Below are 57671 nucleotides of genomic sequence, written 5' to 3' on the forward strand. Positions count from 1 at the left end.
TAAAGAGTAAGATTAGCTCTTAAAGTTAAAACGTTGGCTAGTGTATTTTTCAACACTAATCATTTTTTGTTGACGTATGATTTGTTTAGTTTTCAAAGAACAATCACTATCGCAACGAGGCGACTTTAATAATATATCATGTTTACTAAATCATTTCAACTACTTTTTTAAAAAAGTTTTAACAATAATTTAAGTACCTGTTGAACTGACTTTTAATAGTATAACAAGTCATTGTTTATTATTCAATATCTAATAAATGGAAACATTTAAGAGCCAAATAGATAACACCTACTTGGCTCTACCATCCTAAGGAATCTTTACTTCATCGATAAAAATCATCCGGTTTCTCTGCAAATGAATAATTTCAGCAGTAGCTAATACTTTTACAAGCGGCCTTGTTGGAGCATTCTCATCAATATATAGAATTTCAGCTTCTTGTCCATTTGAAAGTTTTACTAAACTTCCAATAGAAATATTCATAATCCCAGCTTGAAGTGCACGGATGGAGGCAATATCAAACTGTCCAAATAAATCTTGTAGCATCATCTCTAATACTTTAAAAGGAGACTGCTTTTTTCTATATAAGCGTTGTGAAGTCATTGCATGGAAGGTGTCAGCGACCCCAATAATTTTTGCATATTGGTGGATTTTCTGTCCTTTTTCACCAAGTGGATACCCACTTCCATCCAAACGCTCATGATGTTGAAAGATGGCAATTTTACCAGCCTCTCTAATAAAAGGTGTACTTTGAATAAGTCTATAACTATACGTTGGATGGTTTTTTACCTCTTGATAATCCTCTTGTGTAAGAGGTGTTCTTTTATTTAATATTCCTTCAGAAAGCTTTGCCATACCACAATCGCTTAAAGTCCCAGCCAAAGCAATCTGAACAATTTCCCCTTTATTAAAACCTAGTTTCTTAGAAATAAAACTACTAATTAATCCAACCGCAACCGCATGCTGGTACAAATAGTCTTCCTCAGTTGAAAAGTGATGAAGTTGAAAAAGGTCTGCTTGATTGTGTTCTATTTTTTCGATTAACGGAAATATAATACTTCGCACCTTTGTAACATCTACTGGTAAACCCGCCTGCCAGCTTCGAAACTCCTTTTTAAAGCTTCTTGATGCTTGAAGAAAGAGTTCGGTGAATGTAAGTTCCCTTTGTGCTTCATTTTCCTCATGCCTCACTTCTTCATCATCCATAAGGATCTCATTAGGTATAAAAGGATGCCCGCTAGACAGAGTCTTTTCAACCTCTAATTCGGGTATTAAGAAGGCTTTTAATACTCCGAGTAATTCGGAAGTTAATACTGTTTTCTTTTGGACAATTGCCCGTCCTGAAGACCCCATAACATCTTCAGAAAGAATGCATCCTTCTTGAACTTCTTTTATAAGAACTCGCACTAAATTACACCCTCTAGTAATAATATTCTTAGTCTATTTTACCCAATTCATAAAAAAAGAGGAACATAATAATGTCCCTCTCTTACAAATTATTCTTCTTCCGCTGGTTCAACGTCTTTTACTTCTTCTTCACCAACGATTAATTCTTCTTTTTCTTCATCTTTTTCTTCTTCTTTTTCAACCATCGCTACAGTGGCTACGAATTCTTCTTCTGACTCATTCAATCTGATCAATCTCACACCTTGAGTATTTCGTCCCATTGTTGAGATATCACTAACCGCCATACGGATTAAGACTCCGCCTGTAGTAATTAACATGACATCTTCTTCACCTGTTACAGCCTTCATCGAAACTAAGTTTCCGTTTTTATCTGTAATATTGCAGGTTTTAATCCCTTTACCGCCACGACCTTGTATTCTATATTCATCAGCAGGTGTACGTTTACCATACCCATTCTTTGTAACAATTAATATTTCAGTGTTTTCCTCAAGAACTTCCATTCCGACTACTTCATCTGAAGCGTCAATGTTAATTCCTTTAACTCCTGTAGCAGTACGCCCCATAGAACGAACATCTGTTTCAGGGAAACGAATGAGTAACCCTTTCTTCGTTCCAATAATAATTTCCTTACTGCCATCTGTAAGACGAACAGAGATTAACTCATCTTCCTCGCGTAAGTTCAAGGCAATTAAACCATTGTTTCGGATATTTGCAAAGGAAGTGAGTGGTGATCGTTTCGATATTCCTTCTTTGGTAGTAAAGAATAGGAACCAGTCATCTACAAACTCTGAGACAGGAATAATGGCATTCACCCATTCTCCTTTATCCACTTCTAATAGGTTGATGATTGGAATTCCTTTTGCTGTTCTTGAGAACTCAGGAATTTCATATCCTTTCGAGCGATACACTTTCCCTTTATTTGTAAAGAAAAGGATTGTGTCATGTGTGGACGTTGTAACAAGATGTTCAACGAAATCATCTTCATTCGTTCCCATTCCTTGTATTCCTCGACCACCACGTTTTTGCGCGCGGTAGGTTGAAACAGGAAGACGTTTGATGTATCCATTATGAGTTAACGAAATAACGATATTTTCAACCGGAATTAAATCCTCATCTTCAATGTTTTCGACTCCACCCGTTACGATTTCAGTACGACGAATATCGTTGAAGCGTTCTTTAATTTCAGATAGTTCTTCTCTAATTATTTCAAGAACCTTCTCTTCATTTGCCAAAATTTCCTTCAGCTCTGCAATTAGCTTCACAAGGTTTTGATACTCTTCTTCGATTTTTTCACGTTCTAAACCAGTTAAACGCTGTAATCGCATATCTAAAATTGCCTGTGCTTGCTTTTCAGAAAGCTCGAAGGTAGTCATTAACCCCTCACGAGCAATATCTGTTGTTTGTGAAGAACGAATTAAGCTAATAACCGCGTCTAGATGATCTAGTGCAATTCGTAAGCCATCTAAAATATGCGCACGTGCTTCGGCTTTTCGTAATTCAAATTCTGTTCTTCTACGAATGACTACTTTTTGGTGATCTAAGTAGTAAACTAAACATTGTTTTAAGTTCAATACCTTAGGTTGTCCACCAACTAACGCTAACGTATTGATTCCAAAACTAGTTTGTAGAGCGGTTTGCTTGTAAAGATTATTTAATAATACATTGGCATTTGCATCCTTACGAACCTCTATAACAATACGCATACCATTTCTATCGGATTCATCACGAAGGTCTGTAATACCATCAATTTTTTTCTCACGGGCTAGCTCAGCAATTTTCTCGATAAGCTTTGCCTTGTTTACCTGGTATGGAATTTCATTAACAATGATAACTTCCTTGCCATTGGCCTTTTGTTCAATAACAACTTTTGCTCGTAATGTAATAGAACCTCTGCCTGTTTCGTAAGCCTTTCGAATCCCACTTCTCCCCAGTATTAATCCTCCTGTTGGAAAATCAGGACCTGGAATAATCTCCATGAGCTCCTGAGTGGTTATCTCTGGGTCTTTACTAACTGCCAACACACCGTCAATAACTTCTCCAAGCTGATGTGGAGGAATATTTGTTGCCATTCCTACCGCAATCCCTGTTGTTCCATTGACTAGGAGATTCGGGAATCGAGCAGGTAGAACAACTGGCTCCTTTTCTTCTCCATCATAGTTATCTTGGTAATCAATCGTGTCTTTATTTATATCTCGCAACAGTTCCATTGAGATTTTTGACATTCTTGATTCTGTATAACGCATGGCTGCCGCTGAATCTCCATCAACCGATCCAAAGTTTCCATGGCCATCAACAAGCATGTACCGATAGTTAAAATCCTGAGCCATACGTACCATTGTCTCATACACTGCTGAGTCTCCGTGTGGATGGTATTTACCAATTACATCTCCTACGATACGAGCAGACTTTTTATATGGCTTGTCAGAGTGCATCCCAAGGTCATGCATGGCATATAGAATACGACGGTGAACAGGCTTTAATCCATCTCTAACATCTGGCAAAGCACGGGAGACGATTACGCTCATCGCATAGTCTAGGAATGAAGTCTTCATTTCTTGGCTTATATTTATTTCTTTAATTTGTGAATTTGGTGTTTCAGCCAACGTGTGTACCTCCTTTAAAGCTAATGATGATCCTTTGTAAGCCTTCTATGAAAAGAAAAGGAGGATAGTGGTTACCCTCTACCCTTTTTTAAATATCTAAGTTTTTCACGTACTGTGCGTTTGCTTCGATAAAGTTACGACGTGGCTCCACTTTATCTCCCATTAACATTTCGAATGTTTCATCAGCTTCAATGGCATCTTGAAGACTAACCTGTAACATGGTTCTCGTCTCTGGGTTCATGGTTGTTTCCCAAAGCTGATCAGGATTCATCTCGCCTAATCCTTTGTAACGTTGAATATTAGGTTTCGGTTGACTCGGAAGCTCTGCGAAAATACGGTCTAATTCTTTATCGTTATAGGCATATTCAATACGTTTCCCTTGTTGAACTTTATATAACGGTGGCTGAGCGATATAAATATAGCCCGCCTCTAAGATTTGTCTCATATATCGATAGAAGAATGTTAGTATCAGTGTTCGAATATGCGCACCGTCAACATCAGCATCCGTCATAATTACAACTTTATGGTAGCGAGCTTTCGAAAGATCAAAGTCTTCGCCAATCCCTGTTCCAATAGCTGTAATCATGGCACGAACTTCATTATTTGAAAGGATTTTATCCAATCTAGCTTTTTCTACGTTAAGGATTTTCCCTCTAAGTGGAAGAATCGCTTGGAAATGACGGTCACGTCCTTGTTTTGCTGATCCACCCGCTGAATCTCCCTCAACGATATATATTTCACTTATTTCAGGATCTTTAGAAGAGCAGTCAGCAAGCTTACCAGGTAAGCTCGATACCTCAAGGGCACTCTTTCGACGTGTTAACTCTCGTGCTTTTTTGGCAGCTAAACGGGCTCTTGCCGCCATTAAGCCTTTTTCAACTATTTTCCTTGCAACTGTAGGGTTTTCAAGAAGAAACTTATCCAGTGCCTCGGCAAAAATCGTATCTGTTGCTGCTCTTACCTCTGAGTTACCAAGTTTCGTTTTTGTTTGGCCTTCAAACTGTGGATCTGGATGTTTGATTGATACGATAGCTGTTAAACCTTCTCGTACATCATCACCAGACAGATTCGAATCGTTTTCTTTTATCTGACCATATTTTCTCGCATAGTCGTTTATGATTCTTGTAAGAGCTGTTTTAAAACCAGATTCATGTGTCCCACCTTCATGGGTATGAATATTGTTCGCAAACGAGTAAATATTACTTGTATAACTATCATTGTATTGAATGGCGACCTCGATGGTAATTCCCTCTTTTTCGCCTTCAATAAAGATCGGCTCTTCATGTAGAACTTCCTTTGATCTATTCAAGTGTTCTACATAAGACTTTATACCGCCTTCATAGTAATATTGGTTGCCTTTATTTTCTTCACGCTTATCTTCAATCGTTATTTTTAAACCTTTGTTTAAAAAAGCAAGCTCACGGATACGATTGGCAAGGGTCTCATAATCATACTCAAGAGTCTCTGTGAAAATTTCGCTATCTGGAACAAAGTGAATCGTCGTACCGGTATGGTCTGTTTCTCCGATCACTTCTAGGTCAGCTACAGGCACTCCACGCTCAAATTTCTGGTAGTGAATTTTCCCTTCTCGATGAACATACACTTCTAATAACGTAGATAGCGCATTAACAACAGACGCACCCACTCCGTGAAGTCCTCCAGAAACTTTGTAACCTCCGCCACCAAACTTTCCGCCAGCATGAAGAACAGTCATAATAACTTCAACAGCCGGTCTTCCCATCTTTTCATGGATCCCGACCGGAATTCCCCGTCCATTATCAATAACGGTAATGCTATTATCCTTTTCAATTACAACATTTATCTCTGAACAGAAGCCAGCTAGAGCTTCGTCAATACTATTGTCAACGATTTCCCAAACTAAATGGTGGAGTCCTTTGACACTTGTGGAACCTATATACATCCCCGGTCTTTTTCTTACGGCTTCAAGACCTTCCAGAACCTGTATCTGATTTTCATCATATGATTGTTCTTGGACTTCTTTTTGTTCCATTGCCATAAACCGTTCACCTACTCTTTCTTTCACAATTAAGCAAAAATCATCTGATTTTCGCGTACCAAATATATATTTTCACTTAGCAAGAGAGCTAAGATTATTCTAATACTGAGCTGCTAGTTTATAAGAGCGTTTTTTTAATGTTCCAGATGATAACGGTGAATAATAGACTTTATCTTTTGTGACCACGATAGATTTATATCCACCTTTTGAAAGATCCACAACCACTAAACGATCATGCATTAAAAATTCATTCATCTGTGATGAAGAAACGACACTTTCTTTACTTATGATGGCAACGATATCTATTGCTCGAACCAATGTCTCTTCTCCAATATGAACATACATATGACCACCTCATAAGATTCGTTTAATCGTCCCACTATCAACGGTAAAGGTTGACGCTTCTTTTAGTGTTTGATGGTCAATTCCATCTACATTTGTTGTTGTCACAAATGTTTGTACTTTACCCTGAATGGTATTTAACAAGTGAGATTGGCGATAATCATCCAGCTCTGAAAGAACATCATCAAGAAGCAAAATAGGGTATTCCCCTATTTCCGCATGAATGAGTTCGATTTCTGCAAGCTTGACGGATAATGCAGTCGTCCGTTGCTGGCCTTGAGATCCAAAAGTTTGCACATCACGCCCATTTACAAAAAAGAGCATATCATCACGATGAGGTCCAAACAGTGTAGTGCCACGTTCGATCTCTCTTCTTTTTATTTTATCAAATTTATGAGTAAATACTTCTACCATTTTCGACAAATCTTGTTCTTCTGATACATCAACAGAAGGTTTATACTCAATCTTTAATGTTTCTAACCCTCTAGAAATTCCACTATGGATTGGAATAGCCCATTTTTGAAGCAAACGGAGGAATTCATAACGTTTGGCAACGATACGAACAGCCTTGTCAATAAATTGCTCCGTTAATATATCAAGCATCGTTTCGTCTGATTGCTTTTTAATCTGCATCATTTTTAAATAATGGTTTCTTTGCTGGAGAATTTTCTGATATTGCCCCATTTCATGAAGATAAATAGGGGATACTTGTCCAATCTCCATATCTATAAATCGCCTTCTAACCTGCGGACTTCCTTTCACAAGTGTAAGATCCTCAGGCGCAAACATAACCACATTCATATTCCCTACATACTGGCTTAATTTTTGCTGCTCAAGATGATTGCATTTTGCCTTTTTTCCTTTTTTAGAAATAATCAGCTGCATTGGGAGAGGACCGTGACTTTTTTTTACCCGTCCCTCTATTGTAGCATATTCTTCATCCCAGCGAATAAGTTCTTTATCATTAGAGGTTCGATGAGATTTAGCCATGGCTAATACGTAGATGGATTCCATGACATTTGTTTTCCCTTGAGCATTTTCACCTAAGATGACATTAACCTTGTTTTCAAAAGTCATAGTCAAATCTTCGTAATTACGATAATTTTTTAACCCTAAATGCTCAATATACATATTCAAAACATCCTTTATCCCTATACAGTAAGCGAGACTTCAACACATATGTCGAAGCCTGCTTCCTTTTACATGACAATGTATGAACCGATGGTAGGAATTTCAACAACATCTCCAGCTCTAAGCTTTCGACCTCTCCTTTGATCTTGCTCATTATTGACAAATATTTCATACTCACTAAGGAACCACTTTGCCATTCCTCCGGTATCTATAACGCCTGCTAGCTTTAAAAATTGACCTAACGTAATATACTCTGTGTCAATTTTTACTTCTTCTCTCAAATAGCCTCACTCTTTTCACGTTATTTTTCATGACGAGCGTTTTCGTGTCTACTCTTTATTTTACTAAATAATTGGCTTATATACAAAGGGTTAAACGAAAAGCCACCAGAGACCTGGCAGCTTATTCTTAATATGTTCTTACAGGGAGAATCAATTGCAGAATCGAATCGTCATTTAAAGGTTGGATAATAAACGGTCTCATTGCCCCTGTAAAACTAATTTTTATTTCTTGCCCTTCTAAAGCTTTTAATGCATCCATTACATATTTTGCACTAAAAGATATTTTTAACTCTTCACCAGTAATGGCTTGTGCTTGCAGCTCTTCAACTACTTTTCCGATTTCTGGAGTATTAGAGGACACCTCTATCACTTTTTCTTCAATCGTTGAAAATTTAACTACGTTATTTCTCCCTTCTCTTGCCAGCAAGGAAGCACGATCAATGGATTGTAAAAACTCTTTTGTATTAACAGTTACTTCTGTCTTACTCTCTGACGGAATCAATCGAGTTGTATCAGGATAGTTCCCTTCAAGCAATCTTGAGAAAAACAATAGATGCTTGGCTTTAAATAACACCTGGTTTTCTGTTATGACGATGTCAACTAGGTCATTTGTATCATCTAGGATTTTACTCAATTCATTTAAGCTTTTCCCTGGAATAACTACATTGTAATTCACATCGTTCTCAATATCGACCTTCGCTTTTCTTAAAGCTAATCTGTGACTATCTGTTGCAATACAGATTAACTCTCCGTTTTCGACCTTCCAGTTTACACCTGTCAACACTGGGCGTGTTTCTGAGGTGGACACTGCAAAAACCGTTTGACGAATCAGAACTTTTAGGAGGTCTGTACGGATCTTAAAAGCATTTTGTTCTTCTATTTGTGGTAAATGCGGATACTCTTCTGCATCAAGACCATTTAAATTAAATTCAGATTTACCTGAACGAATAACGGTTTGAAAATGATTTTGAACATCTATTTCAACTGTATCTGTAGGTAATTTCTTTACAATTTCACTGAAAAACTTTGCTTGTAGAACGATAGAACCTGTTTGTTTGATTTCGACAAGTTCATCACCAGCTTCTTCTTTAGGTATAAATGATTCTATAGAAATGTCTGAGTCACTACCAGTTAATGTAACACCATCTTCAGTTACAACGATTTTTATACCGGTTAAGATTGGGATAGTTGTTCTGCTAGTTACTGCTTTCATAACATCTTGAACGCTTTGAACTAAACGGTCCCTTTGAATAATAAAACGCATAAAAAAAGTCCTCCCGTTATGAATGGAATATCAGCTTATTTATATATATTTTTATTATAAAAAATAGTAGAAGTAATAGTAGGGCCTGTGAGTATGTGGATAACTCCCTTAAGCGAAAGGAAATACAGCCTATCCACATGTGGACAGACTGTGAGTAAACAAGTGAAAGTTATACACAGTATTAAATTTTCAAAAGCTCATTAATCTCATTCAATTGTTTTTGGAACTGAGCATCTGATTGAATCAGCTTTGAAATTTTTTCATGAGCATGAATAACTGTCGTGTGATCTCGACCTCCGAACTCTTCACCAATTTTCGGAAGGGAAAAGTCGGTTAATTCTCTTGATAAATACATAGCAATTTGCCTAGGAAAAGCTACAGACTTTGTCCGTTTCTTTGCTTTAAAATCCTCGAGTTTTACATTAAAGTGCTCTCCAACGACTCGTTGAATTTCATGAATCGTTATGACTCGTGGTTTTGAACTAGGAATAATATCTTTCAAAGCTTCCGCAGCTAAATCAGCATTAATATCTTTATTTATTAGAGATGAGTAGGCAACCACTCGAATCAATGCACCTTCTAGCTCTCTAATATTGGAATCAATTTGATTTGCTATATATAGCATGACTTCGTTCGGAATATCCAATCCCTCAGCTTTTGCTTTTTTACGAAGAATGGCAATCCTTGTTTCTAAATCTGGTGGTGTGATGTCTGTGATTAATCCCCATTCAAAGCGTGAACGGAGTCGATCTTCAAGCGTCGGAATTTCCTTCGGCGGACGATCACTGGATATAACGATTTGCTTACTTTCTTCATGTAGCGTATTAAACGTATGGAAAAATTCCTCTTGAGTTTGTTCTTTTCCAGCAAGAAATTGAATATCATCAATAAGAAGAACATCTACATTGCGATATTTATTTCTAAAATCAACTGCTTTATTGTCTCGAATAGAGTTAATGAACTCATTCGTAAATTTTTCAGAAGATAAATATACAACCTTTGCTGATGGATTATGATCCTGCACATAGTGCCCAATCGCATGCATAAGGTGAGTTTTTCCTAAACCTACGCCCCCGTAAATAAAAAGGGGATTATATGCTTTAGCTGGTGCTTCAGCGACTGCTAGTGAAGCAGCATGTGCGAATCGGTTCCCAGAACCAATAACAAATGTATCAAAAGTATATTTCGGATTGAGCATATTTAACGGTAGCTCTTGATGGTCATCATCTTTAATATTGCGTTTTTGTGGGATAGGAATATCATCTTCCATTTCATTTTGATTTTGCGGAATGATGAATTTTACCCCTAATTCTTCTCCAGTTATATCGTAGAGAATTCCAGCGATTAATTGCGAATAACGTTCTTCTAGCCAGTCACGAGCAAATTCATTTGGAGCCGTTACGGTTAACGTATCACCTTGCAAAGAATGGGCTTTAGTAGATTTTAGCCACGTTTCAAAGCTGGGTTTGCTTATTTTTTTCTCTATATTGGCTAACGCGTTATTCCAAAGATCCGAAATATTTTCCACACTGATCCCTCCTTTTAGGAATATAAATGCCATCTTTGAAGCGGCTAAACAGTCTACTAATTTTTCTATGTTTCCCGTAAGGATCACAAAAAAACATAGGTTATACAAGCTGTACAACCTATAAATTTATAAATATACAAATCTGTTAATGTGGGTAAGTATATATATAAGAAGTAATGAGGGATTTCGACAATATCCACGACTTGTGGACAACGTTCTACATAGGCTCTGAATAACCTATCCACAAGATATCCACAATCTGTGGATAGTCTATTTATCCACATGTTTTTATCCAGAGTGAAAACACAATAATAATATCAAATAAATTAAGTAGACGCAATGGTTTTTTAAGTTTATCCACAACAAGTACAAGCTGTGAGTATTAATTGTCCACAGCGAAAGAATCTGTGAAAAAGCTGTCAATAAGCGTTGTGGATAATGGAGAAACGTGTCGAAAGTTATTAACAGGAGCTAAAAAAGCTGTTTGGAGGACACTTCATCAAAACATTAAAATAAAGAAAATCGTATCTGTTATTCTGTCCGTCAAAAGGAGTCGAAGATAGGCTATTGACTTTTTTTATAGGTCGCCTCTATAATTAGAAGGACTGTCTTTAAAGTTATTCCTCAGGGAGGTGTCATATAATGAAAAGAACGTACCAACCAAATAAGCGTAAACACAGCAAAGTTCACGGTTTCCGTAGTCGTATGAGCTCTGCAAACGGACGTAAAGTATTAGCACGTCGTCGTCGTAAAGGAAGAAAAGTATTATCTGCTTAGGCCACTGAAACGTCAGTGGTCTTTTTTCTCATTCAAGTGGAAGAAGAGTTCGATTTATGTATAGATGTTCACACAGAAGAAAATAATGGGAAGGGCAGTGTGCGCCTCCAGAAGCTAGAGCACTTGCTTTAATCTAGATCGTAGGTGTAATAAATGAAAAAGGAATTTCGAATTAAAAAGAATAAAGAATTTCAAGAGATATATAAAAAGGGGAATTCTGTAGCAAATCGTCAATTTGTTGTTTATTTGCGAAAAGTTCCAGAACAAACTCATTTTCATGTGGGTTTGTCTGTTAGCAAGAAGATTGGAAATGCTGTAACTCGTAATCAAGTGAAAAGGTATATTAGACAATCCTTACTAGAGCTTCAAGAATATATGAAAAATGACTTGGATTTGATTATCATTGCGAGAAAACCAGCTTCTGACATGACGTTTCATGAAGTGAAGGGAAGTTTAACTCATGTTTTAAAACTTGCGAAGGTTTTAAATGGTAGAGTAGAAAGAAGGAAATAAAATCTTAGTGTTTGCATTTTTTTAAGGAAATGTACTTATAAAAAATGATACAATACACTTGGATTATTAATAGACGAACAAGTAGTGTGTTTCTTTTTTTATCTAAAGATTGAAGTGGACATACTTGGAGGATATAAGATATTAAGGAGGAAAAAACGGTTGAAAAAGAAACTTCTTCTTTTAATCGGCCTCATATTTCTGATGGCACTACTTACGGGCTGTACAGAGTATAATAAGCCGATTACAGCAGAAAGCGAAGGTTTTTGGAACGAGTATATTGTATACCCATTATCGTTATTAATTGTCAAAACAGCGGAGTTTGCCGGTGGAAACTTTGGTTTAGGTATTATTTTAGTTACACTTTTGATTCGTTTGGTGATTTTGCCATTAATGATCAAGCAAACAAAGAGCTCAAAGGCTATGCAAGCTATTCAGCCTGAGATGCAAAAGTTAAGAGAAAAATATAGCTCAAAAGATCAAAAAACGCAACAAAAGCTTCAACAGGAAACAATGGCGTTATTTCAGCAGCATGGAGTAAATCCGCTTGCTGGATGTTTTCCATTAATCATTCAAATGCCAATATTAATTGGTTTTTATCATGCTATTTCTCGTACAAGAGAGATTGCAGAGCATAACTTCTTATGGTTTGACCTTGGGTCTCCGGATCCGTTTTATATTTTACCGATTGTAGCGGGGATCACAACATTCATCCAACAGAAAATTATGATGGCGGGTGTAGAGAATAATCCTCAAATGCAAATGATGCTTTACATTATGCCAGTCATGATTGTCGTGTTTGCATTTACTTTCCCAGCTGCTTTATCACTATATTGGGTAGTCGGGAATATCTTTATGATTGTTCAAACTTATTTTATTAAAGGTCCAGATTTAAAAAAGGTTGCTGAAACTGGTAAATCAGGAGGAGCGAAAAAGTGAGAGAGGTAACTGCTACGGGTAATTCCGTTGAGGAAGCAGTAGCGTCAGCTTTAGCTCAACTAGAAACAACAAGAGATCGTGCAGAAATAGCGATAGTTGACGAAGGGAAAAAGGGGCTATTTGGTATTTTTGGTACCCGCCCGGCTATTGTTAAAGTAACTAAAAAGATTGATGCGATTGAAGAAGCAAAAAACTTTTTAACTGATGTAGCAAACAAAATGGGTTCGCCAGTTGATATTGAAGTGATAAAAGAAGGCAAACAAGTTCAATTTATTCTTTCTGGGGACAAGATTGCTCTCCTAATTGGAAAAAGAGGACAAACTTTAAACTCCCTTCAATATTTAACGCAGCTAGTCATTAATCGATATGCGGATCAATATGTAAATGTATTGCTTGATGCAGAAGATTATCGAAAAAGAAGAAATGATACACTAATGCAATTAGCTGAAAGACTTGCTTTTAAAGCTGTTCGTACAGGCCAAAGAGTATCACTTGAACCAATGCCATCGTATGAAAGAAAAGTGATTCATACCGCTTTAGTGGATAATAAGCGAGTGAAAACATACTCTGACGGAGTCGAGCCAAATCGTTATATCGTTATTACACCGAATAAATAAGAGTTAGGGCGATCCCACTTAGTGGGGTCGTTTTTTTTGATGTTTTATTGAGGTGCTGCTGTGAGTGGGTATTAGGGAAGCTTCCTGTGCGATTCGTCTTATGCCTGTCGCCCCTGAACAAGCTTCCTCCGCTTTTCTTTGTCCAGCTCCGCCTCCTTGACCCTCGAGGTCATAAGACAATCCCTTCCGGAAAGCAGGCTTTCCTACTGGGCTTGTCTTATGCTTGTCGGGTCAGAACAGTCGGCTCCGCTTTTCTTGTTATTCACATGTGGATAAGTTATGATAGAACATAATGCGCTTTTTTATTTGTGGATAAATCTTTTTTATTAGAAATGACTGTGCTATTCTAATAATTTGGGAAAAGATGCTTTTAATGAGTAAAGTTTCGTGACATAGATGAAGATAAGGAATATACAGTCCCTTAGTGGGAAGAGGTGAAGGCAATGGAATTTGATACAATTGCGGCGATATCGACTCCGCTTGGTGAAGGAGCGATTGCGATTGTTCGTCTTAGTGGAGACGAAGCAATCCAAATTGCCGATAAGCTATTTAGAGGAAAAAGAAATAAACGTTTGATAGATGTACAAACACATACCATCCATTACGGTCACTTACTGGATCCAAAAACAGGTGAGGTTGCTGAAGAGGTAATGGTATCTGTGATGAAAGGACCACATACATTTACAAAAGAAGATGTAGTAGAAATCAATTGCCATGGTGGGGTTGTGTCGGTAAACCGTGTCCTGCAATTGGTATTACGATTTGGAGCAAGATTGGCAGAACCAGGTGAATTCACAAAACGTGCCTTTTTAAACGGAAGAATTGATTTATCACAAGCGGAAGCAGTGATGGATTTGATTCGTGCCAAAACGGATCGTGCCATGAACGTAGCACTTGGGCAAATGGAAGGACGATTATCCAAGCTTATTCAAAGATTGAGGCAGGAGATTCTTGAAACCTTGGCTCATGTTGAAGTGAATATTGACTATCCAGAGTATGATGATGTGGAAGAAATGACTCACAACATGCTTTTAGAAAAAGCAAACCTCGTTCGAGTAGAAATGAAAAAGTTACTTGAAACGTCTCAACAAGGAAAGATTTTACGTGAGGGCTTATCAACGGTGATTGTTGGAAGACCTAACGTTGGGAAATCCTCCTTACTAAATAGTTTAGTTCAGGAAAATAAAGCAATTGTTACGGATATTCCTGGAACGACTCGTGACGTCATCGAAGAATATGTTAATGTTCGAGGAGTGCCGCTTCGCTTATTAGATACAGCGGGTATTCGTGAGACAGAAGATATCGTAGAAAGAATTGGCGTGGAAAAATCACGACAAGTGCTAAAAGAAGCAGATCTTATTTTACTAGTTCTGAACTATTCGGATGATTTAACAAAGGAAGATGAAAACCTGTTTAAGGCTGTTGAAGGAATGGATGTTATCGTCATTATTAATAAAACAGATCTTCCTCAAAAGATTGATATGGAGAAAGTTAAAGAACTGACAGGGAAAGGTCCACTTGTAACGACCTCATTGCTTGAAGATCGAGGCGTCGATGATTTAGAAGAGGCGATTGCTGCTCTTTTCTTCTCTGGATCGATTGAGTCTGGTGATATCACGTATGTATCTAATAGTCGTCATATCGCTCTTCTACACCAGGCGTTACATACCATAGAAGAAGCGATTTCAGGTGTGGAAAGTGGAGTGCCAATTGATATTGTGCAGATTGATTTTACAAGAACTTGGGAGCTATTAGGGGAGATTATTGGAGAGTCCATTCATGAAAGCTTAATTGACCAGTTATTCTCGCAGTTCTGTTTAGGTAAATAATTTTTTTATAGATACAAGGAGGCAGCATGATGCAATATAGTGCTGGAAATTATGACGTGATCGTCATTGGAGCGGGACATGCCGGCTGTGAAGCAGGTTTGGCAGCTGCACGTCAAGGTGCAAAAACATTAATGATTACCATTAATTTAGATATGGTGGCTTTTATGCCATGTAATCCTTCTGTTGGTGGACCAGCAAAAGGAATTGTTGTGCGCGAAATTGATGCTCTTGGTGGAGAAATGGGGAAAAACATCGATAAAACGCATATTCAAATGAGAATGCTGAATACAGGTAAGGGACCAGCTGTACGTGCATTACGTGCACAAGCGGATAAATTTAGTTATCAGCATGAAATGAAAAAAACATTAGAAAACGAAAAAAATCTTACATTAGTTCAAGGAATGGTAGAGCGTCTAATTGTTGAGGACGGAGTTTGTAAAGGAGTCATTACAAAGACCGGTGCTACCTATGAAGCAAAAACGGTTGTTATTACTACTGGTACCTTCCTTCGTGGTGAAATCATTCTTGGTGAGTTAAAGTACTCAAGTGGTCCCAATAATCAGCAGCCATCCATCAGGCTTTCTGAACACCTCGAAGAGCTAGGTTTTGATCTTGTTCGGTTTAAAACAGGAACTCCTCCACGTGTGAATAGTCATACCATTGATTACAGCAAAACGGAAATTCAACCAGGTGATGAGGAGCCTAGAGCCTTTTCTTATGAAACAACCAAGTTTATTACAGACCAACTGCCTTGCTGGTTAACATACACGAGCGAACAGACTCACCAATTAATTGATAATAATTTGCACCGTTCTCCTATGTATTCAGGCATGATCAAAGGGACAGGTCCAAGATACTGTCCTTCCATAGAAGATAAGGTAGTTCGTTTCAACGATAAGCCAAGACACCAAATTTTCTTAGAGCCAGAGGGACGAAATACACAAGAGGTATACGTTCAAGGATTATCAACGAGCTTACCTGAGGAAGTTCAACATCAAATTTTAAAGACCATTCCAGGTCTTGAAAATGTTCAAATGATGAGACCAGGATACGCAATAGAATATGATGCAATTGTGCCGACACAGCTATGGCCAACACTTGAAACGAAAGTGATTCAGAACCTTTATACAGCAGGTCAAATTAATGGTACTTCTGGTTACGAGGAAGCCGCAGGGCAAGGTTTAATGGCTGGTATGAACGCGGGTCGAAAAGCATTAGGCGAAGAAGAAGTCATTCTTAGCCGTTCGGAAGCTTATATAGGGGTATTGATCGATGACCTTGTAACTAAAGGAACGAATGAGCCGTACCGATTACTTACTTCCCGTGCGGAATATCGATTGTTGTTACGTCACGATAATGCCGATTTACGTTTAACAGAAACTGGTCGTAAAGTGGGACTTATTTCTGAAGAACGCTATGAGCGCTTCTTAACAAAAAAAGCAGCCATAGAAGCGGAAAAGGAACGTTTAGAAGGAATCATCATTAAACCTAAGCCTGAAGTCCAAGAACTCATCAAAGCTCAGGGTGGAAGTGAGTTAAAGGATGGTATCCGGGCTTCGGATCTACTAAAACGACCAGAGATGACGTACCAACATATTGAAGCCATTGTTCCATCTGAGAAGGACTTGGATTTTGATATTAAAGAACAGGTAGAAATCCAAGTGAAATACGAAGGGTATATTGAGAAGTCTTTACAACAAGTGGACCGTCTGAAGAAAATGGAGAATAAAAAGATTCCTGATAATATCGACTATGATGCCATATCTGGGCTGGCGACAGAAGCAAGGCAAAAAATGAAGCAGGTGCGCCCATTATCCATCGCTCAAGCATCAAGGATTTCAGGAGTAAACCCTGCAGATATCTCCATCTTACTTGTTTATTTGGAACAAGGAAAAATAGCACGTGTTTCAAATGATGCATAAAGAAAAATTTTTCCGGTGTGAGGAAGAAGGTATCGCATGAATACAGAGTTATTTATTAAAATGTTAGAGGAGAAGGGGATTGAACTTTCTCCTCAACAGGTTAAGCAATATGAACAATATTTTCACTTATTAGTTGAGTGGAATGAAAAGATGAATCTGACGGCTATTACTGAGAAAGAGGATGTCTATTTAAAACATTTTTATGATAGTGTGTCTGCAGCGTTTTATTATGATTTTTCAAAACCGTTAAGCCTTTGTGATGTGGGAGCAGGAGCAGGATTCCCTAGCATCCCAATAAAAATTGCATTCCCTCATCTACAGGTAACCATTGTAGATTCTTTAAACAAACGAATTACATTTTTAGAGAACCTTGCAAAGGAATTACAACTTGATGGAGTAACCTTCATTCATGACCGAGCAGAGACTTTTGGTCAAAAGAAGGAATACAGAGAACAATATGATTTGGTTACAGCTCGAGCGGTAGCACGATTATCTGTATTAAGTGAGCTTTGCTTGCCGCTTGTGAGGGTAGGTGGAAGCTTTGTGGCCATGAAGGCTGCTCATGCAAAAGATGAGTTAGAAATTGGGAAAAAAGCAATTGTCACACTCGGAGGATCCTTAAAAGAAACTCATTCATTCTTACTTCCTGTCGAGGAAAGTGAGAGAAATATTATTATTGTAGAAAAGGTAAAAACAACACCAAAAAAATATCCTAGAAAACCTGGGACTCCGAATAAAGCACCAATCGAATAGAGTTACATTTTAGCTCATTTTATGGCATAATTTTAATAAGTATGTAGGATAAAATAATCAATCATTGCATGTTTGGGCAGGAACTTGATTTTTTTTATAGAATACATTAATAGGGAGTTTCGTAAAGGTGGTGCAGGGTGATGAAGCAGACTTTCACACGCTTTTTTGGCCTAGGCGAAAAAGAGGGACAAGCTGAAGAGACGGAAGAACAGGTTGAAGTATTAACCGAAGCAGATCATGAAGAGATAAAAAAAATACCAATCGATTCAATTGTACCGAATCGCTTCCAACCAAGGACGGTATTTGATGAGGACAAAATTGAAGAACTCTCACGGACGATTCACATACACGGAATCATCCAGCCAATTGTTGTAAGAGAATTTGAAGAAGGTACGTTTGAAATCATCGCTGGCGAGCGAAGATGGAGAGCGATGAAAAAGCTTGGCTGGGATGAAGTCCCTGCCATAGTGAAAAATATGAATGATACAGAAACGGCTTCTGTCGCATTAATAGAAAACCTTCAAAGAGAAGAACTTTCACCAATTGAAGAGGCTATAGCCTACGGGAAACTATTGGAATTACACAATTTAACTCAAGAAGCTCTTGCGCAAAGGTTAGGGAAGGGGCAATCGACCGTAGCGAATAAACTTCGCCTATTAAAGCTGCCGAAAGAAGTACAAGAAGCATTATTAAATAAATCAATAACCGAAAGACATGCGCGATCTCTTATTCCTTTGAAAGATGCAGAGAAGCAAATAAAATTATTAGAAGAAGTTATCGAGAAAAACTTAAATGTGAAACAAACAGAAGATCGAGTGTCCAAGCTTTTAGCAGAAACGTCTGAAAAGCCAAAACCGAAGCGGAAGGCTTTTAGCAAAGATGTAAGAATTGCTGTTAATACCATCCGTCAATCTCTGTCCATGGTTTCAGATAGTGGCATCAACTTAAACTCTGAAGAGGAAGAGTTCGATGATTTCTACCAAATAACAATTAAAATTCCTAAAAAGAAACAATAGATTAAGAGAAGCTTTGTTGAGCTTCTCTCAGACTGTAGACGACTCATACACGTTGAGTTTGTCTGCAGTCTTTTCTTTTTAAATAAATGTAGGTAGATTTACCTTTACTTATTCGATACACTAGTTGATTGGAGCGGAAGGCGCTTGACTCCTGGGGGATTAGCATTACAGGCGAGACCCCGCAGGAGCTTGCTCCGAGGAGGCTTGGCTAATGCCCCCCGGAAAGCAAGCGCCTGGAGTGGAAATCAACTACACAATTCAAAGTAAAATAAAAAGATATCGAGAGATTATGGTCTCGATACTTTTTTTGTTATTTTTTTCAATTAACATCCTAGGGAAATAAAAAATATGATTCTCGTATCTTTTTCATGATAGAATAGAATACGTGATTGTTTTTTTAAAGTTTTAAAATGTAAATGTTATTATTGAAGATAAAGGTAGGTGACACCATTGGGGAAAGTTATTGCCATTGCGAATCAAAAAGGAGGAGTTGGTAAAACAACAACTTCTGTAAACCTAGGTGCCTGCTTAGCATATATAGGGAAAAAAGTATTGCTAGTCGATGTTGATCCACAAGGAAATGCCACAAGTGGTGTTGGTATTGAAAAAGCTGACGTGGAGCAATGTATATATGATGTATTAGTTGATGACGTTGAGGCAAAGGAAGTTATCATGCCTACATCCGTTGAAAACCTATATGCTATCCCCGCTACGATTCAGTTAGCAGGTGCAGAAATTGAACTTGTTCCAACCATATCAAGAGAAGTGAGATTAAAAAGGGCTCTTGAAGAAGTAAAGGGATCGTACGATTATGTCATTATCGACTGTCCACCATCATTAGGCTTATTAACCTTAAATGCGTTAACAGCCTCAGATGCTGTTCTTATTCCAGTTCAGTGTGAATTTTATGCACTGGAGGGGTTAAGTCAACTTCTAAATACGGTACGACTCGTTCAGAAGCATCTAAACCAAGATTTAAAAATCGAAGGTGTTCTGCTCACGATGCTAGATGCCAGAACAAATCTTGGACTTCAGGTTATTGAAGAAGTAAAAAAGTATTTTCAAGATAAAGTATACAAAACGATTATTCCCCGAAATATCCGCTTAAGTGAAGCACCGAGTCATGGGGAGCCGATTATCATTTACGATCCAAAATCTAGAGGTGCAGAAGTCTATTTAGATTTGGCAAAGGAAGTGGTTTCACATGGCTAAAGGACTCGGAAAAGGGTTGAACGCGTTCTTTGCAAACATAGATGAGCCAAACAAACAGGAATCAATTACGGATGTTAGTTTGAAAGAAATACGACCTAATCCTTATCAGCCGAGGAAGATTTTTACCCAAGAGGCAATTGAAGAGCTAAAGCAATCCATTATTGAGCATGGAATTTTACAGCCTATAATCGTTAGAAAAAGTATAAAGGGCTATGATATTGTTGTTGGTGAAAGACGATTTCGAGCAGCAAAAGAAGCGGGGCTCGAAAAAGTACCTGTTGTCATTCGAGAATTAACTGAACAACAAATGATGGAACTTGCCGTACTTGAGAACTTACAAAGGGAAGATTTGACACCAATTGAAGAAGCAGCAGCCTATCAGCTTTTAATGGAAAAGCTCTCTTTAACACAGGAGCAGTTGGCTAAAAGACTTGGGAAGAGTCGGCCGCATATTGCCAATCTTGTTCGTTTATTAACACTGCCACCAAAAATCCAACAGCTGATCTCAGATGGAAAGATTTCTATGGGACATGGCCGCGCCTTACTTGGACTTAGAAAAAAAGAAAAGTTACCTCTTATTGCTGAAAAAACGATGAAAGAAGGCTTGAATGTTCGCCAGTTAGAACAACTTATTCAACAGTTGAATGAAAATGTTCCACGTGAAACAAAGAAGCCAAAGCCAGAGAAAAATGTTTTTATTAAAGAACGCGAAGGATTTTTGCGTGAGAGGTTTGGCACAACGGTAAATATTAAAGAATCAAAAAATAAAGGGAAAATTGAAATAGAATTTTTCTCAAAAGATGATTTAGAAAGAATTCTCGAGTTATTAAATAATAATCAGGAATAGAAAGTGTAAAAACCATCAAATGGGATGGTTTTTTTTGTGAGTTTTATGCTATATTGATAGCATGTTTTTTCGAGAAACGAAATAATTATAATAGGTGAATAGGATGTTTTTATTAGGTACTCTTGTAAATGGTTTATTGATCGTGGTAGGGGCATTGTTAGGGAAGCTTCTTCATAGGATTCCGGAAGCGATGAAAACAACTGTTATGTTTAGTATTGGTCTTGCTGTGGTTGTCCTCGGACTTCAAATGGGTTTCAAAAGTGAAAATTTCCTCATTGTCATCATTAGTCTTGTCTTTGGCTCAGTGCTTGGAGAATTGCTAGACTTAGACGGGAAGTTGAATGCTCTAGGTGCATGGCTGGAGAGGAAGGTAGGGGGTTCCCAGCAAGGTAGCATTGCAGAAGGGTTTGTAACGGCAACGCTTATTTTCGTAATAGGTGCTATGGCTATTATTGGTGCACTCGATAGCGGTATTAGGGGTGACCATGATGTATTATATACAAAATCCATTATCGATGGATTTACTGCACTAATTTTGACGACCACACTTGGAATCGGTGTTATTTTTTCTGCTATTCCGGTCATGCTCTATCAAGGAGCTATAGCTGCTTTTGCTACCCAAATTGATCGTTTGGTACCAGATGCACTTATGACTAGCTTTATAGCTGAAATGACAGCTACTGGTGGAATTATGATTCTTGCCATTGGATTAAATATTACCGGAATCACGAAAATACGTGTGGCCAATATGCTTCCAGGTATTTTAGTCGTTGCCGTAATAGTAACTATTATGTCATTAACAAAAACTATACTAGGATAACAAAAGAGGCCTACTAGTAAGGGCCTCTTCTTTTTATTCTCTACCACTAATTGCGTCTTTTGTTGTGTGATTTCCAATGTTTTTCCATTTAGTAATAGGTTGATAAGTAACACTTGCTTGATAAATTCCGTTCGCAATGACTTTAGCCATTTTTAAAACTAAGTTCAATCTTGTGTTTTGTAGGACGAAATATTCCATAAATCCACTCACATTAACGATTCCAGTTATATGGTAATCACCTACAGATGGAAGTTCTTTATTTACTCCAGCTCCTGGCTTAACAGGACCATCAGCTAGTTGAATAAAACCAACACTTTTTAGACGACCTAAGCAAGCATCAATCGCAATAATGATAGGGTTAAAATGTTTCGCTTTAATTTCCTCAAGCTTTTCAACTAAGTTCACTGCATGAATAGGGTTCTCGAGGGTTCCATAAACGTAAAAGGAGTTCATTCTTTTTTCTTCAAGAAGTGTGCCGACGAGTGGTCCCAATGAATCCCCTGTAGAACGATCAGTTCCAATACAAACAAATACAATCGGACGTTCAATGGTAGCTACTGGTAGAATGGATACTAGTTCAATTGCTAGTTTGTGAGAAGCACGTTGATCCTCGTAGGAAATCCTTGCACCATTGTCTTCTTTCTTATCAAAAAAGCTAGATTTCAAGTTCACTGGGTCCACTCCTTCGTAAATTGTAGTAACAGTATACGGAAGAAAAACGAATTGTATACGTACTGTTTATGTAATTTGGAAAAGGGGTAGTTGGAAGGAGACTTTCTATTTTACTAGACAGGTCTTGGGAACTCTTTGGTAGTAAAATTATAGGTAATTTGAAGGAGGAAACCCTTTATACTACAAAGGGAGTATAGAAATTGATAAAATAAGTAAAATCTCCAACAATATATGATGAGGTGATTCGATGAAGTACTGGGAGAAAATAATAAATGATTTAAAAGAAAAAGCGATGAACGAAGATTTATGGCTTTCTTTAGGAGAAGGAGCACTGAAAATCATAGCAATCTTTATCCTTTCAGGAATTTTCATAAAGGTTGGAAAAGTGATGATTGAAAATGTTTTTAAAGTCCGAACTCGTTCACCCTTACGCGTATCGGAGCGAAGGGAAGCAACATTACTAAAATTGCTTCAGAACGTCCTAACATATGTAGTGTACTTTATAGCCTTTATGATGATATTATCAACATTAACGATAGATGTAAGTGCAATGCTAGCAGGAGCTGGGATCGTTGGGCTTGCCGTTGGTTTTGGAGCTCAAAATCTTGTTCGTGATATTATCACGGGGTTCTTTATTATTTTTGAAGACCAATTTTCTGTGGGTGACTTTGTTCGAATAGGACAATTTGAGGGAACAGTTGAAGAGATTGGTTTAAGAACAACAAAGATTAAGACATGGACAGGGGAACTTCATATTTTACCAAATGGGAATATTACAGAAGTAACAAACTTCTCCTTGTATAATAGTATGGCAGTTGTTGATATAAGTCTTTCATATGAAGGAGATATTTCAAGAGCTGAACAAGTAATTACAGAATTATTAGCTGGTTTGCCAGAAAAATACGAGGAAATGGTTAAACCACCTGAAATACTAGGAATTCAAAATTTAGCTGCATCCGATGTTGTATTGCGAATAGTGGCGGAAACTTTGCCAATGAAGCATTTTATAGTGGCTCGTGCCTTACGTAAGGAACTAAAAGCCTGTTTAGATAAAAATGGTATTGAAATCCCTTATCCACGCCTTGTCATGTACTCTCGTCAAGATGAGGTTACCCCTAAGAAGGCATTGGGAAATGAATAGGAGTGAGAGCATTGGAGCAAAAGGAATTTAACTTGAATGACGTGGTTGAAATGAAAAAGCCCCACCCATGTGGAGCCAATCGTTGGAAGATCATACGTTTAGGGATGGATATCCGTATCAAATGTATCGGATGTGACCATAGTGTGTTAATTCCAAGAAAGGAATTCTCACGTAAGATAAAAAAAGTATTAGAAAGAGCGGAGAGCTAGAGAAGTAGGGGGATGAGTATGGCGAGTACGTATACTTCTGCATGTCCGTTAAATTGTTGGGATAGCTGTGGATTTAAAGTAACAGTCGAGGATGGAAGGGTAATTCGGGTGGAAGGAGATGAAACCCACCCGATTACAAAAGGGAAAATCTGTGGAAGAGGTCGGATGCTTGAAGCACGAACCAATTCTGCTGAACGAATTCTCTATCCTTTAAAAAAGATAAATGGCGAGTTTCATAGAATTTCATGGACCCAGGCACTAGATGAAATAGCTGAAAAGATGTCCTGGTTAAAGGAAAATAAGGGAACCACTTCTATTTTGCATAGCCATGATTATGCCAATGGAGGTTTATTAAAAAATCTCGATCAGCGTTTCTTTAATAGTTATGGTGGTGTAACAGAGTTAACAGGCTCACTATGCTGGGGTTCAGGAATTGAAGCACAAAACTGGGATTTTGGCGATGCATACAGTCATGCTCCTGGAGATGTGCTGAATAGTAAAAATATCGTGATATGGGGCAGAAATGTAGCTCGAACGAATATGCACTTCTACTCTGTTCTACAAGAAGCAAAACGTAACGGATCCAAACTTTACGTAATAGATCCGTTATATAATGCAACTGCGAAGATAGCGCATAAACATATTACAGTTAAACCAGGGACAGATGGAATTCTAGCGGTAGGTATAATGAAAGAGCTCTTACGATTAAAACTGGCTGACGTAGACTTTATTGAAAAATATACAGTTGGATTTACTCATGTTAAGGAATTAATTCAATCTGTTTCTCTTGAAGAGATTAGTAGAATCACGGAAGTATCGATAGATGTCATAACAGAGCTTGCGTATTTATATGGAGATGGTCCAACATCCACGTATTTTGGGTTAGGAATGCAGCGTTATGGGAATGGGGGAAATACCATTCGACTCATTGATGCCCTAGTTGCTATAAGTGGAAACATTGGAATTCGTGGCGGTGGAGCAAACTATGCGAATAAGCAGGTAGGACAGAGCTTTCAGTTTGGTGAATTAACATTATCGGAGCGGCGGAAAGAGGCTCGAAATTTTACCATGATGAAGCAGGCAAAAGGGATATTAGAAGCAGTGAACCCAACAATTGAAATGATTATTGTAACTTGTGGAAATCCAATTGCACAAGTGCCTAATACAAATGAGATGATTCAAGCTTTTTCTTCTGTTGATACGTTAGTGGTGATTGATTCATTCATGACAGATACAGCAGAAATGGCTGATTTTATTCTTCCGACAACAACAGCATTTGAAGAAGAAGACATTTATTATTCTTCCATGTATCATCATTATGCTAACTATGGTCCAAAGCTTGTTGAGGCACCAGGAGAAGCAAAATCAGATTTATGGATTTGGACAGAATTAGCGAATCGACTTGGTTTTGGTGAGGATTTCAACTACTCTAGAGATGACTGGATGACAATGGCCATTCAACATTTAGAGGGTAAAGGAATTACGCTTCAAACATTTAAAGAGAATGATCATGTGGAACTTCCAATAGATGAAGTTCCATGGAGTGATTTTCATTTTAAAACACCAAGTGGCAAATATGAATTTCTTTCTAACCGAGCGATCCAACAGGGGGGAGATGGACGTTTGTCTTTATCTTTACCTAATGAATCGACCATCACAACTCCTGAGTTAGCTCAGAAATACCCATATCAGCTTTTAACTATCCATCCGATGCGCTCCAACCATTCTCAACACTATCATTTATTTGCTCAACAACCAAAGCTTCGAGTTGAACTATCGGTAAATATTGCCGAGGAGCTTAATTTAGCAGAAGATGATTATGTAGAAGTATGGAATGAACGTGGAACGGTAAAAGGCTATGTTCAAATCCTTACTAATGCACACCCAAATACTATTAATATAGATGAGGGCATTTGGAAGAAGTATGGTGGATCAGTCAACCTCTTAACCCCAAGTGAGGAATCGGATAACGGACTGGGCAGTACTTTGTATGATTGCTTAGTAAATATTAGAAAAGTAGAACAAGGTGAAACTGCCATTTAGGCGGATTCTTCTTGTTCTTGTTTTTTTGCTATCATATCTCTATAATTGTTTAAGGCTAAAGGCTTTAAAAAATAGAAAAAATGAAACAAATAGATATAGTTGTATCGACGAATTTTGGTGCGAATATATAAATGAGGAGTGACTTGGATGGCACTAACAGCAGGAATCGTAGGTTTGCCAAACGTAGGGAAATCTACATTATTTAACGCGATTACACAAGCAGGAGCAGAATCTGCGAACTATCCTTTCTGTACAATCGATCCGAACGTAGGAATTGTAGAAGTTCCAGATGAAAGACTACAAAAATTAACAGAACTTGTTCAACCGAAAAAAACGGTACCTACAACATTTGAGTTTACTGACATTGCAGGGATTGTAAAGGGTGCGAGTAAAGGGGAAGGTTTAGGAAACAAGTTTCTTTCTCATATTCGTGAAGTGGACGCTATTTGTCAGGTTGTACGTTGCTTTGCTGATGATAATATTACTCACGTCTCTGGTAAGGTAGATCCTATTGATGATATTGAAACGATAAATCTTGAGTTGATTTTAGCTGATCTTGAATCAGTAGAAAAAAGACTTGCTCGTGTTGGAAAAATGGCGAAACAAAAAGATAAGGATGCTGTATTTGAAGCAGAAATTCTTGAAATGCTTAAGGAAGCATTTGAAGCAGACAAGCCTGCTCGTACAGTCGAGTTTACTGACGAACAAATGAAAGTAGTAAAACAACTTCACTTGTTAACGATTAAACCGGTCCTTTATGTGGCTAACGTAGGGGAAGAAGATGTCGCTGACCCGTCATCAAATGAATATGTACAAAAAGTAAGAGAGTTTGCTGAACAGGACAATGCACAAGTCATTGTCGTTTGTGCAAAGATTGAAGAAGAAATTGCTGAGCTTGAAGGCGAAGAAAAGGAAATGTTTCTTTCTGAGCTGGGTATTGAGGAATCAGGTCTTGATCAACTGATTCGTGCAGCTTATCATTTACTAGGATTAGCAACATACTTTACGGCAGGTGTTCAAGAAGTGCGTGCATGGACATTCCGTAAAGGCATGAAGGCACCTCAATGTGCAGGAGTTATTCACTCTGACTTTGAGCGAGGGTTCATTCGTGCAGAAACCGTTGCTTATGAAGATTTACTAGCTGGCGGTACCATGGCTGCTGCTAAGGAAGCTGGTAAAGTTCGATTAGAAGGAAAAGAATACGAAGTAAAAGACGGAGACATCATCCATTTCCGCTTTAATGTATAAAATGAAAACCACCTTGTGAAATCAAGGTGGTTTTTTACGTTTTCTTAACAGTAAATCAACCTGATTTCAATGTTTTCGACTTAAACTGAAAGCATTAGAAAGGTGGGTGTTTAAGTGAAGCGAACAATGGATTGGATTGTAAAATCTGATGAAATCATTTTCTACTTATTAAACAAGCAGCCGTCATTATTAATTCAAATCTTTAGGTGGATTACTCATCTAGGTGGTGCTCTTTGCTCAATAGGAATACCTTTACTCGTCTGGGTGTTTGGTCCGTTAGAGCTTAGAGAAGTAGTTATCGTCGTTTACTTTTCTTTGACCTTAAGCCATTTGTTTGTCTTTTTAGCAAAGAGACAATTTCGACGACTTAGACCTCACTTATCTACTTTGCAGGTTACTATACATGGACCAACATTAAAGGATCCCTCCTTTCCGTCTGGCCATTCTACAGCAATATTCTCAGTTGTAACACCATTTATCTTATTTGATCCATTTTTAGCTCCTTTTTTGTTTCCTATTGCAATTATGGTTGCACTTTCTCGTGTAATACTAGGCGTCCACTATCCAACGGATGTATTAGCAGGTTCGTTACTAGGTACGTTCACAGCAATGGGATTTTGTCATTTATTTTTCTAGGGGGGATCAGTGTGAGAATAGCTATTTTTACTGATACATTTTTTCCGCAAGTAAACGGTGTAGCAAAGTCATTGAAAAGATACTCTGATTACCTTCTACAAAAAGGGCATACCGTAGAGATATTTGCACCTGAGTTAGAGGGGAGTAATACGTACCCCTATGTTCATCAATTTATGAGTATTCCCTTTTTTATCTATCCAGAATGTCGAACAGCATTGGCTCTACCGAATACTATCCTTGAACGGGTAGAAGCATTTTCTCCAGACTTAATCCACGTGGCTACGCCATTAACGATGGGAGTACTAGGTTCCCATGCAGCAAAAAAATTGCATATTCCTATCATTTCCTCTTATCACACACATTTTGATCAGTATCTTGATTATTACAAGCTTAGTTGGATATCCCCTATTCTGTGGAGATATTTAAAGTGGTTTTACTCTTCCTCAGAACGAATTTTTGTTCCCTCCAAGGAGACGTTAACGCATCTACAAACAAAAGGCTTCACTAACTTATCTATATGGTCGAGAGGGGTAGACTGCTCACTTTTTCATCCATCTAACCAAACCGTCAATATTAGGGAACAATATAATATAAGAGCTCCTTACATTCTGCTTTATGTAGGAAGACTTGCTCCAGAAAAAGACCTATTAACATTACAAAAGATCATTGAATATTTCTCGAAAAAGTGGAAAGAAAGCGTCCATTGGTTGATTGTAGGGGATGGCCCTAGTTTTGGGGAAATATCTAGTCTTTTGAACGAGAGCACAAATATAACAATGACGGGGTATTTAAGTGGGAATGAGCTGGCTTCTTGTTATGCAGCTAGTGATTTACTCGTATTTCCATCTCAAACAGAAACATTTGGGAACGTTGTACTAGAGGCACTTGCTAGCGGAACTCCTGCAATTGTCTCTAATCGTGGAGGAGTAAGTGGAATTGTAGAGCATAATGAAACAGGAAAGATATGTAGAGCGGGTGATTATCAAGATTTTATTAAGCAAACGGAACAATTACTCACTAATAAAGTAAGCAGGCTCATCATGGGTAAAAATGCAAGAGAATATGCACTAAAGCAAACTTGGGAAGGAATTTTTGACGATTTAATCAATGAGTGTAAACGAACGATTAAGCAGAGATTAGTTACTTTAAAAAAGAATGCATAACCTTAAAAACGAAGACTTTAATCTAATCTTGTGTTTCGCTACTTACTGTGATATAATCTCTTCTTGTGAGTAATGAATATTGCTCCTTGCCCAATTGGGCCGTTTAGACCAAAAGGAGGTGAACGTGATGAGAGCGTACGAAATTATGTACATCATCCGCCCAAACATTGAAGATGAGGCTAAAAAAGCCTTAGTAGAGCGTTTTAACACAATCTTAACTGATAATGGTGCGGAACTTACTGAATCAAAAGAGTGGGGTAAGCGTCGTCTTGCATACGAAATCAATGATTTCCGTGATGGCTACTACCAACTTGTAAAAGTTAACTCTAATGCAGCTGCAGTGGAAGAATTCTCTCGCTTAGCTAAAATCAGCGAAGATATTATCCGCCACATGGTTACTAAAGACGAAAAATAAGAATAGATAAGCACTTCTAATCTTGATGTTTCACGTGAAACATTAGACGTAGAAGAAAGGGGGTTGATTCTGATGATGAATCGTGTTGTTCTAGTCGGTCGGTTGACGAAAGATCCTGAATTACGCTATACACCAAATGGGGTTCCTGTGGCTACTTTTACACTTGCGGTCAATCGTACTTTTACGAATCAGCAAGGAGAAAGAGAAGCAGATTTCATCAACTGTGTGATTTGGCGTAAACCTGCAGAAAACGTAGCAAACTTCTTGAAAAAAGGTAGTCTTGCTGGCGTAGATGGTCGTGTTCAAACACGCAGCTATGATGGACAAGATGGTAAGCGAGTATATGTCACTGAAGTATTAGCTGAAAGTGTTCAATTCTTGGAGCCAAGAGGTGCTTCTGGTGGTTCTGCTCCTAGCGGAAACGCAGGAGGCTTCGGAGGGCAAAGAGAAGCTTCACCATACGGGAATAACAATCAGAATCAACCATATAGAAACAACAATAATAATAACCAAGGTTTTACAAGAATGGATGAAGATCCATTTGCAAATGATGGTGGTCAAATCGACATTTCTGATGATGATTTACCATTCTAAATCCTTGAACTTACGATAACTTTTATTAAAGGAGGGAAATACTCATGGCAATGGGCGGAGGACGTAGAGGTGGACGCGCGAAGCGTCGTAAAGTTTGCTTCTTTACAGCAAACGGAATCACTCATATCGATTACAAAGATGTAGATCTTCTTAAGAAATTCATCTCAGAACGTGGTAAAATCTTACCTCGTCGTGTAACAGGTACAAACGCTAAATACCAACGTAAATTAACAGTTGCTATCAAGCGTTCACGTACTATGGCATTACTACCATACGTTACTGGTGAATAATGAACGGAAAAAGACACCCTTAGTGGTGTCTTTTTTTATACTTCGTTTTGGTAACGAATCTCTATGAGTTGAATCCGTCTCTAGAACTAGATAAAATAGAAGTGATGCAATTAAATGAGGTGAGAGATTGAATAATGTTCGACAGTTAACAACAGGAGCTTTGCTACTAGCTATTTATGCAGCTCTTCTTTTGTTAACAACGTATATGCCCCTTTTAGGGATGGTAACCAACTTGTTCTTGGGATTACCTTTTATTCTTTTTGCGTATAAAAATGATCGCAAAAGTATGCTAGTGTTTTTTGTTGCTTCCATTTTACTATCACTAATTGTGGGAACAGTATTTGCCATCCCAGTAGCTATTACCTTTGGTCTAACAGGCTTAGTGATGGGGGACTTTATAAGAGAGAAGAAAAGTAGGGAAGCGATTTACTTTGGTGGCTCCATAGCCTTTCTATTAACCGTCGTGTTGACCTATGCTATTTCAGTCGCTTTTTTTCAAATCGACTTTATAGATGAAACGATAGCAGCAACCAAAGCTTCCATAGAATCATCCCTTTCAATCATGGATTCATTAGGACAAACTCCGAATGAAAAGCAGATGGAAGAATTACTTGCTGGAATAGATGCAGGGAGATATTTAAAACCAACTTTGTTTGTAATGGCTGCCTTTCTTGCCGTCTTCTTTATTCAATTAGTTAGTTTTCCTATTGCCAAACGTTTTCAAGTTGAGATTTCTACTTGGAAGCCTTTTCGTTATCTTCAGTTGCCAAAAAGTATTTTATGGATCTATTTATTTTCCATTATTGCTTCGATGATTTTTAACCCTGAAGAGGGAAGTTTTGCATTTATGGCCATTGTAAATATCGCCTTTTTGCTGCAATGGTTGATGGTTTTACAAGGATTGGCTTTCATTTATTACTTTAGTCATGTAAAGAAGTTTCCTAGAGCAGTACCGATAATGTTCACAATTGGAGTCTTGTTATTTCCACAATTACTTTATATTGTACGGATATTAGGTATAATTGATTTAGGCTTTGATTTAAGAAAGAGGTTTAAGAATCAATAAAATACACTACTGTGTGGGAGCTGAAATTATGCCTTCTTATCTAGAAAAGCGATCGATTCGCTACCCCATCTACGCATTAATTGCCATAACAGTGGTGCTTCTCGGATTAATTGCTGTGTACAATTGGTTACTAGGCTTAATCGGATTAATAGTAGCATTCCTTCCCTTTTTCTATATCTTTCAGCTTGAAAGAAAACAAAGAAAAGAAATGGAAGAATACATAACTACATTGTCCTATCGAGTAAAAAAAGTGGGCGAGGAAGCGCTCATGGAAATGCCAATTGGTATTATGTTAATTAATGATGACTACTATATTGAGTGGACGAACCCGTTCTTAGCTTCATGCTTTGAAGAGGATTCACTTGTTGGTAGGTCACTCTATGATGTAGGCGAATCACTTATTCCTTTAATTAAGCAAGATGTTGAAACAGAAATTATCACGATTCATGATCGAAAATTTAAAGTCATTCACCGTCCTGAGGAAAGACTACTGTACTTCTTTGACGTAACTGAACAAACAGAAATTGAAAAGTTATATGAAGATGAACGAACTGTCATTGCAATTATTTTCTTAGATAATTATGATGAATTAACCCAAGGGATGGAAGATCAGACAAGAAGTAGTTTGAATAATCTTGTTACATCCATTTTAAATAAGTGGGCACAAGAAAATGGCGTCTTTCTAAAAAGAATTACTTCTGAACGATTCATTGCTGTATTCAATGAAAATATCCTACAGCTGCTCGAAAAAGGGAAGTTTTCTGTTCTTGATGACGTGAGAGAAACGACTTCAAAGCAAAACGTCCCGTTGACCTTGAGCATTGGAGTAGGTTCTGGTGTATCGTCACTACCAGAATTGGGCTCACTAGCACAATCTAGTCTTGATTTAGCGCTAGGTCGTGGTGGTGACCAGGTGGCCATTAAGTTAACAAATGGTAAGGTTAAGTTTTTTGGTGGAAAGACGAATCCAGTTGAAAAACGGACAAGAGTACGTGCTAGAGTCATTTCTCATGCTCTTAAGGAGCTTGTATCAGAAAGCGATAAGGTCATCATTATGGGGCATAAAAGTCCGGATATGGACGCTATTGGAGCTTCAATAGGTATACAAAAAGTTGCTCAAATGAATGAACGTGATGCTTATATCGTCTTAAATCCAAATGATATTGATACAGGTGTTCAAAGGTTATTAGAAGAGATCAAAAAACACGAATCATTGTTTGAAAAATTTGTTACACCAGAGCAGGCACTAGAGCTTGCAACGGAGGACACCCTGTTAGTGGTTGTTGATACACATAAACCTTCATTAGTTATTGAAGAGCGTTTATTATCAAAAATCGACCATGTTGTGGTTATTGACCATCATAGACGAGGAGAAGAGTTCATTCAAAGTCCACTACTCGTTTATATGGAGCCCTATGCGTCCTCAACAGCAGAACTCGTTACTGAGTTATTAGAATATCAGCCAAAACGTGGAAAGATTGATATGCTTGAAGCAACAGCACTTTTAGCTGGTATTATTGTTGATACAAAAAGCTTTACGCTTCGTACAGGAGCTAGAACCTTTGATGCTGCTTCCTATTTAAGAGGACAAGGGGCAGATACGGTTCTTGTTCAGAAGTTTTTGAAAGAAGATGTTGATTCATTCTTAAAACGTGCTAAATTGATTGAAACGGTTTACTTTTTCAAAAAAGGGGTCGCCATTGCAAAAGGAAATAACACGCAAATTATTGATCAAATTTTAATTGCACAAACGGCAGATACCCTGTTGACGATGGACGGAATTCAAGCTTCATTTGTTATTTCGAAGCGGTCGGATCAAACGGTTGGCATTAGTGCCAGGTCGTTGGGTGACGTTAACGTCCAAATTATTATGGAGAATCTCGATGGTGGTGGCCATTTAACAAATGCAGCAACACAGCTGACTGATGTAACGATTGAGGAAGCGGAAGAAAGACTGCAAACGGCCATTCATGAGTATATGGAAGGGAGAAAGAAAGTATGAAAGTGATCTTTTTGAAGGATGTTAAAGGAAAAGGAAAAAAAGGCGAAGTTAAAAATGTTGCCGATGGGTACGCGCAAAACTTCTTGATTAAACAAGGACTTGCAGTAGAAGCGAATTCAACAAATGTTAGTACCCTTGAGGGACAGAAAAAAAAGCAAGAGAAGCTAGCTGCAGAAGAGCTTGCTGAAGCAAAAAAACTAAAAGAAACGATTGAAAAAATCACAGTAGAATTGAGTGCAAAAGCAGGCGAAGGTGGACGACTTTTTGGTTCGATCACTAGTAAGCAAATCGCAGAAGAGCTTCAAAAAAAGCATAGTATCAAAATTGATAAACGTAAAATTGAACTAGAAGATGCGATCCGTGCTTTAGGGTATACAAAAGTACCAGTAAAACTTCATACCGAAGTTCAAGCTACATTAAGTGTACACGTAAAAGAATTAAACTAAATTTGGAAGTTCCATTTCGGTATATTCATGATAAAATAGAGTAGCTAACAAAATGTGGCCCGTTTTTCTGGTCACATTTTTTCTAGTTTTCATCATATCCTCTAAGAAAGTAAAGGGAGGTTACTATAAATGAATGATTTATATGCTGACCGTCTCCCTCCTCAAAATATAGAGGCTGAGCAGGCGGTTTTAGGTGCGATATTTTTAGAACCATCTTCTCTTACAATGGCATCGGAAATATTAATTCCTGATGATTTTTACCGAGCGGCACATCAGAGAATTTTCCAAATGATGTTACAGCTGAGCGACAAAGGAAAAGCCGTCGATTTAATAACAGTGACAGAAGAACTTTCAGCTGCGAAACTCCTTGAAGATACGGGTGGAGTAAGTTATTTAAGTGAATTAGCTGGTTCGGTTCCGACAGCTGCAAATATAGAGTACTATGCTAAGATCGTTGAAGAAAAATCTTTGCTTCGACGATTGATCCGTACAGCAACAACGATTGCAACGGATGGATACACACGAGAAGACGAAGTTGAAGTGTTGTTAGGAGAAGCAGAGAAAAGTATTTTAGAAGTATCCGGGCGAAAAAATGCCGGTGCTTTTCATAATATAAAGGACGTGTTAGTCCGAACATATGACAATATTGAAGTCATGAATAACCGCGCGGGTGAAGTAACAGGGTTAGCAACAGGGTTTTCAGAGCTCGACCGTATGACAGCAGGGTTTCAACGGAATGATTTAATCATTGTAGGAGCACGTCCATCCGTTGGTAAAACAGCCTTTGCCTTAAATATTGCGCAAAACGTCGCATCAAGAACCGGTGAAAATATTGCTATTTTTAGTCTCGAGATGGGTGCTGAACAGCTTGTAATGCGTTTGCTTTGTGCAGAAGGAAATATTGATGCACAAAGGCTTAGAACGGGTTCTTTAACCGATGAGGACTGGGGTAAACTGACGATGGCTATGGGAAGCTTATCGAATGCTGGAATCTTTATTGATGATACCCCAGGGGTAAGAATTACAGATATTCGTTCAAAATGTCGCCGTTTAAAGCAGGAACATGGCCTAGGAATGATTCTAATTGACTACTTGCAGTTAATTCTAGGAAGTGGTCGTTCTGGCGAGAACCGTCAGCAAGAAGTATCAGAAATCTCTCGTTCCTTAAAGGCTCTTGCTCGTGAATTGAAAGTACCTGTGATTGCCTTATCACAGCTTTCCCGTGGAGTAGAACAGCGTCAAGATAAGCGTCCAATGATGTCAGATATCCGTGAATCAGGAAGTATCGAGCAGGATGCCGACGTAATTGCCTTTTTATATCGTGATGATTATTATGATCGTGAATCGGAAAGTAAGAACATTATCGAAATTATTATTGCGAAGCAACGTAATGGTCCGACTGGAACCGTATCATTAGCTTTTGTGAAAGAATATAATAAGTTTGTTAATTTGGAGCGGCGTTTTGATGATAATGGAGTTCCACCTGGAGCTTAATAGATTAGAAGAAAAAAAGACTAGCTGACTGGTTAGTCTTTTTTTCTATGAAAAACGAATTAATTACGAACAAAAAATATTAATCTTACAAAAAACGTTCGGGTTTTATTGACTTTTAGTGGTTCACATTGGTAAACTAATCTTGTTTGATTTTGTACGAAAAAATGTTAAGTTACCTTTGGAGGTGCTGTTATATGTCATCAGTAGTTGTAGTTGGAACACAGTGGGGAGACGAGGGAAAAGGTAAGATCACAGACTTTTTATCAGAAAATGCAGAAGTGATCGCTCGTTACCAAGGAGGAAATAATGCCGGTCATACGATTAAGTTCGGTGGAGAAACGTATAAGCTTCATTTAATTCCTTCTGGGATTTTCTATAGTGATAAGGCTTGTGTGATTGGAAATGGAATGGTTGTTGATCCAAAAGCATTAGTAAAAGAGCTTGCTTACCTACATGATAAAGGTGTAACAACAGATAATCTTCGCGTGAGCAACCGTGCACATGTCATTTTACCTTACCATTTGCGTCTTGATGAAGTTGAAGAAGAGAGCAAGGGTGCAAATAAGATTGGTACGACGAAAAAGGGAATTGGCCCTGCTTATATGGACAAGGCAGCGCGTATCGGAATTCGTATTGCTGACCTACTTGACCGTGAAGTATTTGAAGAAAAGCTGGCACGTAATTTAGAAGAGAAAAACCGTTTGCTTGAGCGTATTTATGAAACAGAAGGCTTTAAAATTGAAGATATTCTGGATGAGTACTATGAGTATGGTCAACAAATTAAGCAATATGTGTGTGATACATCTGTCGTGTTAAACGATGCACTTGATGAAGGCCGTCGCGTTCTTTTTGAAGGTGCTCAAGGAGTTATGCTGGATATTGACCAAGGTACATACCCATTTGTTACATCTTCCAATCCTGTTGCTGGTGGAGTGACGATCGGATCGGGTGTAGGTCCTACGAAAATTAAGCATGTAGTTGGGGTATCTAAGGCTTATACGACTCGTGTAGGGGATGGTCCTTTCCCAACGGAATTAGATAACGAAATTGGTCACCAAATTCGTGAGGTTGGCCGTGAATATGGTACAACTACAGGACGTCCGCGTCGTGTTGGTTGGTTTGATAGCGTAGTTGTAAGACATGCTAGAAGAGTTAGTGGAATTACAGATCTTTCTCTAAATTCCATCGACGTGTTAACAGGGATTGAAACGTTGAAGATCTGTGTGGCATATCGATACAAAGGGGAAGTAATTGAGGAATTCCCAGCAAGCTTAAAAACATTAGCTGAATGTGAGCCAGTCTTTGAAGAGCTGCCAGGCTGGACGGAAGACATCACAGGCTGCAAATCACTTGCTGAGCTACCAGCTAATGCTCGTCACTATTTAGAGCGAATTGCACAGTTAACAGGTATTCCATTGTCAATTTTCTCTGTAGGTCCAGATCGTACACAAACGAATGTTGTGTTAAATCCTTGGAGACAAAGCTAATTAAGCTAAGTCAATATTCGCCACTAATAGTAGTGGCGAATATTTTATTTAACAAAATAATTTTTTTTATTAAAACATATTGCAAACTATAAAGCTATTATGCTAATATAAAAAACGTCGTCAGAATATGTCGAAATAGCACATGGCCCCTTGGTCAAGCGGTTAAGACACCGCCCTTTCACGGCGGTAACACGGGTTCGAATCCCGTAGGGGTCATCACACTATTCCAATCTCTTCAAAAGTAAGAGGTTGGAATTTTTATAAATATGGCTCAGTAGCTCAGTTGGTAGAGCACGATGAATAAGCTCCAAAGAAAAAGCATCCAGCGTACCGATTTGAAAAATTGGGACGAAGGACGAAGCAATACATATCTAGGGAATAATATTAATTTTGGCTCAGTAGCTCAGTCGGTAGAGCAAAGGACTGAAAATCCTTGTGTCGGCGGTTCGATTCCGTCCTGAGCCATCTATGAAAGAGGAGTTTGTCCTATGACAAATTCCTCTTTTTTGTTACAGAGATGTAATATTTAAGTAAATTTCTCCCAAGAATTTTGTCGAAAGTAGCCTCAGTGATTTTTCTGAAAAATGAAAGCGTTTCTCTTGGAAAAGCTGTTATATCAATGTTTTGCTAGGAAACATAGTCAAGAAAGCATTCTACTAATTCGACTAACCTTTGTAATATAATGTCATTAATTATACAATTGTGTTACATATCAGGTGCTAGTAAACTCTTTATGGTTTATTTATGGTAAAGTAAAGAAGTCTTATTATGCAATAAAGTAAAAATAAAAAGAGTTAAAAGCACTAAAAGTGTTTTGTTGCGCTAGTCTAGGAGGATTAGAGAATGGGTTTTTTCAATAAGAGACTTTCCGAACTAACGATCAACGCATCTAATAGTCTAAAACCTACAATAAAAATGGCAGCTATATCAGCAATGGCATTAGGAGCACTTACATTTGGTGTAAGTACGGCATCTGCTAATGGCTCTAAATTAAGCACGGTATACTATGTATATATGAATAAAGAATATGTTGGTACTGTTTCTGACAAAGAAGTAGTTCAAGAAATCTTAGATGAAAAAGTAGAAGAGTTTAAGCAAACATATACAAATTTAGATTTATCAGCTGATTCACAACTTACATATGTTTCAGAGCAAGTGTTTAGTTCTAGTGCCAAAACAAATGACGAAGAAGTTGTAGAAATCATCCAAAGTAAGCTGGCCGTTCAAGCAAATGCTTCAGCCTTAGTGATTGATGGAAAAGTAGTAGCTTACTTAAAAAGTGAAGCTGAGGCAGACCAGGTATTAAATACTTTGAAGCTAAAGTATGTTACACAGGAGCAACTAACAGAGTTGGAATCTCGTAAAGCAACTCCTGAAGTGGTATTACCTACGCTAAAGGAAAATGAAGTTCGTCTATTAGACGTTTCATTCACAAAAGAAGTTTCACAAAATGTAGAAAAAGTTACTCCAGATAAAATACTAACTGTTGAGGAAGCAGTTAATTTTTTAACTAAGGGTACATTAGAAGAAAAGAAATACTCTGTGAAAGAGGGAGATGTGTTAGGTGGAATTGCCTCAGCACATGGAATGGAAATTGCACAATTATTGTCCATTAACCCTGATATGACAGAAGATAGTGTGTTAAAGATTGGGCAAGAATTGAATGTAACCTTCCTACAACCCCTTCTTCAAGTAGTAGTAGTGAAAGAAGAGGCAAAAAAGGAAACAATCGCATTTGCTAACCAATTTATAGAAGATGAAACTATGTATAAAGGTGATACAAAAGTAGAACAAGAGGGGAAAGAAGGTGCTCGCGAGGTAACATATAAAGTCTCTGAGCAAAATGGAATCCGTGTAGCTCAAGAGGTTACGAGTGAAAAGATCCTTCAAGAACCTGTTAATTATATTGTTAGAAAAGGAACAAAAGTTGTACCGTCTCGTGGTGACGGGTCCCTTGTATGGCCAGCAAATGGAGGGTATGTTTCCAGCCAAATGGGCTTTAGATGGGGCAAACAACATAAAGGTATAGATATTGCACGTCCTAGCAGTGGAACTATTAAAGCTGCAGACAATGGATCAGTCGTATCCGCAGGATTTGATGGTGGATATGGAAACAAGATTGTTATTGATCATAATAACGGAATGCGTACCGTTTATGCGCATTTAGCTTCGATTAGTGTAAGTGTTGGCCAAACAGTGGTTAAAGGGTCAGCTATTGGAGTGATGGGTTCAACTGGAGATTCAACAGGTGTTCATCTTCATTTTGAAGTTTATAAGAATGGTAGTTTAGTAAATCCACTAAATTATGTAAATAGATAATATATTCATACCTCTAGTGAAAACTAGAGGTTTTCTATTTCTTGATGAAGTGATCTGCCTTCTAAAAACGTGAATTCATAGGCATATCATGATAAAGTAAGGATTATGAACAGTAAAAATAGTGGAAGATAAAATAAATAGACAGTTCAAATAAAGGAGCTATGAAATGGAAAAACGTATACTAGTTGTTGACGATGAAAAACCGATTGCTGATATCCTTCAATTTAATCTTAAGAAGGAAGGGTACGACGTATATTGTGCATATGATGGTAACGAGGCATTAAAGATGGTAGAGGAAATTATGCCAGACTTAATCTTACTAGATATCATGCTTCCTCAACGTGATGGAATGGAAGTATGTCGTGAAGTTCGTAAAAAGTATGAAATGCCTATTATCATGCTAACAGCAAAGGATTCTGAAATTGATAAAGTTCTTGGTCTTGAGCTAGGTGCAGATGACTACGTAACAAAACCATTTAGTACAAGAGAATTAATTGCACGTGTGAAAGCAAACTTAAGAAGGCATCAAACGAATATAAGTCAACAGGAAGAAGATGAGACAAATGAGATTGAATTAGGCTCATTGACGATCCATCCAGATGCTTATATTGTTTCAAAGCGCGGGGAAATGATCGAGCTTACTCACAGAGAGTTCGAACTGCTTCATTACTTAGCCCAGCATATCGGACAAGTGATGACGAGAGAACATCTATTACAAACTGTTTGGGGTTACGATTATTTTGGCGATGTTCGTACAGTCGATGTGACCGTTAGACGACTTCGCGAGAAAATCGAAGATAACCCAAGTCACCCAACATGGATCGTGACAAGAAGAGGGGTTGGATACTATTTACGAAATCCTGAACAGGAGTAATCAGTAAATGAAAAAGGTTGGTTTCTTTCGATCTATCCATCTAAAATTTGTAATGATTTATGTATTGTTAATTTTAATTGCGATGCAAATAATCGGTGTTTATTTTGTTAGACAGCTTGAGAGCACTTTATTACGGAATTTTGAAACCTCAATTGAAGAGAGAGTGAATCTTTTAGCTTATTACTTAGGGGAAGAGCTAGGCAAGGAACGTAACCCAGATGATGAAGGACCAACTCTGGAAGAGGCTGTTAAGAAGATTCTAGCTGATTTTCCAACGACAGATATCTCGGAGGTTCGTTTAATTGAAGCAAGTACGCAAAAAATTATCGGCACATCAGATCAATATAATCAAGGAATTGTTGGCCAAAGATCTACTGACACCTTAATTAGACGTGTCATCGCTACTTCAGCTGAAGGGGAGGAAGTAACCCAAATCGATCCTGAGTCATTAAAGCGTATCTGGGTGTTAGTTACGCCCGTTCGATCCGATGATGAGGTCACAGGTGTTATATACTTGGTAGCAAAGAAAGAAAATGTGTATTCCCAAATGAAGACCATTAATAATATCCTGGCCACAGGGACGGGTATTGCATTATTGATTACAGCAGTACTTGGGATTCTACTTGCACAAACGATTACAAGGCCTATTTCTGATATGCGAAAGCAGGCACAGGCGATGGCTAAAGGGAACTTTTCTCGAAAGGTAAAAGTTTTCGGATATGATGAGATTGGACAATTAGCCATTACTTTTAATAATCTCACAAAAAAGTTACAAGAGGCACAAGCAACCACTGAGGGAGAACGTCGAAAGTTATCCTCTGTTCTTTCCTATATGACAGATGGTGTGGTTGCTACCGATCGAAAAGGTCGAGTAATCCTTATCAATGAACCTGCAGCAAAGCTTTTGAGTGTTTCACGTGAAACAATACTGTCTAGCTCCATTGTGTCTTTATTAGGCTTAGAAGAAGACTATTCGTTTGAAGATTTACTTGTTGAGAAAGAGTCACTTATTTTGGACTATAGCACGGCTACAAAGCCTCTTATTCTACGGGCGAATTTTTCGGTCATTCAAAAGGAAACTGGATTTGTAAATGGTTTAATAACGGTTTTACATGATATTACGGAACAAGAGAAAATTGACTTAGAGAGACGAGAATTTGTTGCCAATGTGTCACATGAGTTACGGACACCTTTAACGACGATGAGAAGTTACTTAGAAGCATTATCAGATGGTGCCTGGAAGGACGAGGAAATCGCCCCGAACTTTTTAAGTGTTACGCAAACAGAAACAGAACGTATGATACGTCTAGTAAATGATTTGCTTCAGCTTTCCAAGATGGATAGCAAGGATTATCGCCTTAAGAAGGAATGGTTTAATTTCGTAGATTTCTTCAATCGAATTATTGATCGTTTTGAGATTATAAAGGATGAAAATACTGCTTTTGAACGAAAACTATTAGATTATGCTGCCTTTGTTGAGGGAGATGCGGACAAGCTTACACAAGTCCTTGATAATATTATTTCAAATGCAATGAAGTATTCTCCACAGGGTGGGAAAATCACTTTTAAAGTGGAGGAAAAGGAAGATCATATTGTAGTTAGTGTTAGTGATCAGGGGATGGGAATTCCAAAAGAAAATCTTCAGCAAATTTTTGAACGATTTTACCGAGTTGATAAAGCAAGAACTAGAAAGCTTGGTGGGACAGGTCTAGGACTAGCAATTGCAAAAGAAATGGTAGAAGCCCATGGAGGAGAAATTTGGGCGGAAAGTGTGGAAGGGAAAGGGACGACGGTCTCATTCACTCTCCCTTATGATCCTAATGAGGAGGATGACTGGACATGAAATATGAAACGATAAAGTCTATCGTCCTATTAATTCTTGTTGTTTTTAGTATTCTTCTTACATGGATGTTGTGGACATATCAGCCGAATTATGACACTTTGAAGGAAAGTGGAAATACCGTTGAAGAAGTATCGTTTGGTGAAACGAAGGAATTGAGCAAAATTGTTCGTCCGGAACGATTGTTTTTCCATCAAGGGGAGAAACATTACGGTACATTTGATTCCTTTGAAATTGATCAGACAATGAAAGAACTTAGCTTATGGGAATTTAGTGAGTTTGAAGATATATCCGATCTCGTAAAAAATATCCCTTCGTTTATTTATGATAAGAATGTTTTAGAACTTATTTTTCCTGATATTGTTCCTTTAAAGGTGTACCGTAGCGCGTTACAATTACCTAGTAATGATATTCCTAAGAGTAACTTTGACCGAATTGTTATTGATTTAGAGCCAGAAACAAGAGAGGGAGGAGCCGTTTATTTTATTTCCTCCAAAGAGAATGAAGTGCTTCGAGCATATGTTACAGCCACTTATATCAAAGATTTTAAAGAACGATATTTAGCGGACATAAGTGAGAATGAAAAGTTTGCACTATATGAACCAATTAATCGAGAAAGTTTTACGATGCTGCGAAAAGAGCCAGTAAAAGTTGCTTTATATAATTACCTGTTTTTGAAGTTATCGACAGAAAAACTTCGTGATGCCCTATTTAGCGATCCGAATCTAGTGTCAAAAAATTTCAGCTCTTTTGGTGAAGAGTATACTGATACAACTACTTTAATGAGTGTCAATTATGAAACGAGTACTGTTTCCTATGTGAAAACAGAAGATGTTGAAAGTGGAGCAACAGCGAAATCGAGTCACCTTCTGGAAAAAAGTATTGATTTTATTAATAGTCATGGTGGCTGGACGGATAATTATCGATATGTAGGAATGGACCAGTCAGAACAGGTCATATTATTCCGATTATACGATTTAAGTGGTTACCCCATCTTTGGTGATAATGGAATATCGGAAATTTTACAAATCTGGAATGCTAGTGGAATTAATAAGTATTTTCGAAGTAATTTCATGTTAGGAAGTAGATTGGATGCCACTGAAATTACCCTACCATCTGGTGTCAGTGTGCTAGAAGAGTTGAAAAAAGTAGAAGATTTTGACCTCGATTTTCTTCAGGACATTTCGATTGGCTATCACATGTCTAAGATTACTGATATTAACCAGAATTCACTAATTCATTTGGAACCAGCTTGGTACTATAAGTATAACGATGAATGGAAGATGGTTCCGAGTAGCGAGAGTGGGGGGATAAAGCATGGATTGGAGTAGAATTAAAACCATCTTTATCCTTTCCTTTTTCGTTTTAAATATCTATCTTATGAATGAGTTCTTAAAGATTCGTACCGCAACTAAATATGAATATGCGACCAATCCTTCTCTAGAAAACCGATTAAAGGCAGATGAAATCACATACAATGATCTTCCAAAAAACTTTGAAAAGGACACGTACTTAAGTACGGTTCCAAGAGTGTTTACAGAGGAAGAGGTTGAAATGCTTATAGATACAACGCTCAGCGGTCAAACCATTACAATAAGAAACAACCAGTCTATTGAATCAGAATTGGACACACCTTTAAAAGTGAGCAGCAAAGGTCAACCACCTGAATTAGATACATTTTTAAAAGGATCAGTCATAAATGGTGACCAATATCGTTATTGGGGTAGAGATGAAAGTGATAATAGTATAACTTATTATCAGCAGTACCAAGAAAAGCTATTTTATAAAAATCCAAGCGGTCAAATCACGTTCAAATTAAATAGCGATAATGAAGTAGTTTCCTACAAACAAACCATACTCGATAGTATCGAGGAACTTTCGGAAGATGAAAGAATTATTCAGCCCATTAAGGCGATAGAAACACTATATGAAAATGGCTATTTACCTTTTGGAACAAAGATAGAGAGAGTCGAGTTTGGTTATTACACACTTGTTCGTTTAACTTCTTCACAGGTTTTGACACCTGCGTGGCGATTTGTATTAGACGAAGGGGAGAATTTATTTGTGAATGCATTTGAAGGACAAGTCATTCAACTAAAGAATGAAGAAAACAATTGGAGTGAATAGTATGTCATTGCATTTTAGTATCCTAGCGAGTGGGAGTACAGGGAATGCGATTTATGTAGAAACGGAAGATCAGTCCTTTCTAGTAGACGCAGGACATAGTGGGAAGCAAATGGAGGCTCTTTTTCAAAAAATTGATCGTGACATTAGTAAGCTATCGGGACTTTTTGTCACTCATGAGCATAGTGATCATATTAAAGGAGTCGGAATATTAGCGAGAAAGTACAAGCTTCCTGTTTATGCTAACGCAAAAACATGGGATGCCATGAATCATTTAGTAGGGGAAATTCCTGTAGAACAGAAATTTACGTTTGACATGGAAACAGTAAAAAGCTTTGGTGGGGTGGATATTGAATCATTTGGCGTGTCTCATGATGCGGCAGAGCCCATGTTTTATGTATTTCACCATAATGGAAAGAAGCTAGTTCTAATTACAGATACAGGATATGTTAGTGATCGTATGAAGGGAATCATTCAGAACGCAGATGTGTTTGTTTTTGAGAGCAACCATGACGTACAAATGCTTCGCATGGGAAAGTATCCATGGAGCATTAAGCGCCGTATTTTGAGTGATGTTGGACATGTATCGAATGAAGATGCAGCCATTGCAATGAGTGAAGTAGCTGGTGATAACACAAAACGTATTTACTTAGCTCATTTAAGTCAAGACAATAATATGAAAGATTTAGCTAAAATGTCTGTCGAGCAAACACTTCAAAGCAAGGGCATCATCATTGGTGAGCAATTTGATTTATACGATACCGACCCTAAAGTTCCAACTGTGTTAACTGCGGTATAAAAAGGTGATTCCGACTTTTTCGGGTCACCTTTTTGGTTTATTCTCTGGCAAGAAGGGATTATATTATATATAGGGATAAAAACTACATAGATAATGATTGTTTGAAAGGATTGGTGAATCGTGGGTTATTATGATCAAGACTACGAAACACGGTACAGAAAACAAAAGGGAAATCGAGGAGGGTACTTTTTTGCGAGTCTAGTTGGAGCCATTTTAGGTGTTTTTCTTATTGTGGTTGCCTTGCCTCGAATTGGTTTTGATGTTCTTCCTTATTCCACAGAAACAGATTCGAATCTAGAAGAAGGTACGGCAAACAACGATGCGGTTAGGACAGAAAATGTTAGCTTAAACGTAGTGACAGATATAACAAAGGCAGTAGAAAAAGCAGGAGATGCGGTAGTTGGAATTACGAATCTTCAAACGACAAGTTTTTGGTCAGAATCAAGTAGTCAGGAAGCAGGATCAGGGTCCGGTGTTATTTATAAAAAAGTGGATGGCAAAGCATATGTTGTAACAAACCATCACGTAATCGAAGGGGCAAACTCACTTGAGGTGACATTGTCTGATGGAACAAAGCTTGAAGCCAAGTTAAGAGGTAGTGACGTTTGGACCGATTTAGCTGTTCTTGAGGTTGATGGAAGCAAAATTGAAACCGTTGCTGAGTTTGGAGATTCGGATGCTTTAAAAATTGGTGAGCCAGTGATCGCTATTGGAAATCCACTTGGAGCAACGTTTTCTGGCTCTGTTACACAAGGGATAGTATCAGGTTTAGAGCGTGCGATTCCTGTTGATATTAACCAAGATGGTGCAATTGATTGGCAGGCTGAAGTACTCCAAACGGATGCCGCAATTAACCCGGGTAATAGTGGTGGAGCATTAATTAATATCAGTGGCCAAGTGATTGGAATTAACTCTATGAAGATTGCCCAGAGCTCCGTAGAGGGAATCGGTCTCTCCATTCCAATAAAGTCTGCTGAGCCAATCATTAGTGATCTAGAGGAGTTTGGTGAGGTAAAACGACCTTACATGGGAATCCAACTTCAATCAGTAAATGAAGTATCAGCTTATCATCAGAAAGAAACACTGAAACTTCCGGAAGATGTAACATCGGGAGTCGTAATTATGACGGTGGATCCAAACTCACCTGCAGAACAAGCAGGATTAGAAGATTTAGATGTGATTGTTGAAATGGACGGCGATCCAATTAAAGATGTCATTGATTTAAGAAAGCATCTATATAATAAAAAGAAAGTCGGAGATCAGCTGAACATTAAATTCTACCGTGCTGGAAAGCTTCAAGAAACAACGATGAAGCTAGGTGGAAATACCTTATAGTTGTGAGAGAAATGCAGGCGTCATGTTTGCATTTCTTTTTTGTGGATAGAAATTTCTCGATAGTTTTGGTAGGATGGGATAGGAATGTGGATAAGTTTTTGGATAAACTATATATCAGATATCCACATCATTTTTTGTTGAAGTTTGGAGAATTTTGAAGGAGGGAAATAACTTGATTTACTGCTGTGAGGAACATGTAGATCTTGCCATAGATACGATTGTAGATGAGTTTGAGACATTTCCAACCTTACTAAAAGTTGAGGGAAATGAGTTATTAACAACCTGTGAATATTGTCGAAATGATGCTGTATATATGGTAGGGAACAAATGATCCTATACAATATGTGGATGAAAAATGTGGACATGTGGATAACTTCTGTGGATATCTTGTTCGTAAAGTGAGGATGAAGTGTGAATATCTCATTATTAACAATTGGCAAACTTAAAGAAAAATACTTAAAACAAGGTATTGATGAATATTTAAAAAGACTAACGGCCTATGCGAAGGTCGAAGTGGTTGAACTCCCAGATGAAAAAGCTCCAGAGCAATTAAGTGACATAGAAATGGAACAGGTAAAGAATAAAGAAGGAGAGAGGCTGTTAGCAAAAATTTCTCCAGATACATATGTCATTGCCCTAGCCATAGAAGGCAAGCAACGATCGTCAGAAGAACTGGCGGAAATGATTGATAAGTTGGCTACATACGGAAAAAGTAAAATTGCCTTTGTTATTGGAGGTTCGCTGGGTTTAAGTAAGGATGTTCTAAATCGTGCAGATGAGAAGTTATCATTTTCTAAGATGACATTCCCTCATCAACTTATGAGGTTAATTCTGCTTGAACAGGTGTATCGGGCTTACCGGATTAATAGGAATGAACCTTATCATAAGTAAATGAGGATTTTTAGCCAATGCCTCTCCTAAGGATGGGGAGGCTAAAACAGCTGAAGATCAGGTTAAATATCCAGTCTGATTAATAGACGGAAGAATTCCGCTTAATGTATAAATTGGCTGAAATATTGGTTAAATAGACGGAGAAATTCCGCCTATTGGCTCAAAAACTGTAATAATGGGGGAAAATGCTGTGCATAATCGGAAATTCTCCGCTTATACATCATGAAAATAAGCTCCATTCTGCATTTAACAGAAAAATCTCCGCTTATTTGCTTTTCGGAGGTTACCGGAGTAAGGACTAGACTACTTATTTAAGAATACAGGAAAACCTCATCATAAATAATGAAGTTTAATTTGTAAGAAAATTTAAAAAAGAATATTTTTCTACTTGAATGCTAGTAAAGAAGTTGTTAGAATATAAGAAATAAAAAGACTATGTGTAACTGGCGAAACGCGGATAACCGCGAGGGAGCACATGGTGTCGTAGCCGTTCGCCTGGGCAGAGGTAAGGGTTATAAACCCTTGCCTCTTTTTGTTCAAATTTATAATAAAAAAGGAGAAACAATATGAGCCCAATTACATTAAAAAAAGTGAACCAAATTAAAACATTAAATAATATTGCAGAAAGCGGGTTAAAAGTCTTTAAAAAGGATAATTTTGCAGTCGACAATGATTGTGAAAATCCAGATGCAATTATTGCACGTAGCTTTAATATGCATTCAATGGATTTCGGTAGTAATTTAAAAGCAATTGCAAGAGCTGGAGCAGGTGTTAATAATATTCCAGTCGACAAATGCACAGAGCAAGGAATTGTCGTTTTTAATACTCCTGGAGCCAATGCAAATGCTGTAAAAGAAATGGTTTTAACTACAATAATGGCGTCATCAAGAAACCTTTTTGCTGGTGTGTCATGGACAAAGACCTTAGAAGGCGAAGGGGACCAAGTTCCAAAGCTTGTAGAAGCAGGGAAAAAGCAATTTGTAGGAAAAGAAATTAAAGGTAAAACTCTAGGTGTTATTGGACTAGGTGCAATTGGGGCACTTGTAGCGAATGACGCTATTGCTTTAGACATGGATGTAATTGGTTTTGACCCATTTATCTCTGTTGATACAGCATGGAATTTATCACGTACGGTCCAACGTGCTTTAACCATTGAAGAATTGTTTGCAAACGCTGATTATATTACTGTACACACACCATTAACGGATGATACAAAAGGAATGTTTAATCAAGCTACATTTAGCATTATGAAACCAGGTGTTCATATTCTGAACTTCTCACGTGGGGAACTAGTGAACGAAATAGATTTGGCGGTTGCGCTTGAAGAAGGTATCGTGGGTCAATATATTACAGATTTCCCTAATGAAAATGTATTGAAAATGGAAAACACCATTTGTGTTCCACACCTTGGTGCATCAACAGCAGAATCTGAAGAAAATTGTGCAATTATGGCGGGGCGCCAAATAAAGGATTTTCTAGAGACTGGGAATATTAAAAACTCAGTGAATTTTCCAAATGCCTCTCTTCCATATTCAGGGAAGCAACGTGTAGCAGCTTTCCATCAAAATGTTCCTGGAATGGTTGGAAAGATTACATCAGCTCTTTCAAGCTATGATTTAAACATTGCAGATATGGTGAACAGAAGTAGAGGGGAATATGCCTATACTATGATCGATATTGATAACAATGTAACGAGTGAAATTATCCCTCAGTTAGAGGAAAAAATCGGCTTGATTGAAGGTATTGTTACGGTACGTATAATTTAATAAGAGTTTACCAAAGGTGATACAAATTTTTGTATCACCTTTTTTGTTTCTTAAAAAGGGTTCATTTAAGATAATTGGTGTAAAAATGATATATACAAACAAGGAGGTTTAACATTGAATAGAAAACTAGGAAGCATTCTTTTAACCATATCAGACAACGAAACCGTCGTAACAGGCTCTTTTAATTACACAAAAGACTCTGCAGAAGATAATCAGGAAGTCCTCTTAACCGTAAGTGATTCGGACTTAGCTTCAGCTATGAATGATACATTTAATGAAATGTGGGATAGTGGTGATTTGGAGGAGTGGTAGAAATAAGGAAATTAAATCAATAAAAAACACCTCTATGCCATTCGCATAGAGGTGTTTCACTATTATTGATACCTGTCTCTAAAGGAAGTGTCAGCAATCGTTTCTACACTAAATTCACCGTTAGCATACTTAATGACGGAAACACTGCAATTATCATGGTGCGGATAATCGCTCATTTTTGTTAATTGCATTAAGTAGTTACCAATCGTTACTCCATGTGAGAAAACAAGTATATTTCCGCCTTCACTTTTATGCTTGTCGATGATTTCCTTAACGATAGAGGTTGTACGTGTATAAAGCTGGGAGTAGCTTTCTCCTTCTGGTGCAGCCATATTTAGGTCGTTAAGGGTAAATAATTGTTCAAGTATATTTCCGTATCGCTCGGTGATTTCTGATTCTACAAGTGATTCTAAAGCACCAAAGTTCATTTCTTTCAGGCGTGGGTCCGTCATTGTTGGAAGATTACGATGACCAACTGCATACTGAGCTGTATCTATAACTCGTTGGCTTTCACTAGTGTATACTGCGGTAAATTCAATATCATCAAGGCCCATACCTACAGACTTGGCTTGAGTAATTCCGCGTTCGGTAAGAGGGGAATCACAAAAACCTTGCATACGTTTTTCTATATTATATTGAGTCTCACCATGACGAACAAAATAAAGCTTTACTTCTTTTTCAGAGGACAAGCTATAACACCTACTTTGTATTGTAATATTGTTTAGTTACCAAGAATTTTACCATACCTACTGAAGAATTGTTAATTTATATAATGAGAAAGGAATTTTACCCCTTTTGGTTAATTTATATAATGTAAACAGATACTCGTTCTTGTGTGCTTATATTGACTGACAATTAGGAGTGAAGAGCTATGCTAAAGTTAATAAAAAACGGAGAGGTCTATGCCCCAAACTATCTTGGTGTAAGGGATATTCTTATTGCTGACGATAAAATTGCTTTTATAGAAGAGCAAATAAATACTCCTACTTCTTTTGTCCCTATCGAAGTGATTGATGCATCTGGTCAACTTATCGTACCTGGATTTATTGATTCTCATGTTCATATTATTGGTGGTGGAGGAGAAGGTGGATTCAAAACAAGAACCCCAGAAATTATGTTAACCGATATAACGATGTCTGGTGTAACAACCTTAGTGGGTGTGCTTGGAACGGATGGTACAACCAGGAGAATGGAAAGCCTTCTAGCAAAGGCTCGAGCACTAGAAGAAGAAGGCGTTACCTGTTATATTCATACCGGCTCTTATCAAGTACCAGTCAAGACATTAACCTCAAGAATTGAAGATGATCTAATTTTAATTGACAAAATTATTGGTGTTGGAGAAATTGCCATTTCTGATCATCGTTCCTCTCAGCCTACGTTTGATGAAGTAGTAAAAATTGCTACAGCAGCTAGAAATGGTGGCATTTTATCTGGGAAAGCTGGACTTATAGAAATCCATGTAGGGGATGGAATTGAAAAACTCTCATTGCTAGAGGAGATCATCGAGAAAACAGAAATTCCTGCTAGGCATTTTCATCCTACTCATATTAATCGTAATAAAGAATTATTTGCTGCAGGGATTACATATGCAAAAAAGGGTGGATATGTTGACTTGACCACTAGCACCATTCCTCAATTCCTAGAAGAAGGGGAAGTGAAGTGTTCGACCGGTTTAAGATTAATGCTTGAAAAAGACATCCCCATTAGTAGTATTACTTTTTCGTCAGATGGGCAGGCAAGTCTTCCTTATTTTGATGAAATGGGTGAATTTAAAGGATTAAAAGTGGGGAAAACGGCTTCTTTATTCCGGGAGGTAAGGGATGCAGTCTTTAATGAGAAAATCCCTCTAGAGCAAGCAATCCAAGTAATTACATCAAATCCAGCACAAGTTCTCAAACTTTCTCAAAAAGGCAATATTCAAAAAGGGAAGGATGCGGACCTTGTAATTTTAGATAAAGAAACATTAACGATTCAAACGGTTATGGCAAAAGGTCAACTAATGGTGGCCCAAGGTTCTCCATTAGTAAAAGGGACATTTGAGTAAAATCCTACAAGTAAAACCTGTACCTAAAAAGGTAAGTAGTTCAGTTGTGAAGTACAAAATAGAATGAACCCAAAATAAACGGAGAAATTCCGTTTATTTTGGGAAATACCAACATTTCCCGCAAAATAAGCGGAGTGTTTCCGCTTATATGAACCTAATCTTTAGATTTAGGTAAATATAGAGAAGTTAATCGGAATATTTCCGCTTATATCAGCTTCTTGAGCCCTACTTTCCATATTAAACCGGAATTTCTCCGCCTATGAATTCCCATACCTCCTCGAAAAATTCAACAATGTCTTTTCTTTTCACCACATCAATCCCCAATAGTTTTTGTACTCGAAAGCCGAACCCGTTACTAAGATGGTGCGGGTTTTTGCCTCCTCAAATTATGTAGTCTATCCTTTCAAGTTCCCAAATAAAATTAGAGGATGGGGATTTTTGTTTGTAAGGGGGAAGAGCATGATAAAACCTTTAAACAGTGAAGTATCTGATGTTCATACCAGGATAACCATCCAAGCGGCAGTGGACGCCATTCTGCAGGCTTCTCCAATGGATGAAGTGATTTATGGGTATGTTATAGCGGTTTTGGATCAGACTTTGCCTTCTACAGGAAATCAAGGAGAAACGATCTCTTTGTCAAAACAGACAGCAGATTTATTAGATCTGGCTGCTATTCAACTATTGTACATAGAAAAAGGAATTATATCGGTATTTTCTAGAGAAGGGGTATTCTCTACTCTGTCACGTAGTGAGCGGTTAAAGGCAATCAATTTGTTAGAAAGATTAGAAGTCCCTTTGGAGAGCTTGCCCGAACCTTTTACTAATAATCCAGGTTTAACGCAAAGTATGAAGAATACGATAACCCAGCTTACATTTTTGGGCTTTTATTCGGAGTGGACTGGATATGGGACTACTAGATTTAATCGACCTGAATATAAACGTATCGAGTGTTTTCCAATTGGGTGGATTCAGACAAAATACCCAGGTCCAGCTTTTGGGTATCGAAATCTTCGTGGATTTTCATTAGGTGATCCGAACAAAGGGGGAAATCATCATGTCTAATCCAGATGTTATAGTCATTGGTGCAGGAGGTGGTGGAGCAGTAATAGCGAAGGAGCTTGGGGAAAAGGGATTAAAGGTATTAATTGTAGAAGCGGGCCCATGGTACGGAAATCAAAAGTGGCCGAGTCCCAATCTTCAATCTGGGGAAAAAGAAAGTTCCGATAAAAATGATTTAGATATTACTCTTTATAGGCAACAACTAAACAAGTATGAAGACAATATGAATAATCTGGTTACAGGTAGATTTCGATGGGGCCCAGCAAATAGAGATCGGGCACCATGGGTTCGCTTGGCACCACATAAGCAAATTATTTGGCAAAGTGCGGGTGTGGGAGGGTCCACACAGCATTATACAGCAAATTCTCCTCGTGCTTTCCCATCAGCCATTGACCAAGTATGGCCACTTTCCTATCGAGAACTCATTCCTTATTATGAAAAGGTAGAAGCCACACTGCCCGTTCACTTTGCCCCAAAAACGGCAAAGGAAGAATTATTTTATTTCGGAGCAAAAAGAGCGGGGTGGCAGCTTAATGCCACCTTAAATGTTACAAGTCCGGCCTATCGTCCACAGCCAAACGCAATCTTACCAGTAAATAAGAATCTTAATAATGTAAATGTTTCACTTGAACAATTATCGTGGATGGAAGGATGCACCCTTTGTGGCCACTGTATAAATGGCTGCCCACATGGCCCTTCCATAGATAAGGTTGCAAAGAGGTCAACCGCCGTTAGTTACATCCCATTGGCTTTAAGTACTGGTAATGTCACGATTAGACCCAATTCGTTTACAATAAAAATCTTAACAGAGACCAGTCATTCACGAGAGTTACATGCGACTGGAGTACGCATTAGGGATACATGGACAGGTGAAGAGGAAGAATTAAGTGCAAAGGTGATTGTTCTTGCTGGAGGTAGTATAGAGAGTCCACGACTTTGGCTAAATTCTAATCTCCCACAAAATCCATGGGTCGGAAAAGGGCTAACGAACCACTATATGGACTGGGTAACGGGAATCTTTAGTGAAAAAGACCTTATGTCTATCTTAGGCGAACCTGACCTCCATCCTTTTATTGGACATACATGTGGTGCAAGACTAGATTTTCCTGGCTTAGGTTCGATTCAAACGGCCGGAATGAGCCCAGGTCTAACAGCTTCTCTTTCCTATGGAATTAGTCAATTTGGCTGGAGTATCTATCAAAAGGAACAGTCCAAATGGGAATTTCATCATCAAATTGTTGGAAGCAAATTACAAGATTTAATGTTAAATTACAGAAAAACATTGAATGTATTAATCATCACAGACGATGAGGTTGATCATAGAAATGGAGTGAACCTCCACCCTACAATTAGCGATGAACATGGTCCAGTACCGCACTTGAGCTATACTCCTACGAAAAAGTCCATGAAAAATAGAAAAGAATTAATGAAAATGGCTATTTATATTTTGCATAAAGCGGGTGCAAAACAAATGATTTCATCTAACTGGCCAGCAGGAGTCATGATTCATTTGGAAAGTACAATGAGAATGGGGTATGTAGTTGATTCTAATTGTGAAGCTTACCAGGTAAAACAGTTATTTATCGCTGATAATAGTGTTCATTTTAACGGTTTGGGTGGAGTAAATCCCACTCTTACCACGCAGGCATTAGCGACACGTACAGCTGAAAAACTAATTGAAAAATATTTCAATTAGTATGATTACTAAATGAATGGTGATGATACTACTATAGGAATTACATGCCTGGAGGGGTTATCAGATGAATCTTTTTGAGATGATTCATGACACATTCGAACCAAGATTTTTATAAAAAAACGATTGCAGGATTACAGGTAAAACAATACTTTAAGCAAAATGAATGGTTACGCATTCCTCCTTATTACAAATCATAAATACAATTAGGTCTTACTTGAAGTAGGGCCTTTTTGAATATTAACGATATTAATCAGATCATTTCCTTTGTTTACAAAAGTTGTTTACATGTTTACTTAATGTAAACAACTTGTATACTTTTATGTTTACATGTATACAAAAGTGTATACATCCCGGTTTAATCATATGTATACGTGTTTGTAGTGATTGTTTACAATTGCGTATACAAAAATTCGTTTGTTTACAAGTTGTTTACAGGTTTACAATTTCATTTCTTTTCAGCAAGGTTCATTGAATAATCTAGCAATCTCCTATACGCTTTAATAGAAAGATACATAGAAATGATCAGCAACTAAGAGCTATAAATCTATTAAAAATAAGAAGGGATGATCTATTATGTCAAACTCTAGAATTGCAGCAGTAGATGTTGGAAATGACTCGATTAAAGCAATCTTTGGGGAGATGGAATATGAAATTAATATTCCTAATATTGTTGCCAGGGATACAGAAGATAGACCGGTCATTGGAATAGAGGAACTGGATAGTAAAAATCCCTTTGATGGCATTCACATTAAGGTGCATTCTCCGGCCTTAAAAGACAATAATGCCATTTATCGTGTAGGCCATCTTGCAACAAAAAGCGGCAATGCAACAGAATTGGACCCAGGAAGTAGCAAGTCAGAAGAGGATCAAACATTGGTCATGCTTTTTGCTACCCTTGCATTGGATGCTGTGAAAGAAGAGAATACGGGTATTTTTCCGAGATCAAAACAAGTGATAGATGCGAATTACACGCTTGGTACGGGTCTTCCACTTCGAGAAGTAAAGGAAGGAAAGGATGCTGGGTACCGCTTGAAATTAGTCGGTTCTGTCCATCAAGTAGAATTTCTTGTTACCCCTAAATATCAAGGGTTAAAAGTAAATATTAAATTTAACGAAGTGAAAATATATCCAGAAGGTTTTGCAGCTTATATTAATCTTGTGATGGATACCCAGCTCAAGATTATTAATAAGGATTTAATAGATAAAAGAATTCTTATTCAGGACATCGGAGGACTTTCCACAGATATTGCAGTGATAAAGAATCGAAATGTCGACGATGATAAGGCACAAGGGTTCAATCTAGGCGTATCAGAATCTCTAGAAGCCATAAGAGAAGAAATAAGAACAAAACATGGGGTAGAGTTAGATAGCCGTCGTGATGTCGTAGAAATTATCACCAGAAAAAATGACCGTAATCATATTATGGTGAAAGGCAGTCGTACGAGTGTTCATGACATTACCGATCGTATTTTACTGGAGCTAGCCAAAAAACAATACCGTTTGTTGCGGAATATTTGGCAAAAGAACTCACAAACGGAAATCTGTTACTTTGTTGGCGGCGGCGCACATGTATTAAAGGATTATATTAAAACACTAAATAATAATTTAGATGGTTATAATATTGAATTTTTTGAAGATGAAAAAGAGAGTATTTGGATGATGGCTAATGCCTATTACAAGCTTATTACGGATTATGTAAGAAAAGTAGAAAAGCCAAAGAAAGCCCAAGAACCAGTTAAGAATTCATAGGTGATGATATGAAAAAATCAGCTTCCAATGAAGTGAAGAGAGGCCAAGCGATTTCCTTTCGAATTCCTTCTGATACACCAGATCATTTATTAAAGTATTTACAAAAGCTGAAGGAAACCGAAAGAAGAAATTTTTCTAGTAAAATAGCTGAATTTGTCATGCAGGGAGTTAGTCAGTCTTCGTCCAGGGAACAGGAAACGATCACGATTCCGATTCCTCATAAATTAAGCAAATCCCAACGAAACTGGTTAAAGCATGAGCATTCAGAGGCTTTACTTGGAAGTATCATGTACCAGCTGTTAACGGATCCGGTTCGAGCAACTGCATTGCTCGCTTCCTTAAATAGTAATGCTCTAGATATCTCTGAAGCACTATATTTACAGGAGGAATCCAATCTTGATGAGCATTTCATTGAGCCTATCCCTGAAATAGCCGTTTCAAAAGAGCTAGAGGCATCAGAAGACGATCTGGATGCCTTTAGCTGGGAAAGTATCAGCCAGGAAGAACCTGAAACAACGGACGAAGAGGAAGATCATGAGAATGACCTTGATAGTCTTTTAGGCGATTTCCTTTCAAAAATGAATAAATAGAAATGTTTGATCCCTTGTCTATTTCTAGATGAGGGATTATTTATTTTTCTAAAAAAATTTCCCAGGAAGTTATTCGGCAACTTTGAATGATTATATTTTTCTTGTAATATACTTCCTTTATATATTAAGATTTCGATAATTAGTAAGGGTCATCTTATTATGGAGGAGAAACAAGTGAAGCTATTTTTAATTATTACTCAAATCCTGTATGTTCTATCTTTACTGCCTTGGTTTGTTATTTGGGGTATGTCTTTTATGAGCTTTGATGCTGGCATAGGTCTCTATAATTCTTTATTTGTCATCACTATTACCTTATATCCGGTTGCGGTCATTGTTGCCTCGATTCTTTCTTGGGTATTCCACCGAAAAAGAAAGAAGCTTTCCGTTACTTTTAATTTGGTTCCGATGGTATGGGTCATTGCCTTCGCTATATTTATGTTATGGGTGTAATAAAACGAGAAGGACGATCATGATGAGGGATGTACTCATGATCGTCCTTCTGTTATTTCATCGTATTTGTCCGTTACCAGACATCATAAATTTCACCGTTGTTAATGCAGGTAAGCCCATGGGTCCGCGAGCATGTAATTTTTGAGTAGAAATTCCAATCTCAGCCCCAAATCCAAGTGCTCCGCCATCTGTAAACCGTGTGGATGCATTATGGTATATAGCTGATGCATCTACTAAACTCATAAACTTTTTCGCTGTTTCTTTATTCTCGGTTACAATTGCTTCGGAATGCTTGGTTCCGTAAGCTTCAATATGGTCAATGGCTTCTTCGACGTTGGTAACGGTTTTGACGGCTAAGTCTAAGCTTAAATACTCGTTTGCCCAATCTTCCTCCGTCGCTTGGACCGCATTGGGAATATAAGTTTGAGCCTCTTCATCACCATGAACTGTAATACCATGTTTATTAAAAATATCAACGAGATGACTCTTGTTTTTGATAAGCCATTCTTTATGAATAATGGCTGTCTCTAACGCATTACATACAGCAGGACGGTCCGTTTTCGCATTAACTAGGATGTTTAATGCTTTATCAACATCTGCTTCAACATCAATGTATAGGTGGCAGTTTCCAACTCCAGTCTCGAGTACAGGAACGGTTGCTTGATTCACCACTGCATTAATTAGAGAAGCTCCACCTCTAGGAATGAGCACATCGATATGTTCCTTCATTGTGAAAAGCTGTTGAGTAGCTTCGCGATTTGTACTTGCGATGAATTGAACAGCTTCTTTTGGGACCAGTGTGTGATCTAGTGCTTCATGCATGACTTGAACGATCGCTTGGTTTGATAATAAAGCAGAAGATCCGCCTTTTAAAACAATAGCATTTCCTGATTTAATGGCGAGCCCGGTGGCATCAACGGTCACATTTGGACGTGCCTCATAGATCATTCCAATGACGCCTAATGGAACGGATACTTTTTCAACTAATAAACCATTGTCTAGTGTCCAACTTGATAGAATCTTTCCCGTTGGATCCTCTAGAGTAGATACTTGTCGTAGACCTTCAGCAAATTCCAATACTCTTTCTTTAGAAAGGGCCAGACGA

53 protein-coding genes, 2 tRNA genes and 1 riboswitch (1 of these 56 running past the window's edge) are annotated in these 57671 nt (G+C 37.9%); of the genes, 44 read left to right on the forward strand and 11 right to left on the reverse strand.

Features of this window, described 5'->3' with window-relative positions; genetic code table 11:
- Positions 1 to 306 precede the first annotated feature (306 nt).
- From ACQ5H4_RS20120 to dnaA, 8 genes are all read right to left on the reverse strand, one after another.
- Positions 307 to 1404 carry an HD-GYP domain-containing protein gene (locus ACQ5H4_RS20120; RefSeq protein ID WP_430776756.1) on the reverse strand — a complete coding sequence of 366 codons (1098 nt, stop codon included), beginning with the start codon at positions 1402 to 1404 and terminating at the stop codon, positions 307 to 309.
- Positions 1405 to 1493: 89 nt separating this feature from the next.
- Complete coding sequence (gene gyrA, locus ACQ5H4_RS20125) at positions 1494 to 4007, reverse strand: DNA gyrase subunit A (protein WP_430776757.1); 2514 nt, start codon at positions 4005 to 4007, stop codon at positions 1494 to 1496.
- Between the two features lie 88 nt (positions 4008 to 4095).
- Positions 4096 to 6018 carry a DNA topoisomerase (ATP-hydrolyzing) subunit B gene (gyrB, locus tag ACQ5H4_RS20130; protein WP_430776811.1) on the reverse strand — a complete coding sequence of 641 codons (1923 nt, stop codon included), beginning with the start codon at positions 6016 to 6018 and terminating at the stop codon, positions 4096 to 4098.
- A 105-nt stretch (positions 6019 to 6123) separates the two neighbouring features.
- The gene (remB, locus tag ACQ5H4_RS20135; protein WP_430776758.1) at positions 6124 to 6369 is read right to left on the reverse strand and encodes an extracellular matrix regulator RemB; all 246 of its coding nucleotides are present in this window, start codon (positions 6367 to 6369) and stop codon (positions 6124 to 6126) included.
- A gap of 9 nt (positions 6370 to 6378) precedes the next feature.
- Positions 6379 to 7497 (reverse strand): DNA replication/repair protein RecF, encoded by a 1119-nt coding sequence (gene recF, locus ACQ5H4_RS20140; protein ID WP_430776759.1) that lies wholly within the window; start codon positions 7495 to 7497, stop codon positions 6379 to 6381.
- 68 nt (positions 7498 to 7565) lie between these two features.
- Positions 7566 to 7778: a S4 domain-containing protein YaaA gene (gene yaaA, locus ACQ5H4_RS20145; RefSeq protein WP_430776760.1), complete on the reverse strand. Its 213-nt coding sequence runs from the start codon at positions 7776 to 7778 to the stop codon at positions 7566 to 7568.
- A 127-nt stretch (positions 7779 to 7905) separates the two neighbouring features.
- Positions 7906 to 9042: a DNA polymerase III subunit beta gene (gene dnaN / locus ACQ5H4_RS20150; protein WP_430776761.1), complete on the reverse strand. Its 1137-nt coding sequence runs from the start codon at positions 9040 to 9042 to the stop codon at positions 7906 to 7908.
- Positions 9043 to 9223: 181 nt separating this feature from the next.
- Entirely contained in the window at positions 9224 to 10570 is a 1347-nt protein-coding gene (gene dnaA / locus ACQ5H4_RS20155; protein WP_430776762.1) for a chromosomal replication initiator protein DnaA, read from the reverse strand.
- A gap of 642 nt (positions 10571 to 11212) precedes the next feature.
- On the opposite strand from dnaA, the gene rpmH reads away from it, so the two are divergent.
- The 11 genes from rpmH (at position 11213) to ACQ5H4_RS20210 (ending at position 21812) form a co-directional block, all read left to right on the forward strand.
- Positions 11213 to 11347: a 50S ribosomal protein L34 gene (rpmH, locus tag ACQ5H4_RS20160; protein WP_066059809.1), complete on the forward strand. Its 135-nt coding sequence runs from the start codon at positions 11213 to 11215 to the stop codon at positions 11345 to 11347.
- 153 nt (positions 11348 to 11500) lie between these two features.
- A complete protein-coding gene (gene rnpA / locus ACQ5H4_RS20165) occupies positions 11501 to 11860 on the forward strand; it encodes a ribonuclease P protein component (RefSeq protein WP_430776763.1) in 360 nt (119 codons plus the stop codon).
- A 159-nt stretch (positions 11861 to 12019) separates the two neighbouring features.
- Complete coding sequence (gene spoIIIJ, locus ACQ5H4_RS20170; protein ID WP_160547696.1) at positions 12020 to 12796, forward strand: YidC family membrane integrase SpoIIIJ; 777 nt, start codon at positions 12020 to 12022, stop codon at positions 12794 to 12796.
- The gene (gene jag / locus ACQ5H4_RS20175; protein WP_430776764.1) at positions 12793 to 13413 is read left to right on the forward strand and encodes an RNA-binding cell elongation regulator Jag/EloR; all 621 of its coding nucleotides are present in this window, start codon (positions 12793 to 12795) and stop codon (positions 13411 to 13413) included. The genes spoIIIJ and jag overlap by 4 nt, the downstream gene beginning before the upstream one ends.
- Positions 13414 to 13856: 443 nt before the next feature.
- Complete coding sequence (gene mnmE, locus ACQ5H4_RS20180; RefSeq protein ID WP_430776765.1) at positions 13857 to 15242, forward strand: tRNA uridine-5-carboxymethylaminomethyl(34) synthesis GTPase MnmE; 1386 nt, start codon at positions 13857 to 13859, stop codon at positions 15240 to 15242.
- A 29-nt stretch (positions 15243 to 15271) separates the two neighbouring features.
- Positions 15272 to 17164: a tRNA uridine-5-carboxymethylaminomethyl(34) synthesis enzyme MnmG gene (gene mnmG, locus ACQ5H4_RS20185; RefSeq protein ID WP_430776766.1), complete on the forward strand. Its 1893-nt coding sequence runs from the start codon at positions 15272 to 15274 to the stop codon at positions 17162 to 17164.
- A gap of 36 nt (positions 17165 to 17200) precedes the next feature.
- A complete protein-coding gene (gene rsmG, locus ACQ5H4_RS20190; RefSeq protein WP_430776767.1) occupies positions 17201 to 17917 on the forward strand; it encodes a 16S rRNA (guanine(527)-N(7))-methyltransferase RsmG in 717 nt (238 codons plus the stop codon).
- A gap of 140 nt (positions 17918 to 18057) precedes the next feature.
- Complete coding sequence (gene noc, locus ACQ5H4_RS20195; RefSeq protein ID WP_430776768.1) at positions 18058 to 18933, forward strand: nucleoid occlusion protein; 876 nt, start codon at positions 18058 to 18060, stop codon at positions 18931 to 18933.
- A 450-nt stretch (positions 18934 to 19383) separates the two neighbouring features.
- Positions 19384 to 20145, forward strand: a complete 762-nt coding sequence (locus tag ACQ5H4_RS20200) for a ParA family protein (protein ID WP_119710426.1) — start codon at positions 19384 to 19386, stop codon at positions 20143 to 20145.
- A complete protein-coding gene (locus tag ACQ5H4_RS20205) occupies positions 20138 to 20992 on the forward strand; it encodes a ParB/RepB/Spo0J family partition protein (protein ID WP_430776769.1) in 855 nt (284 codons plus the stop codon). The genes ACQ5H4_RS20200 and ACQ5H4_RS20205 overlap by 8 nt, the downstream gene beginning before the upstream one ends.
- Positions 20993 to 21095: 103 nt before the next feature.
- Positions 21096 to 21812 (forward strand): DUF554 domain-containing protein, encoded by a 717-nt coding sequence (locus tag ACQ5H4_RS20210; protein WP_430776770.1) that lies wholly within the window; start codon positions 21096 to 21098, stop codon positions 21810 to 21812.
- Positions 21813 to 21845: 33 nt separating this feature from the next.
- On the opposite strand, the gene yyaC is transcribed toward ACQ5H4_RS20210, so the two are convergent.
- Positions 21846 to 22484, reverse strand: a complete 639-nt coding sequence (gene yyaC / locus ACQ5H4_RS20215; protein ID WP_430776771.1) for a spore protease YyaC — start codon at positions 22482 to 22484, stop codon at positions 21846 to 21848.
- Between the two features lie 247 nt (positions 22485 to 22731).
- On the opposite strand from yyaC, the gene ACQ5H4_RS20220 reads away from it, so the two are divergent.
- From ACQ5H4_RS20220 to ACQ5H4_RS20350, 27 genes are all read left to right on the forward strand, one after another.
- On the forward strand, positions 22732 to 23625 hold the full coding sequence (locus ACQ5H4_RS20220) for a mechanosensitive ion channel family protein (protein WP_430776772.1): 894 nt from the start codon (positions 22732 to 22734) through the stop codon (positions 23623 to 23625).
- 11 nt (positions 23626 to 23636) lie between these two features.
- On the forward strand, positions 23637 to 23834 hold the full coding sequence (locus ACQ5H4_RS20225) for a DUF951 domain-containing protein (RefSeq protein ID WP_430776773.1): 198 nt from the start codon (positions 23637 to 23639) through the stop codon (positions 23832 to 23834).
- 18 nt (positions 23835 to 23852) lie between these two features.
- A complete protein-coding gene (locus tag ACQ5H4_RS20230; protein ID WP_430776774.1) occupies positions 23853 to 25877 on the forward strand; it encodes a molybdopterin-dependent oxidoreductase in 2025 nt (674 codons plus the stop codon).
- A gap of 147 nt (positions 25878 to 26024) precedes the next feature.
- Positions 26025 to 27125, forward strand: coding sequence for a redox-regulated ATPase YchF (ychF, locus tag ACQ5H4_RS20235; RefSeq protein ID WP_430776775.1), 1101 nt, complete (start codon positions 26025 to 26027; stop codon positions 27123 to 27125).
- A gap of 114 nt (positions 27126 to 27239) precedes the next feature.
- Positions 27240 to 27761: a phosphatase PAP2 family protein gene (locus ACQ5H4_RS20240; RefSeq protein WP_430776776.1), complete on the forward strand. Its 522-nt coding sequence runs from the start codon at positions 27240 to 27242 to the stop codon at positions 27759 to 27761.
- A gap of 11 nt (positions 27762 to 27772) precedes the next feature.
- Positions 27773 to 28924: a glycosyltransferase family 4 protein gene (locus ACQ5H4_RS20245; protein ID WP_430776777.1), complete on the forward strand. Its 1152-nt coding sequence runs from the start codon at positions 27773 to 27775 to the stop codon at positions 28922 to 28924.
- 127 nt (positions 28925 to 29051) lie between these two features.
- The gene (gene rpsF / locus ACQ5H4_RS20250; protein WP_430776778.1) at positions 29052 to 29339 is read left to right on the forward strand and encodes a 30S ribosomal protein S6; all 288 of its coding nucleotides are present in this window, start codon (positions 29052 to 29054) and stop codon (positions 29337 to 29339) included.
- 72 nt (positions 29340 to 29411) lie between these two features.
- Entirely contained in the window at positions 29412 to 29933 is a 522-nt protein-coding gene (ssb, locus tag ACQ5H4_RS20255; RefSeq protein ID WP_430776779.1) for a single-stranded DNA-binding protein, read from the forward strand.
- Between the two features lie 50 nt (positions 29934 to 29983).
- A complete protein-coding gene (rpsR, locus tag ACQ5H4_RS20260; protein WP_066059822.1) occupies positions 29984 to 30223 on the forward strand; it encodes a 30S ribosomal protein S18 in 240 nt (79 codons plus the stop codon).
- A gap of 127 nt (positions 30224 to 30350) precedes the next feature.
- Positions 30351 to 31289, forward strand: coding sequence for a YybS family protein (locus ACQ5H4_RS20265; protein WP_430776780.1), 939 nt, complete (start codon positions 30351 to 30353; stop codon positions 31287 to 31289).
- Positions 31290 to 31317: 28 nt separating this feature from the next.
- On the forward strand, positions 31318 to 33291 hold the full coding sequence (locus ACQ5H4_RS20270; protein ID WP_430776781.1) for a DHH family phosphoesterase: 1974 nt from the start codon (positions 31318 to 31320) through the stop codon (positions 33289 to 33291).
- The gene (gene rplI / locus ACQ5H4_RS20275) at positions 33288 to 33737 is read left to right on the forward strand and encodes a 50S ribosomal protein L9 (protein ID WP_430776782.1); all 450 of its coding nucleotides are present in this window, start codon (positions 33288 to 33290) and stop codon (positions 33735 to 33737) included. The genes ACQ5H4_RS20270 and rplI overlap by 4 nt, the downstream gene beginning before the upstream one ends.
- A gap of 129 nt (positions 33738 to 33866) precedes the next feature.
- Positions 33867 to 35231 (forward strand): replicative DNA helicase, encoded by a 1365-nt coding sequence (gene dnaB, locus ACQ5H4_RS20280; protein WP_430776783.1) that lies wholly within the window; start codon positions 33867 to 33869, stop codon positions 35229 to 35231.
- A 194-nt stretch (positions 35232 to 35425) separates the two neighbouring features.
- Positions 35426 to 36718, forward strand: coding sequence for an adenylosuccinate synthase (locus tag ACQ5H4_RS20285; protein WP_251522989.1), 1293 nt, complete (start codon positions 35426 to 35428; stop codon positions 36716 to 36718).
- A gap of 144 nt (positions 36719 to 36862) precedes the next feature.
- Positions 36863 to 36934 (forward strand) — tRNA-Glu (locus tag ACQ5H4_RS20290).
- Between the two features lie 176 nt (positions 36935 to 37110).
- Positions 37111 to 37183: transfer RNA gene (locus ACQ5H4_RS20295), tRNA-Phe, on the forward strand.
- A 378-nt stretch (positions 37184 to 37561) separates the two neighbouring features.
- The gene (locus ACQ5H4_RS20300; protein ID WP_430776784.1) at positions 37562 to 39037 is read left to right on the forward strand and encodes a peptidoglycan DD-metalloendopeptidase family protein; all 1476 of its coding nucleotides are present in this window, start codon (positions 37562 to 37564) and stop codon (positions 39035 to 39037) included.
- A 166-nt stretch (positions 39038 to 39203) separates the two neighbouring features.
- Positions 39204 to 39911 (forward strand): response regulator YycF, encoded by a 708-nt coding sequence (gene yycF, locus ACQ5H4_RS20305; protein WP_430776785.1) that lies wholly within the window; start codon positions 39204 to 39206, stop codon positions 39909 to 39911.
- Between the two features lie 7 nt (positions 39912 to 39918).
- The gene (gene walK, locus ACQ5H4_RS20310; protein ID WP_430776786.1) at positions 39919 to 41754 is read left to right on the forward strand and encodes a cell wall metabolism sensor histidine kinase WalK; all 1836 of its coding nucleotides are present in this window, start codon (positions 39919 to 39921) and stop codon (positions 41752 to 41754) included.
- Positions 41751 to 43082, forward strand: a complete 1332-nt coding sequence (locus ACQ5H4_RS20315; protein WP_430776787.1) for a YycH family regulatory protein — start codon at positions 41751 to 41753, stop codon at positions 43080 to 43082. Before walK ends, ACQ5H4_RS20315 begins: the two co-directional genes overlap by 4 nt.
- The gene (locus ACQ5H4_RS20320; RefSeq protein ID WP_430776788.1) at positions 43069 to 43878 is read left to right on the forward strand and encodes a two-component system regulatory protein YycI; all 810 of its coding nucleotides are present in this window, start codon (positions 43069 to 43071) and stop codon (positions 43876 to 43878) included. The genes ACQ5H4_RS20315 and ACQ5H4_RS20320 overlap by 14 nt, the downstream gene beginning before the upstream one ends.
- Before the next feature lies 1 nt (position 43879).
- The gene (locus tag ACQ5H4_RS20325) at positions 43880 to 44674 is read left to right on the forward strand and encodes an MBL fold metallo-hydrolase (RefSeq protein ID WP_430776789.1); all 795 of its coding nucleotides are present in this window, start codon (positions 43880 to 43882) and stop codon (positions 44672 to 44674) included.
- Between the two features lie 120 nt (positions 44675 to 44794).
- On the forward strand, positions 44795 to 46009 hold the full coding sequence (locus ACQ5H4_RS20330) for a S1C family serine protease (RefSeq protein WP_430776790.1): 1215 nt from the start codon (positions 44795 to 44797) through the stop codon (positions 46007 to 46009).
- A gap of 172 nt (positions 46010 to 46181) precedes the next feature.
- A complete protein-coding gene (locus tag ACQ5H4_RS20335; RefSeq protein ID WP_430776791.1) occupies positions 46182 to 46340 on the forward strand; it encodes a CxxH/CxxC protein in 159 nt (52 codons plus the stop codon).
- Positions 46341 to 46420: 80 nt separating this feature from the next.
- Entirely contained in the window at positions 46421 to 46900 is a 480-nt protein-coding gene (rlmH, locus tag ACQ5H4_RS20340; RefSeq protein ID WP_430776792.1) for a 23S rRNA (pseudouridine(1915)-N(3))-methyltransferase RlmH, read from the forward strand.
- A 429-nt stretch (positions 46901 to 47329) separates the two neighbouring features.
- Positions 47330 to 47408: riboswitch (ZMP/ZTP riboswitch) on the forward strand.
- 58 nt (positions 47409 to 47466) lie between these two features.
- Positions 47467 to 48666 carry a phosphoglycerate dehydrogenase gene (locus tag ACQ5H4_RS20345; protein WP_430776793.1) on the forward strand — a complete coding sequence of 400 codons (1200 nt, stop codon included), beginning with the start codon at positions 47467 to 47469 and terminating at the stop codon, positions 48664 to 48666.
- Positions 48667 to 48780: 114 nt separating this feature from the next.
- Positions 48781 to 48978 carry a phospholipase D-like domain-containing protein gene (locus ACQ5H4_RS20350; RefSeq protein WP_430776794.1) on the forward strand — a complete coding sequence of 66 codons (198 nt, stop codon included), beginning with the start codon at positions 48781 to 48783 and terminating at the stop codon, positions 48976 to 48978.
- Between the two features lie 62 nt (positions 48979 to 49040).
- Here ACQ5H4_RS20350 and ACQ5H4_RS20355 read toward each other — a convergent pair whose 3' ends face one another.
- The gene (locus ACQ5H4_RS20355) at positions 49041 to 49667 is read right to left on the reverse strand and encodes a histidine phosphatase family protein (RefSeq protein ID WP_430776795.1); all 627 of its coding nucleotides are present in this window, start codon (positions 49665 to 49667) and stop codon (positions 49041 to 49043) included.
- A 182-nt stretch (positions 49668 to 49849) separates the two neighbouring features.
- On the opposite strand from ACQ5H4_RS20355, the gene iadA reads away from it, so the two are divergent.
- From iadA to ACQ5H4_RS20385, 6 genes are all read left to right on the forward strand, one after another.
- Positions 49850 to 51022, forward strand: a complete 1173-nt coding sequence (iadA, locus tag ACQ5H4_RS20360; protein WP_430776796.1) for a beta-aspartyl-peptidase — start codon at positions 49850 to 49852, stop codon at positions 51020 to 51022.
- A 459-nt stretch (positions 51023 to 51481) separates the two neighbouring features.
- Positions 51482 to 52084 carry a hypothetical protein gene (locus tag ACQ5H4_RS20365; RefSeq protein WP_430776797.1) on the forward strand — a complete coding sequence of 201 codons (603 nt, stop codon included), beginning with the start codon at positions 51482 to 51484 and terminating at the stop codon, positions 52082 to 52084.
- Positions 52077 to 53777, forward strand: a complete 1701-nt coding sequence (locus ACQ5H4_RS20370; protein WP_430776798.1) for a GMC family oxidoreductase N-terminal domain-containing protein — start codon at positions 52077 to 52079, stop codon at positions 53775 to 53777. Before ACQ5H4_RS20365 ends, ACQ5H4_RS20370 begins: the two co-directional genes overlap by 8 nt.
- A gap of 573 nt (positions 53778 to 54350) precedes the next feature.
- Positions 54351 to 55526: an Alp7A family actin-like protein gene (locus ACQ5H4_RS20375; RefSeq protein ID WP_430776799.1), complete on the forward strand. Its 1176-nt coding sequence runs from the start codon at positions 54351 to 54353 to the stop codon at positions 55524 to 55526.
- Positions 55527 to 55534: 8 nt separating this feature from the next.
- The gene (locus ACQ5H4_RS20380) at positions 55535 to 56116 is read left to right on the forward strand and encodes a hypothetical protein (protein ID WP_430776800.1); all 582 of its coding nucleotides are present in this window, start codon (positions 55535 to 55537) and stop codon (positions 56114 to 56116) included.
- Positions 56117 to 56290: 174 nt separating this feature from the next.
- A complete protein-coding gene (locus ACQ5H4_RS20385; RefSeq protein ID WP_430776801.1) occupies positions 56291 to 56566 on the forward strand; it encodes a hypothetical protein in 276 nt (91 codons plus the stop codon).
- Between the two features lie 57 nt (positions 56567 to 56623).
- On the opposite strand, the gene ACQ5H4_RS20390 is transcribed toward ACQ5H4_RS20385, so the two are convergent.
- A protein-coding gene (locus ACQ5H4_RS20390) for a glutamate-5-semialdehyde dehydrogenase (protein WP_430776802.1) crosses the window boundary here: on the reverse strand, positions 56624 to 57671 show its 3' portion. It continues 215 nt past the right edge of the window; only the last 1048 of its 1263 coding nucleotides appear in the window; its start codon lies off the right edge, out of view; the stop codon is at positions 56624 to 56626.

It is taken from the genome of Bacillus coreaensis (assembly GCF_050586445.1).
Classification (GTDB): Bacteria; Bacillota; Bacilli; order Bacillales; family Cytobacillaceae; genus Robertmurraya_A; species Robertmurraya_A coreaensis.

Coding starts and splice junctions, on each gene's coding strand:
- gyrB (WP_430776811.1), bottom strand. CDS start 6,018: ATGGAACAAAAAGAAGTCCAAGAACAATCATATGATGAAAATCAGATA.
- remB (WP_430776758.1), bottom strand. CDS start 6,369: ATGTATGTTCATATTGGAGAAGAGACATTGGTTCGAGCAATAGATATC.
- recF (WP_430776759.1), bottom strand. CDS start 7,497: ATGTATATTGAGCATTTAGGGTTAAAAAATTATCGTAATTACGAAGAT.
- dnaN (WP_430776761.1), bottom strand. CDS start 9,042: ATGCGTTTTATTATTCAAAGGGACCGTTTAGTTCAAAGCGTTCAAGAT.
- rpmH (WP_066059809.1), top strand. CDS start 11,213: ATGAAAAGAACGTACCAACCAAATAAGCGTAAACACAGCAAAGTTCAC.
- rnpA (WP_430776763.1), top strand. CDS start 11,501: ATGAAAAAGGAATTTCGAATTAAAAAGAATAAAGAATTTCAAGAGATA.
- mnmE (WP_430776765.1), top strand. CDS start 13,857: ATGGAATTTGATACAATTGCGGCGATATCGACTCCGCTTGGTGAAGGA.
- mnmG (WP_430776766.1), top strand. CDS start 15,272: ATGCAATATAGTGCTGGAAATTATGACGTGATCGTCATTGGAGCGGGA.
- rsmG (WP_430776767.1), top strand. CDS start 17,201: ATGAATACAGAGTTATTTATTAAAATGTTAGAGGAGAAGGGGATTGAA.
- noc (WP_430776768.1), top strand. CDS start 18,058: ATGAAGCAGACTTTCACACGCTTTTTTGGCCTAGGCGAAAAAGAGGGA.
- ACQ5H4_RS20205 (WP_430776769.1), top strand. CDS start 20,138: ATGGCTAAAGGACTCGGAAAAGGGTTGAACGCGTTCTTTGCAAACATA.
- ACQ5H4_RS20210 (WP_430776770.1), top strand. CDS start 21,096: ATGTTTTTATTAGGTACTCTTGTAAATGGTTTATTGATCGTGGTAGGG.
- ACQ5H4_RS20220 (WP_430776772.1), top strand. CDS start 22,732: ATGAAGTACTGGGAGAAAATAATAAATGATTTAAAAGAAAAAGCGATG.
- ACQ5H4_RS20230 (WP_430776774.1), top strand. CDS start 23,853: ATGGCGAGTACGTATACTTCTGCATGTCCGTTAAATTGTTGGGATAGC.
- ychF (WP_430776775.1), top strand. CDS start 26,025: ATGGCACTAACAGCAGGAATCGTAGGTTTGCCAAACGTAGGGAAATCT.
- rpsF (WP_430776778.1), top strand. CDS start 29,052: ATGAGAGCGTACGAAATTATGTACATCATCCGCCCAAACATTGAAGAT.
- ssb (WP_430776779.1), top strand. CDS start 29,412: ATGATGAATCGTGTTGTTCTAGTCGGTCGGTTGACGAAAGATCCTGAA.
- rpsR (WP_066059822.1), top strand. CDS start 29,984: ATGGGCGGAGGACGTAGAGGTGGACGCGCGAAGCGTCGTAAAGTTTGC.
- ACQ5H4_RS20270 (WP_430776781.1), top strand. CDS start 31,318: ATGCCTTCTTATCTAGAAAAGCGATCGATTCGCTACCCCATCTACGCA.
- rplI (WP_430776782.1), top strand. CDS start 33,288: ATGAAAGTGATCTTTTTGAAGGATGTTAAAGGAAAAGGAAAAAAAGGC.
- dnaB (WP_430776783.1), top strand. CDS start 33,867: ATGAATGATTTATATGCTGACCGTCTCCCTCCTCAAAATATAGAGGCT.
- ACQ5H4_RS20285 (WP_251522989.1), top strand. CDS start 35,426: ATGTCATCAGTAGTTGTAGTTGGAACACAGTGGGGAGACGAGGGAAAA.
- ACQ5H4_RS20300 (WP_430776784.1), top strand. CDS start 37,562: ATGGGTTTTTTCAATAAGAGACTTTCCGAACTAACGATCAACGCATCT.
- yycF (WP_430776785.1), top strand. CDS start 39,204: ATGGAAAAACGTATACTAGTTGTTGACGATGAAAAACCGATTGCTGAT.
- walK (WP_430776786.1), top strand. CDS start 39,919: ATGAAAAAGGTTGGTTTCTTTCGATCTATCCATCTAAAATTTGTAATG.
- ACQ5H4_RS20315 (WP_430776787.1), top strand. CDS start 41,751: ATGAAATATGAAACGATAAAGTCTATCGTCCTATTAATTCTTGTTGTT.
- ACQ5H4_RS20320 (WP_430776788.1), top strand. CDS start 43,069: ATGGATTGGAGTAGAATTAAAACCATCTTTATCCTTTCCTTTTTCGTT.
- ACQ5H4_RS20325 (WP_430776789.1), top strand. CDS start 43,880: ATGTCATTGCATTTTAGTATCCTAGCGAGTGGGAGTACAGGGAATGCG.
- ACQ5H4_RS20345 (WP_430776793.1), top strand. CDS start 47,467: ATGAGCCCAATTACATTAAAAAAAGTGAACCAAATTAAAACATTAAAT.
- iadA (WP_430776796.1), top strand. CDS start 49,850: ATGCTAAAGTTAATAAAAAACGGAGAGGTCTATGCCCCAAACTATCTT.
- ACQ5H4_RS20365 (WP_430776797.1), top strand. CDS start 51,482: ATGATAAAACCTTTAAACAGTGAAGTATCTGATGTTCATACCAGGATA.
- ACQ5H4_RS20370 (WP_430776798.1), top strand. CDS start 52,077: ATGTCTAATCCAGATGTTATAGTCATTGGTGCAGGAGGTGGTGGAGCA.
- ACQ5H4_RS20375 (WP_430776799.1), top strand. CDS start 54,351: ATGTCAAACTCTAGAATTGCAGCAGTAGATGTTGGAAATGACTCGATT.
- ACQ5H4_RS20380 (WP_430776800.1), top strand. CDS start 55,535: ATGAAAAAATCAGCTTCCAATGAAGTGAAGAGAGGCCAAGCGATTTCC.